The sequence below is a fragment of the Aeromonas sp. 62-46 genome (assembly GCF_001898585.1).
GTDB lineage: Bacteria > Pseudomonadota > Gammaproteobacteria > Enterobacterales > Aeromonadaceae > Aeromonas > Aeromonas caviae.
Genome location: NZ_MKUI01000019.1, coordinates 1 through 56,509 on the forward strand (window position 1 = coordinate 1; position 56,509 = coordinate 56,509).

52 protein-coding genes, 1 rRNA gene and 2 pseudogenes (1 of these 55 cut by a window edge) are annotated in these 56,509 nt (G+C 61.2%); 29 read left to right on the forward strand and 26 right to left on the reverse strand.

The window, feature by feature from the left end; genetic code table 11:
* Positions 1-47 precede the first annotated feature (47 nt).
* The 8 genes from rrf (at position 48) to BGO64_RS06755 (ending at position 9,947) form a co-directional block, all read left to right on the forward strand.
* Positions 48-162: ribosomal RNA gene (gene rrf, locus BGO64_RS06720) — 5S ribosomal RNA — on the forward strand.
* Between the two features lie 164 nt (positions 163-326).
* Complete coding sequence (ebgR, locus tag BGO64_RS06725) at positions 327-1,298, forward strand: transcriptional regulator EbgR (protein WP_161653447.1); 972 nt, start codon at positions 327-329, stop codon at positions 1,296-1,298.
* Between the two features lie 315 nt (positions 1,299-1,613).
* Positions 1,614-4,688: a beta-galactosidase subunit alpha gene (ebgA, locus tag BGO64_RS06730; protein ID WP_286700372.1), complete on the forward strand. Its 3,075-nt coding sequence runs from the start codon at positions 1,614-1,616 to the stop codon at positions 4,686-4,688.
* On the forward strand, positions 4,685-5,140 hold the full coding sequence (locus BGO64_RS06735; RefSeq protein ID WP_043851543.1) for a beta-galactosidase subunit beta: 456 nt from the start codon (positions 4,685-4,687) through the stop codon (positions 5,138-5,140). Before ebgA ends, BGO64_RS06735 begins: the two co-directional genes overlap by 4 nt.
* 103 nt (positions 5,141-5,243) lie before the next feature.
* On the forward strand, positions 5,244-6,689 hold the full coding sequence (locus tag BGO64_RS06740; protein WP_286700373.1) for an amino acid permease: 1,446 nt from the start codon (positions 5,244-5,246) through the stop codon (positions 6,687-6,689).
* A gap of 62 nt (positions 6,690-6,751) precedes the next feature.
* Entirely contained in the window at positions 6,752-7,090 is a 339-nt protein-coding gene (locus BGO64_RS06745; RefSeq protein WP_005342042.1) for a tRNA-binding protein, read from the forward strand.
* A gap of 166 nt (positions 7,091-7,256) precedes the next feature.
* Positions 7,257-8,702, forward strand: a complete 1,446-nt coding sequence (locus BGO64_RS06750) for an amino acid permease (RefSeq protein ID WP_268452156.1) — start codon at positions 7,257-7,259, stop codon at positions 8,700-8,702.
* Between the two features lie 273 nt (positions 8,703-8,975).
* Positions 8,976-9,947 (forward strand): bile acid:sodium symporter family protein, encoded by a 972-nt coding sequence (locus BGO64_RS06755; RefSeq protein ID WP_139737202.1) that lies wholly within the window; start codon positions 8,976-8,978, stop codon positions 9,945-9,947.
* Between the two features lie 57 nt (positions 9,948-10,004).
* Here BGO64_RS06755 and ovoA read toward each other — a convergent pair whose 3' ends face one another.
* Positions 10,005-12,152, reverse strand: coding sequence for a 5-histidylcysteine sulfoxide synthase (gene ovoA, locus BGO64_RS06760; protein WP_286700374.1), 2,148 nt, complete (start codon positions 12,150-12,152; stop codon positions 10,005-10,007).
* A gap of 298 nt (positions 12,153-12,450) precedes the next feature.
* Here ovoA and BGO64_RS06765 point away from each other — a divergent pair, with 298 nt between their 5' ends.
* A complete protein-coding gene (locus BGO64_RS06765) occupies positions 12,451-13,173 on the forward strand; it encodes a GIN domain-containing protein (RefSeq protein WP_042864626.1) in 723 nt (240 codons plus the stop codon).
* Between the two features lie 72 nt (positions 13,174-13,245).
* On the opposite strand, the gene BGO64_RS06770 is transcribed toward BGO64_RS06765, so the two are convergent.
* The 3 genes from BGO64_RS06770 to BGO64_RS06780 form a co-directional block, all read right to left on the reverse strand.
* Positions 13,246-13,752: a DinB family protein gene (locus BGO64_RS06770; protein WP_266110139.1), complete on the reverse strand. Its 507-nt coding sequence runs from the start codon at positions 13,750-13,752 to the stop codon at positions 13,246-13,248.
* Between the two features lie 63 nt (positions 13,753-13,815).
* Positions 13,816-14,664, reverse strand: coding sequence for an S-formylglutathione hydrolase (gene fghA / locus BGO64_RS06775; protein WP_201936085.1), 849 nt, complete (start codon positions 14,662-14,664; stop codon positions 13,816-13,818).
* A 48-nt stretch (positions 14,665-14,712) separates the two neighbouring features.
* Entirely contained in the window at positions 14,713-15,840 is a 1,128-nt protein-coding gene (locus tag BGO64_RS06780) for an S-(hydroxymethyl)glutathione dehydrogenase/class III alcohol dehydrogenase (RefSeq protein ID WP_041212135.1), read from the reverse strand.
* A gap of 118 nt (positions 15,841-15,958) precedes the next feature.
* On the opposite strand from BGO64_RS06780, the gene BGO64_RS06785 reads away from it, so the two are divergent.
* Positions 15,959-16,864, forward strand: a complete 906-nt coding sequence (locus tag BGO64_RS06785) for a LysR substrate-binding domain-containing protein (RefSeq protein ID WP_039039541.1) — start codon at positions 15,959-15,961, stop codon at positions 16,862-16,864.
* Between the two features lie 166 nt (positions 16,865-17,030).
* Positions 17,031-17,471 carry a TM2 domain-containing protein gene (locus BGO64_RS06790; protein ID WP_286700375.1) on the forward strand — a complete coding sequence of 147 codons (441 nt, stop codon included), beginning with the start codon at positions 17,031-17,033 and terminating at the stop codon, positions 17,469-17,471.
* 169 nt (positions 17,472-17,640) lie between these two features.
* Here the strand turns inward: BGO64_RS06790 and BGO64_RS06795 are convergent, their stop codons facing one another.
* The 5 genes and pseudogenes from BGO64_RS06795 to BGO64_RS06810 form a co-directional block, all read right to left on the reverse strand.
* On the reverse strand, positions 17,641-18,606 hold the full coding sequence (locus tag BGO64_RS06795; protein ID WP_010672471.1) for an ABC transporter permease: 966 nt from the start codon (positions 18,604-18,606) through the stop codon (positions 17,641-17,643).
* 6 nt (positions 18,607-18,612) lie between these two features.
* Positions 18,613-18,718: pseudogene (locus BGO64_RS20855) on the reverse strand (ABC transporter permease); the annotation flags it as partial.
* 2 nt (positions 18,719-18,720) lie between these two features.
* A complete protein-coding gene (locus BGO64_RS06800; RefSeq protein ID WP_010672473.1) occupies positions 18,721-19,839 on the reverse strand; it encodes an ABC transporter permease in 1,119 nt (372 codons plus the stop codon).
* The gene (locus BGO64_RS06805) at positions 19,836-21,398 is read right to left on the reverse strand and encodes an ABC transporter ATP-binding protein (protein ID WP_286700376.1); all 1,563 of its coding nucleotides are present in this window, start codon (positions 21,396-21,398) and stop codon (positions 19,836-19,838) included. The genes BGO64_RS06800 and BGO64_RS06805 overlap by 4 nt, the downstream gene beginning before the upstream one ends.
* A gap of 101 nt (positions 21,399-21,499) precedes the next feature.
* Positions 21,500-22,498, reverse strand: a complete 999-nt coding sequence (locus tag BGO64_RS06810; protein WP_041212138.1) for a BMP family lipoprotein — start codon at positions 22,496-22,498, stop codon at positions 21,500-21,502.
* Between the two features lie 412 nt (positions 22,499-22,910).
* On the opposite strand from BGO64_RS06810, the gene uvrD reads away from it, so the two are divergent.
* The 5 genes from uvrD (at position 22,911) to BGO64_RS06835 (ending at position 28,746) form a co-directional block, all read left to right on the forward strand.
* Positions 22,911-25,082 carry a DNA helicase II gene (gene uvrD / locus BGO64_RS06815; RefSeq protein ID WP_286700377.1) on the forward strand — a complete coding sequence of 724 codons (2,172 nt, stop codon included), beginning with the start codon at positions 22,911-22,913 and terminating at the stop codon, positions 25,080-25,082.
* Between the two features lie 262 nt (positions 25,083-25,344).
* A complete protein-coding gene (locus tag BGO64_RS06820; RefSeq protein WP_286700378.1) occupies positions 25,345-25,740 on the forward strand; it encodes a hypothetical protein in 396 nt (131 codons plus the stop codon).
* Positions 25,741-26,337: an ABC-three component system protein gene (locus BGO64_RS06825; RefSeq protein ID WP_236275813.1), complete on the forward strand. Its 597-nt coding sequence runs from the start codon at positions 25,741-25,743 to the stop codon at positions 26,335-26,337. It abuts the gene before it with no gap.
* Positions 26,337-26,828: an ABC-three component system middle component 5 gene (locus BGO64_RS06830; RefSeq protein ID WP_286700379.1), complete on the forward strand. Its 492-nt coding sequence runs from the start codon at positions 26,337-26,339 to the stop codon at positions 26,826-26,828. The genes BGO64_RS06825 and BGO64_RS06830 overlap by 1 nt, the downstream gene beginning before the upstream one ends.
* On the forward strand, positions 26,821-28,746 hold the full coding sequence (locus tag BGO64_RS06835; RefSeq protein ID WP_286700380.1) for an AAA family ATPase: 1,926 nt from the start codon (positions 26,821-26,823) through the stop codon (positions 28,744-28,746). The genes BGO64_RS06830 and BGO64_RS06835 overlap by 8 nt, the downstream gene beginning before the upstream one ends.
* Positions 28,747-28,830: 84 nt before the next feature.
* On the opposite strand, the pseudogene BGO64_RS20800 reads toward BGO64_RS06835, so the two are convergent.
* Positions 28,831-29,028 (reverse strand): annotated as a pseudogene (locus BGO64_RS20800) (DUF2846 domain-containing protein); the annotation flags it as partial.
* A gap of 173 nt (positions 29,029-29,201) precedes the next feature.
* Here BGO64_RS20800 and BGO64_RS06840 point away from each other — a divergent pair.
* A complete protein-coding gene (locus BGO64_RS06840) occupies positions 29,202-29,714 on the forward strand; it encodes a hypothetical protein (RefSeq protein WP_286700381.1) in 513 nt (170 codons plus the stop codon).
* Between the two features lie 127 nt (positions 29,715-29,841).
* On the opposite strand, the gene BGO64_RS06845 is transcribed toward BGO64_RS06840, so the two are convergent.
* Both BGO64_RS06845 and BGO64_RS06850 read right to left on the reverse strand, forming a co-directional pair.
* Positions 29,842-30,735, reverse strand: coding sequence for a LysR family transcriptional regulator (locus BGO64_RS06845; protein ID WP_286700382.1), 894 nt, complete (start codon positions 30,733-30,735; stop codon positions 29,842-29,844).
* 268 nt (positions 30,736-31,003) lie between these two features.
* A complete protein-coding gene (locus tag BGO64_RS06850) occupies positions 31,004-31,789 on the reverse strand; it encodes a hypothetical protein (protein WP_286700383.1) in 786 nt (261 codons plus the stop codon).
* A gap of 238 nt (positions 31,790-32,027) precedes the next feature.
* Here BGO64_RS06850 and BGO64_RS06855 point away from each other — a divergent pair, with 238 nt between their 5' ends.
* Together BGO64_RS06855 and BGO64_RS06860 are read left to right on the forward strand one after the other, a co-directional pair.
* The gene (locus BGO64_RS06855) at positions 32,028-33,401 is read left to right on the forward strand and encodes a DUF4397 domain-containing protein (protein WP_214005861.1); all 1,374 of its coding nucleotides are present in this window, start codon (positions 32,028-32,030) and stop codon (positions 33,399-33,401) included.
* Positions 33,402-33,601: 200 nt separating this feature from the next.
* Positions 33,602-33,943: an SH3 domain-containing protein gene (locus BGO64_RS06860; protein WP_286700384.1), complete on the forward strand. Its 342-nt coding sequence runs from the start codon at positions 33,602-33,604 to the stop codon at positions 33,941-33,943.
* 104 nt (positions 33,944-34,047) lie between these two features.
* Here BGO64_RS06860 and ydfZ read toward each other — a convergent pair whose 3' ends face one another.
* Positions 34,048-34,245, reverse strand: coding sequence for a putative selenium delivery protein YdfZ (gene ydfZ / locus BGO64_RS06865; RefSeq protein WP_010672483.1), 198 nt, complete (start codon positions 34,243-34,245; stop codon positions 34,048-34,050).
* 290 nt (positions 34,246-34,535) lie between these two features.
* Here ydfZ and BGO64_RS06870 point away from each other — a divergent pair, with 290 nt between their 5' ends.
* Positions 34,536-35,036, forward strand: a complete 501-nt coding sequence (locus BGO64_RS06870) for a DUF1993 domain-containing protein (protein WP_286700385.1) — start codon at positions 34,536-34,538, stop codon at positions 35,034-35,036.
* Between the two features lie 60 nt (positions 35,037-35,096).
* Here the strand turns inward: BGO64_RS06870 and BGO64_RS06875 are convergent, their stop codons facing one another.
* Positions 35,097-35,753: a DUF3313 domain-containing protein gene (locus BGO64_RS06875; protein WP_286700386.1), complete on the reverse strand. Its 657-nt coding sequence runs from the start codon at positions 35,751-35,753 to the stop codon at positions 35,097-35,099.
* 127 nt (positions 35,754-35,880) lie between these two features.
* Positions 35,881-36,324: an SRPBCC family protein gene (locus BGO64_RS06880; RefSeq protein WP_286700387.1), complete on the reverse strand. Its 444-nt coding sequence runs from the start codon at positions 36,322-36,324 to the stop codon at positions 35,881-35,883.
* Between the two features lie 198 nt (positions 36,325-36,522).
* Here BGO64_RS06880 and BGO64_RS06885 point away from each other — a divergent pair, with 198 nt between their 5' ends.
* The gene (locus BGO64_RS06885; protein ID WP_286700388.1) at positions 36,523-37,188 is read left to right on the forward strand and encodes a chromophore lyase CpcT/CpeT; all 666 of its coding nucleotides are present in this window, start codon (positions 36,523-36,525) and stop codon (positions 37,186-37,188) included.
* 53 nt (positions 37,189-37,241) lie between these two features.
* Here BGO64_RS06885 and BGO64_RS06890 read toward each other — a convergent pair whose 3' ends face one another.
* The 6 genes from BGO64_RS06890 to BGO64_RS06915 all read right to left on the reverse strand — a co-directional run bounded on the left by BGO64_RS06890 (position 37,242) and on the right by BGO64_RS06915 (position 42,433).
* Positions 37,242-37,880, reverse strand: coding sequence for a LysE family translocator (locus tag BGO64_RS06890; RefSeq protein WP_201902111.1), 639 nt, complete (start codon positions 37,878-37,880; stop codon positions 37,242-37,244).
* Positions 37,881-37,965: 85 nt separating this feature from the next.
* The gene (locus BGO64_RS06895; RefSeq protein WP_049636721.1) at positions 37,966-38,769 is read right to left on the reverse strand and encodes an AraC family transcriptional regulator; all 804 of its coding nucleotides are present in this window, start codon (positions 38,767-38,769) and stop codon (positions 37,966-37,968) included.
* Between the two features lie 56 nt (positions 38,770-38,825).
* Positions 38,826-39,722, reverse strand: coding sequence for an EamA family transporter RarD (rarD, locus tag BGO64_RS06900; RefSeq protein ID WP_010672490.1), 897 nt, complete (start codon positions 39,720-39,722; stop codon positions 38,826-38,828).
* A 122-nt stretch (positions 39,723-39,844) separates the two neighbouring features.
* On the reverse strand, positions 39,845-40,018 hold the full coding sequence (locus BGO64_RS06905; protein WP_010672491.1) for a hypothetical protein: 174 nt from the start codon (positions 40,016-40,018) through the stop codon (positions 39,845-39,847).
* A 124-nt stretch (positions 40,019-40,142) separates the two neighbouring features.
* Complete coding sequence (locus BGO64_RS06910; RefSeq protein ID WP_039039526.1) at positions 40,143-41,639, reverse strand: aldehyde dehydrogenase; 1,497 nt, start codon at positions 41,637-41,639, stop codon at positions 40,143-40,145.
* A gap of 251 nt (positions 41,640-41,890) precedes the next feature.
* The gene (locus BGO64_RS06915; protein WP_010672493.1) at positions 41,891-42,433 is read right to left on the reverse strand and encodes a cupin domain-containing protein; all 543 of its coding nucleotides are present in this window, start codon (positions 42,431-42,433) and stop codon (positions 41,891-41,893) included.
* Between the two features lie 171 nt (positions 42,434-42,604).
* On the opposite strand from BGO64_RS06915, the gene aptA reads away from it, so the two are divergent.
* The 6 genes from aptA to BGO64_RS06945 all read left to right on the forward strand — a co-directional run bounded on the left by aptA (position 42,605) and on the right by BGO64_RS06945 (position 49,093).
* Positions 42,605-43,933 carry an omega-aminotransferase AptA gene (gene aptA / locus BGO64_RS06920; RefSeq protein WP_286700389.1) on the forward strand — a complete coding sequence of 443 codons (1,329 nt, stop codon included), beginning with the start codon at positions 42,605-42,607 and terminating at the stop codon, positions 43,931-43,933.
* A 97-nt stretch (positions 43,934-44,030) separates the two neighbouring features.
* Positions 44,031-45,527: a CoA-acylating methylmalonate-semialdehyde dehydrogenase gene (locus BGO64_RS06925; RefSeq protein ID WP_039039524.1), complete on the forward strand. Its 1,497-nt coding sequence runs from the start codon at positions 44,031-44,033 to the stop codon at positions 45,525-45,527.
* A gap of 83 nt (positions 45,528-45,610) precedes the next feature.
* Positions 45,611-46,339, forward strand: coding sequence for a glutamine amidotransferase-related protein (locus BGO64_RS06930; RefSeq protein ID WP_010672496.1), 729 nt, complete (start codon positions 45,611-45,613; stop codon positions 46,337-46,339).
* A 153-nt stretch (positions 46,340-46,492) separates the two neighbouring features.
* A complete protein-coding gene (locus BGO64_RS06935; RefSeq protein ID WP_041212153.1) occupies positions 46,493-47,464 on the forward strand; it encodes a LysR substrate-binding domain-containing protein in 972 nt (323 codons plus the stop codon).
* A gap of 60 nt (positions 47,465-47,524) precedes the next feature.
* On the forward strand, positions 47,525-48,364 hold the full coding sequence (locus BGO64_RS06940; RefSeq protein ID WP_010672498.1) for a PfkB family carbohydrate kinase: 840 nt from the start codon (positions 47,525-47,527) through the stop codon (positions 48,362-48,364).
* A gap of 276 nt (positions 48,365-48,640) precedes the next feature.
* Positions 48,641-49,093 carry an Rrf2 family transcriptional regulator gene (locus BGO64_RS06945; RefSeq protein WP_010672499.1) on the forward strand — a complete coding sequence of 151 codons (453 nt, stop codon included), beginning with the start codon at positions 48,641-48,643 and terminating at the stop codon, positions 49,091-49,093.
* Between the two features lie 52 nt (positions 49,094-49,145).
* Here BGO64_RS06945 and BGO64_RS06950 read toward each other — a convergent pair whose 3' ends face one another.
* Complete coding sequence (locus tag BGO64_RS06950) at positions 49,146-49,658, reverse strand: ferredoxin-type protein NapF (protein WP_010672500.1); 513 nt, start codon at positions 49,656-49,658, stop codon at positions 49,146-49,148.
* A gap of 137 nt (positions 49,659-49,795) precedes the next feature.
* On the opposite strand from BGO64_RS06950, the gene BGO64_RS06955 reads away from it, so the two are divergent.
* Together BGO64_RS06955 and rmuC are read left to right on the forward strand one after the other, a co-directional pair.
* Positions 49,796-50,011, forward strand: a complete 216-nt coding sequence (locus BGO64_RS06955) for a hypothetical protein (protein WP_010672501.1) — start codon at positions 49,796-49,798, stop codon at positions 50,009-50,011.
* A complete protein-coding gene (gene rmuC, locus BGO64_RS06960; RefSeq protein WP_045522434.1) occupies positions 50,008-51,339 on the forward strand; it encodes a DNA recombination protein RmuC in 1,332 nt (443 codons plus the stop codon). Before BGO64_RS06955 ends, rmuC begins: the two co-directional genes overlap by 4 nt.
* Before the next feature lie 82 nt (positions 51,340-51,421).
* On the opposite strand, the gene BGO64_RS06965 is transcribed toward rmuC, so the two are convergent.
* From BGO64_RS06965 to fmt, 4 genes are all read right to left on the reverse strand, one after another.
* On the reverse strand, positions 51,422-52,864 hold the full coding sequence (locus BGO64_RS06965) for a TrkH family potassium uptake protein (protein WP_010672503.1): 1,443 nt from the start codon (positions 52,862-52,864) through the stop codon (positions 51,422-51,424).
* 93 nt (positions 52,865-52,957) lie between these two features.
* The gene (trkA, locus tag BGO64_RS06970) at positions 52,958-54,334 is read right to left on the reverse strand and encodes a Trk system potassium transporter TrkA (protein ID WP_010672504.1); all 1,377 of its coding nucleotides are present in this window, start codon (positions 54,332-54,334) and stop codon (positions 52,958-52,960) included.
* A gap of 74 nt (positions 54,335-54,408) precedes the next feature.
* Positions 54,409-55,701, reverse strand: coding sequence for a 16S rRNA (cytosine(967)-C(5))-methyltransferase RsmB (gene rsmB / locus BGO64_RS06975; protein ID WP_286700390.1), 1,293 nt, complete (start codon positions 55,699-55,701; stop codon positions 54,409-54,411).
* 60 nt (positions 55,702-55,761) lie between these two features.
* A protein-coding gene (fmt, locus tag BGO64_RS06980; protein ID WP_286700391.1) for a methionyl-tRNA formyltransferase crosses the window boundary here: on the reverse strand, positions 55,762-56,509 show its 3' portion. Its footprint extends 197 nt past the window's final position; only the last 748 of its 945 coding nucleotides appear in the window; the start codon falls outside the window, past its right edge; the stop codon is at positions 55,762-55,764.

Below are 56,509 nucleotides of genomic sequence, written 5' to 3' on the forward strand. Positions count from 1 at the left end.
GTTCGATTCTGGGTATCAGCACCATTTTCAAGCAGTACAAGCTTTTGCCTGACGGCAATAGCGCCGTGGAACCACCTGATCCCATGCCGAACTCAGAAGTGAAACGCGGTAGCGCCGATGGTAGTGTGGCATTCGCCATGCGAGAGTAGGACACTGTCAGGCACCTATTCAGAAGAGGCCTCCCATACGGGAGGCCTTTTTGCATTTCTGTCCTCCCGCCTCAATTCCCTGCTTCTATTTCAGTAAAAATGCTGGGCTATCAAGGGATTGCTCGTTACTCTTTAGCCGTTGCCCGATGAACACGTGATGCTGCCTGCGAGGTATTGATGGCTACGTTGAAGGAAATTGCACAGGAGGCGGGGGTATCGCTTGCTACCGTATCCCGTGTGCTGAACGAGGATCCCAGCCTGAGCGTCAAGGACGAGACCAGGCAGAAGATCTTCGAGATTGCCGAGCGGCTGGAGTACAAGACCAGCAGCGCCCGCAAAGGGGTGCACAAGAGCAAGCTGCAGCTCCTGGCTGTCTACGCCTATCCCCAGAGCACCGAGGTCAACGATCCCTATTACCTCGCCATCCGCTATGGCATCGAGACCCAGTGCACCCGCCTCAACATCGAGTTGACCCACTGCTACAACGGTGCCGAGGGGCGTGAGCTCTCTGCCGTCGATGGCATCCTGGTCATCGGCCATCTGCCGGAAGAACGGCTGGCCGTGCTGCGCGGCCTGTCTGCCCAGCTGGTGTTCGTGGATTGCCGCTCTCAGGGCGATTTTGACTCGATTGATGTGGATCTGGCACTCATCAGCCAGCAGGTAGTGGACTTCTTCATCGCCGAGGGCCATCAGCGCATCGGCTATATCGGTGGCCAGGATGATGGCCCGGATCTGCGGGAACTCGCCTTTCGCGATTATGGCCAGCGGCTTGGGGTGGTGCAGGAGAGCGACCTCTATCGCGGGGATTTCTCCAGCGCTTCCGGCTACCAGTTGGCGAAGGAGATGCTGGCGGGAGATTGGCCCAGGGCACTGTTTGTCGCCTCCGACTCCATCGCCATCGGTGTGCTGCGTGCCATCCATGAGAAGGGACTGGCGATTCCCCAGCAGATCGAGCTTATCAGCGTCAACGATATTCCGACCGCCAAGTTCACCTTCCCGCCGCTCTCCACGGTGCGGATCCACTCCGAGTTGATGGGCTCCCAGGGGGTCAACCTGCTGGTTGAACGGCTGCGTGACGAGCGGGATATCCCGCTGCGGGTGCTGGTACCGAGCAAATTGACTCTGCGCGGCACTACACGGCAACTTTAGTAAAACACCTATGTTTTTAGTCGCGCCATCTTGCGGTGGCGCAACACATCTCCCAAGCAAATCTCTTTCCCATCTCTTCCAGCAAACTCATATCATATTGTTTTATAATTGATTTAATTACAGTTCAGCCTACTGCTATCAACATCCATGCCACTCATTCATATCTTGCTCTCCTTTATCTCCCGCTTCTGATCTCGCTCACAAAACCATCTGTTCATTGTGATCAGGTTAAAACTTTACCTATCCAGAACTAATATTTAGTAAATGTTTATCTAGAGTTTACCCAGTTAACGTTGCCTTGTTCCGGGAGGACATGTGAATAACTGGGAAAACGTCCAATTCGTTGGTGAAAACAGGCTGGCTCCGCGCGCCTACTTCTTCTCTTATGCCGACCACGGGCTGGCGGCCACCATGCAGCGCGAGCTGAGCCGCCGTTTTCTGAGCCTGAGCGGCCAGTGGCAGTTCCACTACTTCGACCATCCCCTGCAGGTGCCGGAGGCCTTCTATCACAGCCCCATGAGCGAGTGGGGCCAGATCACCGTGCCCAACATGTGGCAGATGGAAGGGCATGGCAATCTGCAGTACACCGACGAGGGTTTTCCCTTCCCCATCGACGTGCCCTTCGTGCCGACCAACAACCCCACCGGCGCCTATCAGCGCAGCTTCACGCTGAGCCCGGCCTGGGACGGCGAGCAGGTGATCATCAAGTTTGACGGGGTGGAGACCTACTTCGAGGTCTATGTGAACGGCCACTACGTCGGCTGCAGCAAGGGGAGCCGACTCACCGCCGAGTTTGATATCAGCGCCTACACCAAGGTTGGCGAGAACCTGCTGTCGGTGCGGGTGATGCAGTGGGCGGACTCCACCTACATCGAAGATCAGGACATGTGGTGGATGGCGGGGATCTTCCGCGATGTCTACCTGGTGGGCAAACCTGCCGCCCATGTGCAGGACTTCTTCATTCAGACCGCGCTGGCCGATGACAACCAGAGCGCCACCCTGAGCTGCGATATCCAGCTCGAAAACCTGGGGGAGTCGGCCCGAGATCACCGTCTGGTCTGGTCCCTGCTGGATCAGGGCAGCGAGATCGCCAGCGACTCGCTCGACCAACTCGCCATCGATGGCAAGTGTGATTGCCGCTTCACGCTGGATCTGGCCAACCCCCATCTGTGGAGCGCCGAAGATCCTTACCTCTATCAGCTGCAACTCTCCCTCTACAACGGTCAGGGCGAGCTGCTGGAAGTGATCCCGCAGCGAGTCGGGGTGCGTGAAATCAAGGTCAAAGATGGTCTCTTCTACGTCAACGGCCACTACCTCAAGCTGCACGGGGTGAACCGTCACGACAACGACCACCTCAAGAGCCGTGCGGTCGGCATGGACCGTGTTGAGCGCGATATCGTGCTGATGAAGCAGCACAACCTCAACTCGGTGCGCACCGCCCACTACCCGAACGACCCGCGTTTCTACGAGCTGTGCGACCAGTACGGTCTGTTCGTGATGGCGGAGACCGACGTGGAGACCCACGGTTTTGCCAACGTCGGCGATCTCAGCCGCATCACCGACGATCCCTTCTGGGAGCCGGTGTTCGTGGATCGCATCGAGCGCCATGTGCACGCCCAGAAGAACCACCCCTCCATCATCATCTGGTCGCTGGGCAACGAGTCCGGCTACGGCTGCAACATCAGAGCCATGTACCAGCGCTGCAAGGGGATCGACCCGACCCGGCTGGTGCACTACGAAGAAGATCGAGACGCCGAGGTGGTGGATGTGGTGAGCACCATGTATTCCCGCGTCTCCCAGATGAACTGCTTCGGCGAGTTCCCGATGGAGAAGCCACGGATCCTCTGCGAATACGCCCACGCCATGGGCAACGGCCCGGGTGGCCTGAGCGAATATCAGCAGGTGTTCGACCGCCATCCTCACATTCAGGGCCACTACATCTGGGAGTGGTGCGATCACGGCATTCTGGATCAGGACGAGCAGGGCCGCCCGGTCTACAAGTACGGCGGCGACTACGGCGACTACCCCAACAACTACAACTTCTGCATGGATGGCCTCATCTACCCGGATCAGACCCCGGGGCCTGGCCTGCGCGAGTACAAGCAGGTGATCTGCCCGGTCAAGGTGCGGGCGCTGGATTTGGCGAGCGGCAAGCTGGCGGTGGAAAACCGCTACTGGTTCTCCACTCTCGACGATATCCGCCTGCTGGTCGAAGTGAAGGCTGAGGGCGAGCTGCTGGCCAGCCAGCAAATCCGGCTGGAAGGGGTGGCCCCCGGTGCCACCACCGAGTTGCAGCTCGAACTGCCATCCCTCGATGGGCGGGAAACCTTCGTCCAGCTGCGGGTCATCAAGGCCAGTGCGACCCGCTACAGCGCGGCGGAGCACGAGCTGGGCCAGTACCAGTTCCAGCTGAAAGAGTCGACTCGCCAGCTGCAGCCCTTTGCCAACCCCAACGCCACTCCGTTGCAGATTGCCGATGAGCGCCTCGCGCTGACCTTGAGCGGCAGCGGCTTTGCCCTGCGCTTCTCGCGCCTCGACGGCAAGCTGGTGAGCTGGCAGCAGGATGGTATCGAACTCATCGAGCGAGCCCCACGCCTCACCTTCTTCAAGCCGATGATCGACAACCACAAGCAGGAGTACGAGAGCCTGTGGCACCCGAACCACCTGCAGATCATGCAGGAGCACTTCCGCACCCTGAGCTGGCGTCAGCTGGGCGAGGCGGTCGAGGTGACGGTTGAGAGTCTGATCGCGCCGCCGGTGTTCGACTTCGGCATGCGCTGCCGCTACGTCTACACCCTGAGCCCGAACGGCCAGTTGCACGTGGCACTGTCCGGCCAGCCCTACGGCGGTTATGACGACATCATCCCCAAGATCGGCTTCGAGCTGGGCATTCGTCAGGATCTCGACCGGTTGCACTACTACGGCATGGGGCCGGGCGAGAACTATCAGGACAGCCGCCAGAGCAACTGGATCGACAGCTTCCAGAGCACAGTCAGCGAGATGTGGGAGCACTACCCCTTCCCGCAGGACAACGGCAACCGCCAGCAGGTGCGCTGGGCGACCCTGACCAACCGTCACGGCGCCGGTCTCTACGTGCGACCCGATGCCCCCATCAACCTGAGCGTCTGGCCCTACAGCTGGGAGCATATCCACGCGGCGCAGCACATCAACGAGCTGGAGCCCTGCGGTTATCTCACCCTCAATCTGGATCACAAGGTGCTGGGGCTGGGTTCCAACTCCTGGGGCTCCGAGGTGCTGGACTCCTGGCGGGTGCGCTTCGAGCCGTTCAGCTTCGGCCTGACCCTGCTGCCCATCGCCCGCGGCAACCTCAATCCGGCTGCGCTGGCCGGGCTCGATCTCACCATCAACGGCGGGAGGAACCTCGCATGATCACCCTGGACAACCTGACCCTGTTCAAAAACATCTACCGGGAGGGCAAAAAGTGGGGCCGCTGCGTGGAGGCCATCAACAACCTGCCGAACCTCAAACCCGGCATCTGCCACTCCATCGGTGACTCCCTCACCTATCGCTTGCAGGAGGGGGCCAGCCCGGCCACCTCCCTGTTCGAGGGGCAGCGCCGCTACTTCGACGTCCATTACTACCTGGAAGGGGAAGAGACGGTGGAGTGGGCAGCCAAGAGCGAGCTGGCGGTCGAGCAGGCCTATGACGACACCACAGACCGCGAGTGGCTGGCTGGCGAGGTGCGTGAGCGCCAGCAGGTGGGTAATGGGCAGGTAGTGATCTTCGAGAACGACGAGGCCTACCGATTCGTCGGCGACGGGCCGGTGCGCAAGGTGATCATCAAGGTCACCGTCGAAGGCGGCTACTTCAAAAACAAATAACAAGCCGCCGGTTCTGCACTGACAAAAGCCGGAAGGGCGGGGCTCACCCTACAAATCATGCCCCGCCCTTTCGCGGCAATAATTACAGGTCTGGAGATGCACCATGTCTGATTCCAAACGCAATACGATAGGCAAGTTTGGTCTGCTGTCGCTCACCTTCGCGGCGGTATTCAGCTTCAACAATGTCATCAACAACAACATCGAAATCGGTCTGGCCTCGGCCCCGATGTTCTTTCTGGCCACCATTTTTTACTTCATTCCGTTTTGCCTGATCATTGCGGAATTTGTGTCACTGAACAAAAACTCCGAAGCGGGGGTGTATGCCTGGGTGAAGAGTTCCCTCGGTGGGCGCTGGGCCTTTATCTCCGTCTACACCTACTGGTTCGTGAACCTGTTCTTCTTCACCTCCTTGCTGCCGCGGGTCATCGCCTACGCCTCCTATGCCTTCCTCGGCTACGAGTACATTCTCACCCCGGTGGCGACCACGGCCTTGAGCATGGTGCTGTTCGCCTTTGCCACTTACGTTTCCACCAACGGTGCCAAGATGCTGGGTCCCATCACCTCGGTGACCTCGTCCCTGATGCTGCTGCTGACCCTCTCCTACATCCTGCTGGCAGGTGCGGCACTGGTGGGCGGCGTGCAACCGGCTGACCCCATCACGGTAGAGGCCATGGTCCCCGATTTCAGCTGGGCCTTCCTCGGCATCACCACCTGGATCTTTATGGCAGCCGGTGGCGCCGAGTCGGTGGCGGTCTACGTCAATGACGTGAAGGGCGGCTCCAAGTCCTTCGTCAAGGTGATCATCATCGCCGGGATCTTTATCGGGGTGCTCTACTCCATCGCATCGCTGTTGATCAACGTATTCGTCCACAGCGACACCCTGAAATATACCGGCGGCTCGGTGCAGGTGTTTGAAGGGCTGGCGGCCTACTTCGGCCTGCCGGAGATCCTGATGAACCGCTTCGTGGGTCTGGTCTCCTTCACCGCCATGTTCGGCTCCCTGCTGATGTGGACGGCGACCCCGGTGAAGATCTTCTTCTCCGAGATCCCGGCCGGCATCTTCGGCAAGAAAACCGTCGAGCTGAACGAGAACGGCGTGCCCGCCCGGGCAGCCTGGATCCAGTACCTCATCGTGCTGCCGCTGATGGTGATCCCGACTCTGGGCTCCAACACAGCGCAGGATCTGATGAACACCGTCATCAACATGACCGCCGCCGCTTCCATGCTGCCGCCGCTGTTCATCATGCTGGCCTACCTCAATCTGCGTCTGAAGCTCGATCACCTGCCGCGGGAGTTCAGGATGGGTTCGCGCACCACCGGCATCGCCGTGGTCTCGGTGCTGATCGCCCTCTTCTCGGTGGGCTTCCTCGCCTCCACCTTCCCGACCGGTGCCGACATCATGACCATCATCTTCTACAACGTCGGCGGGATCGTGATCTTCCTCGGCTTCGCCTGGTGGAAATACAACCGATACGAGGCCTCCCTCAGCGCCGAAGCGCGTGCCAAAGAGGCCCAGCCGACAGCGCAGGTCGTCATCCAGCCGTCATGACCCCATCAAACCGGGTGGCCGTTGGCCACCCGCAAACCGTTGAACCAGAAAAGGAAAAGTGCATGAGCGAGACGATCGAGTTTGCCGAATTCAAACGGGTCGAGATGAAGGTGGGCAAGGTGCTGGAGGTGGTGCGCCACCCCGGGGCCGACAAACTCTACATCGTCCAGATCGACGTGGGTGGCGAGCGGCCGCTGCAGACCGTCACCAGTCTGGTGCCTTACTACAGCGAAGAGGAGCTGATGGGCAGCGAGGTGGTGGTACTGACCAACCTCAAGCCCACCAAAATGCGCGGTGAGCGATCCGAGTGCATGTTGCTGTGCGCCGAGACCCCGGACGAGAGCCAGAGCGTGCTGTTGCAACCGCGGGTGCCGATGGCGCCGGGCACTCCGATCGTCTGAATGGTATTGCGAGCCGGTGCGGGAGATTGCACCGGTTCACCAAGAAGGCCGTCCACGCGGCCCGATCATAACAAGAGAGTAAAGGGCAGGGTCGACAGACCCTTGCCGAACACATCGCAGAGTCACAGCGTTACCCGCAGGGAGCGCGAGTCCACTGGAGGACACCATGTCTGAATCCGTACGCGGCACCATAGGCAAGTTTGCCCTGTTGTCGATGACCTTTGCCGCCGTGTTCAACGTGCGCAACATCGTCAACAACAACATCGAGCTGGGGCTCAGCTCCGCCCCCATCTTCCTGCTGGCGACCATCGTCTACTTCATCCCGTTTGTTTTCATCATCGCTGAGTTCGTCTCGGCCAACAAAAACTCCGAGTCGGGGATGTATGACTGGCTGAAAAAGCCGCTCGGCACCCGGATGGCCTATCTGGGCTCGTTTCTCTACTGGTTCGTGAATCTGTTCTGGTTCGTCTCCCTGCTGCCCAACGTCATCGCCTACGCCTCCTACGCCATGCTGGGCTATGAGTACAGCTTCTCGCCCATGGTCACCTCGATCATCTCCATCGTGCTGTTTGCGGCGGCGACCCACATCTCCACCAAGGGGGCGAGCTGGCTCGGCAAGATTGCCGAGATCGTGGCCTACGGGGTATTTGCCCTGTTCGCCATCTATGTGCTGGGGGCCCTGATGGCTCTGAGTGGGGATCATGTGCCGGCCCAGCCCATCACCCTGGAGGCGATGACTCCCACCGTCAACTGGGCGACGCTGGGCATCATGTGCTGGATCTTCCAGGCGGCGGGCGGTGCCGAGACGGCAGCGGCCTACCTCAATGACGTGAAGGGCGGTCAGAAGTCCTTCATCAAGGTGATCATCAGCGCGGGTATCGTCATCGGTGCCATGTATGCGGTCGGTTCCCTGCTGGTGAACGTGTTCGTGCCGCGCGAGAGCCTCACCTATGCCGGCGGTATGGTGGAGATCTTCACCGGCATGGCGCAGTATTTCGGTCTCTCCGAGGCGCTGGTGGGCCGCTTCGTCGGCGTGGTGCTGTTCATCGCCATGTTCGGCTCCATGATGATGTGGACCTCGGCGCCGGTGAAGATCCACTTCTCCGAGATCCCGCAGGGGGTTTACGGCGAGAAGACCACCCAGCTCAACGAGCACGGCGTGCCGGTACGCGCAGCCTGGTGGCAGTTTGCCTTCGTGTTCGCGATGCTGGTGGTCAACGGCTTCGGCTCCGAGTCGGTGCAGCAGATGATGAACACCGCCATCAACCTCACCGCCGGCACCGCCATGTTGCCGCCGATCTTCATCATGGTGGCCTACTTCGTGTTCCGCTGGAAACATGACGACACCCCGCGCGAGTTTCGCATGGGATCGCGCACCTTCGGGATGGGGGTGGTGTCGGTGCTGATCGCCATCTTCGTGGTGAGCATGAGCGCCTCCGCCTTCCCGGCCGGGGTGGATCTGGTGCGCGCCTTCTTCATCAACGTCTTCATGACCGCGGTCTTCTCGGCGCTGGCCTACTGGTGGATCTCCCGCTTCGAGAAGCGGCAGGCCCGCAAGTCAGGTGGCAACGAGAAGAAAGCGGGCAGCGACACCCTGGCCAGCCAGCGCTGACCGGCATGTGGCAAACAGGAGACGGGCGACCAGGGTCGCCCGTTTTTTATTGGCCGGATCCGGGGCCGGAGGGGCAAAATCGTTTAGTTTTGCTGTGAGAATGTGCGTTATCGTTTAACAAAATGAAACAAATGAAGCTGCCGCTCAACTTTGCACCACAGGGTGTTCGGGGTAAGCTTGTCCCTTCGTATCCGGGGTCGCAGTCTGATGACGCCTTCCCCGTGCCATGTCGTCCCCATCCCGTGCGGGACGCGCTTTCTCTGGAGACTCCCCGTGCGTCTGGATCCTTTTACCTCTGTGCTGATTGCCGTGGTGGCCCTGGCCTCCTTCTTCCCCTGCGAGGGGCAGGTAGCCGTCTGGTTCGGTCTGCTGACCAAGCTGGCGGTGGCGCTCTTGTTCTTCATGCATGGCGCCAAGCTGTCGCGCCAGAACCTGCTGGCGGGCCTCGGCCACTGGCGGCTGCACCTGGTGGTGATGGCCAGCACCTTCCTGCTCTTCCCGCTGCTGGGGCTGCTGCTCACGCCGCTGGTGCCCCAGTGGCTGAGCCCGGCCATCTACCTCGGTTTCCTCTACCTCTGTGCCCTGCCCGCCACCGTGCAGTCGGCCATCGCCTTCACCTCCATGGCGGGGGGCAATGTGTCGGCGGCGGTGTGCAGCGCCTCGGCTTCCAGCATCCTCGGCATCTTCCTCTCGCCGGTGCTGGTGGGGCTGATGATCAATGTGCAGGGGGAGGGGGTCGATACCTGGCACTCCATTCAGGCCATCATGGTGCAGCTGATGCTGCCCTTCGTGGTGGGCCACCTGTCACGCCCCCTCATCGGTGGCTGGGTCGACAGCCACCGGCCGCTCATCGGCAAGCTGGATCAGAGCTCCATCCTGCTGGTGGTCTATGTGGCCTTCAGCGAGGCGGTGGTGCAGGGGATCTGGCACCAGGTCGGCTGGTACGATCTCGCCAGCATCGTGCTGCTGAGTTGCGTGCTGCTGGCCCTGGTGCTGGGGTGGAACGTCTGGATCAGCCGTCGCCTCGGTTTCAACAGGGCGGACGAGATCACCATCGTCTTCTGCGGCTCCAAGAAGAGCCTGGCCAACGGGGTGCCCATGGCCAACGTCATGTTCCCCGCCGCCAGCGTCGGGGTCATGGTGCTGCCCCTGATGATCTTCCACCAGATCCAGCTGATGGTGTGCGCCGTGCTGGCCCGCCGCTACCACGAGCAGGAGGCCCTGCCCCAGGTACAGGAGGGGTAAGCGGTCCGGATAAAGAAGAGGGAGGCCATGGGCCTCCCTCTTTCGTTTGCCGCGTCGTCAGCGTTTGCGCCAGACGGTGAGCTGGGCCACCGTGTGCTGGTACTTGCGGGCGGTCTCGCGGATGACGAAGGGGACGTCCCTCGGGGGCATGTGTTCCTCGAACTCCTCCGCCAGCAGCCGTTGCAGCGCCTGATAGGTGCCGAGGGCCTCGCCATTTTCCCGGATGCCGCCGAGCCAGTTGGCCTTGGGGGTGTAGTCGGTCAGCCAGGTGTAGGGGCTGGTGAGCACCAGCAGGCCGCCGCTGCGAAGGCGCGGAGCAATGTCCCGCAGGAAGCGGGCGGGCTCCCGCAGCCGGTCGATCAGGTTGGAGGCGAGCACCAGGTCGTAGTCGCCGTACTTGGGCTTGAGGTTGCAGGCATCCCCCTGGCTGAAGTGAACGCGCTCGGCCTGCTCGCGGCCGAGATCATGTCTGGAGAGGCGCGCCTCGCAATATTCCACCAGATCCCCTTCCACCGGCACCGCATAGCGGAAGCTGTCCTGTCTTGCCAGGGTCAGGGCCACGTCGATGAAGCGGGCCGAGTAGTCCACCCCGTCCACGTGGGCGAAGCGGCGAGCCAGTTCGAAGCTGGCGCGGCCGGTGGCGCAGCCGATATCCAGCGCCCGCTCATGGCGGCCGCAGAGCTCGCTGGCAAGACCGGCCAGAGCCTCGGCGTAGTTGGCGACCCCGAAGTGGCTCGGGCCGTACTGGAAGTCGAGATACTGGGCGACGAGCGTGTCGGTTTCATAAGGGTTCACGATGACGGGCTCCTGATGGCGCGAGACCAGGTAGCGGAAGCCCGCGTGCTGGAAGAAGTGGCGACGGAAGGCGTAGCGGGAGGATTTGAGCGCCTCGTTGCCGGTGCTGATCCAGCTCCCGCCCTTGATCAGGGTGTGCTTGCCGTCGAAGGTGGGGGTGGAGAAGTCGTCGTAGAGGGGATGCACCTTGAACCCCTCGAAGCCGTCGATGGCGGTGCTGGTCCACTGCCAGACGTTGCCCACCAGATCGAAGAAGCTGCCCTGCGGGCAGGCATCCACCGGACAGGACGACGCGAAGCGGGCCAGGTTGATGTTGCCGGGGGCCTCCATCCAGTCCGGCTGATCGCCGGCCAGTTGTTCCCGCAGCAGCATCCACTCCCCCTCGCTTGGCAACTGGACGGGCAGGCCGGTCTGATCCGCCTTCCAGCGGCAGAAGGCGGCGGCCTCCAGCTGGTTCACCTCCACCGGCCAGTCCCAGGGCATGGGGACCTGCTCGGTCATCAGCCGCAGTTGCAACTGCTCGGGTTCATTGGGATCGCCGACCCAGAAGGTAGGCATGCGGGCGTTGGCATACTGGCGCCAGCCCCGGCCCTCGTCGTCCCACCAGGCGGGCGCTTCATATCCGCCCGCCTGCACGAAGGCCAGGTACTCGGCGTTGCTCACCAGCATGCGGCTGGCCTGGAAGGGGGCCAGCTCGATGTGGCGCTCGCCGTATTCGTTGTCCCAGCCGTAGGTGGCATCCTGCTTGCCGAGTCGCACCTGGCCGCCGGCCACCGGCAGCAGGGTGTTGACGGGGACGGCGGCGAGATCGTGGCGCGCCTCGGGGCAGACCGGCCACTGGGGCTGGCTGCGCACCCAGGCCAGGGGCAGCTGGCGGATCAGCACGCTGGAGGTCTCGAGGTGGATGCGCTCGTGCTCTATCCCCATTAGGATGACCCAGGCCGGGCTCTGCCAATGGATGGGCAGCTCGATCGGCATCCGCTCGATGAAATCACACACCAGGGCGCGCACCCGGCCGCGGTAGTCGCGCAGCTCGCTGACGGCGGGCCAGTCGTAGTGGGTTTCGTCCAGATCGTCCCAGCTCATCTCGTCCACCCCGATGGCGACCAGGGCCTCGATGCGGGGGTCGATGCGACCCTCGATGAGACGGGCCGCCAGCAGCTTGTTGACGAAGAAGGCGGCGGTGTGGCCGTAGTAGAAGATGAGCGGGTGGCGCAGGGGGATCGCCTTGTTGAACCAGGCCCGCTCGTCGGCCAGGCAGTCGAACAGCGAGTCGTAGAGATCGAAGGTCTGGCAGAAGTAGGCGAGCAGCTCGCGGCGCTTGTGGTCGGGATCGTCGCCGGTCAGCAGCGGGGTGCGGGTGGGGGCAGGCAGGCCCGGATGGACGAATGAGTAGCTGGCTTGGGTCACGCTCTGACTCCTTGTTGATTCTGGCGGGTGAAGCAGCGATGGAGTGCTCTATACGCACCAGGTATCACTATTGGCTCAACGAACCGGGGCGGCAACCAAAAAAATGGGTCAACGCCCCCCTTCGGGTGTGGTCAGATTGACCAGATTGTGGTCTGAATGACTCTTTGCTGTGGGCCCATCGAGCCTCGAAATATTGAAATGGATAGATAAATCATGATGTTAGCCATATGGCACAGGGTTTGCTGATTGCTACTCACCTGCCGCGCCGTGTGGCAAAGAGGAAACGAGGAGTAGCGGGATGAAATGGATGCTGGGAGTGGTGCTGGCCCTGGGACTGACCGGATGCAGCTGGCAGGATGACGTCAAGGTGCGCGGGGAGGGGGCCGTGGTGGAGCAGCAGCATCCCCTTGGGCATGAGGTGACCCGGGTGCTGGCGGGCGTGCCCGCCAACCTGTACCTGGTGGCGGGAGAGAGCCACACCCTCAGGGTCAAGGGGGAGGCCAACCTGCTGCCCTATCTGGTACTCACCGAGCAGGGGGAGAAGCTGGAGATCGAGGTCAAGGATGGCTACCGGCTCGACCCCACCCAGCCGCTGGAGATCACCATCACCCTGCCGACGCTGCACGAGTTGGCACTGGCGGGGGTTGGCAACGGCGCCTTGCGCGACTTCAAGGGGGATGATCTGGTGCTCTCCCTGGCGGGCACGGGGGACATCGTCGCCAGCGGGCTGACGCTGGATCGGCTGGAAGGCAACATCGCCGGGCTGGGCAACCTGGATCTGGGGCAGGGCTCCGCCCGGGTGATGGCGCTGAACATCGCCGGCGCCGGTGGCGTCAAGGGGGCCGGGCTCGCCAGCGAGGAGGTCGAGGTGAGCATCGCCGGCAGTGGCGAGGTCGAGGTGCGGGCCCGGTCGCGGCTCAAGATAGAGATCGCCGGTGCCGGTGCGGTCAACTACTGGGGCAGCCCAGCGCTGACCAGCGAGATCGCGGGTTCGGGTCAGGTGAGCCGGTTGGGGAGCTGATCCCATCATCGCAACAATGAAAAAGGCCCCTCGGGGCCTTTTTTGCATGATGCGACATCGTGGGACGACACCTCACTCGAGGGGGAGTGCGAGGCCCAGATCGGCGTTCAGGCGCATCAGCAGCCACTGCATGCCGGCGAGGTGCTGGTGGTCATGGCTGACGAGCAGGCGCACCAGACCGTCCAGGGTCACCTCCCCATAGCCGCCATAGCGGGCGCGGCGCTGCCAGGCGTCGGACGGCACCGTCTTCAGCCATTCGACGGTCTGCAGGCGGGCGGTGCGAAAGCGGTCGAGCTGCGTGGCGGTATCCTGTCGGGGGTAATCATGGTCCAGCGCCAGCTGATAACCATCGAGGGAGGCGAGCTCCGGCAGGCTCTCCGCCAGGGTGCGACGAAACCGCACCTGATAGCCCAGCACCTCGATGTCCAGCAGGTGGCAGAGGTGCCCCCTGGCACTGAAACGCTCGGAGGGGATCCCGGCCCAGTTGGCGGGTTCCCAGTCCAGATGGCCGGTGGGGACCTGTGCCAGCAGTCGCTCGAACTGGTCCGGCATGGTCAGCAATGTGGTGAAGAGAGGCATCCTTGTCTCCTGTTTACGGGTGAATGGCCGCCCGCTGACGGGGCGGCCACGAGCGGGTCAGCCTCAGGCCGGTTTGCCCAGGTGGTTGGCGTGAAAGCGCAGGTGCGCCTCGATGAAGCTCGCCACGAAGTAATAGCTGTGGTCGTAGCCGGCATGGCGGTTGAGCGTCAGGGGCCACGCCCGGGTGGCGGCCACTTCGGCCAAGGTGTCGATGCCGAGCTGCTCCGCCAGGAAGGGGTCGTCCAGCCCCACGTCCACCAGGGTCGGCAGGGGCGGGCTGTCGTGGTGGCGCAGCAGTTGGCAGGCATCCCACTCCTGCCACAGCAGGGGGTTGTTGCCGAGGTAGGCGCCGAGGGCCTTCTGGCCCCAGGGGCAGCGGCTCGGGTGGCTGATGGGGCTGAAGGCCGACACCGAGCGGTAGCGACCCGGCTCGCGCAGGGCGGCGATGAGGGCGCCGTGGCCTCCCATGGAGTGGCCGCTGATGGCGCGCTTCGTCGAGACCGGGAAGTGGGTCTCGATGAGCTCGGGCAGCTCCCGGGTGACGTAATCGTACATCTGGTAGTGATCCCGCCAGGGGGTCTGGGTGGCGTTGACGTAGAAACCCGCCCCCATGCCGAGGTCATAGCCGGGATCGTCCGCCACCCCTTCACCGCGGGGGCTGGTGTCCGGCGCCACCAGAGCGATGCCGAGCTCGGCGGCGATGCGCTGGGCCCCGGCTTTTTGCATGAAGTTCTCGTCGGTGCAGGTGAGACCGGAGAGCCAGTAGAGCACCGGGACTTTCTGGCCGGTGAGGGCCTGGGGCGGCAGGTAGATGGCGAAGCGCATCTCGCACCCCAGCACATTGGAGCGGTGGCGATACTGCTTGTGCCAGCCGCCGAAGCTCTTGTTGCTGCTGATGATGTCCAGATTCATGTAAGGACTCCTTGCCCCGCCCATGCGATGGGCGGGGCGCTCATGGGATCAGTAGTGGATGACGGTGCGGATGCTCTTGCCTTCGTGCATCAGATCGAACGCCTCGTTGATCTGCTCAAGGGGCATGGTGTGGGTGATGAAGTCGTCCAGCTTGAACTCACCCTGCATGTAGCGCTGTACGTAGCTCGGCAGCTCGCTGCGACCGCGCACGCCCCCGAAGGCGCTGCCGCGCCACACCCGGCCGGTGACCAGCTGGAACGGACGGGTGCTGATCTCCTGGCCCGCACCGGCCACGCCGATGATGACGGATTCGCCCCAGCCCTTGTGGCAGCACTCCAGCGCCGCGCGCATCACCTTGACGTTGCCGATGCACTCGAAGGAGAAGTCGACGCCGCCGTCGGTCATCTCGACGATCACCTCCTGAATGGGCTTGTCGAAGTCGTTCGGGTTGATGCAGTCGGTGGCGCCCAGCTTGCGGGCCAGCTCGAATTTGCTCTCGTTGATGTCGATGGCGATGATGCGGCCGGCCTTGGCGAGGCGCGCGCCTATGATGGCGGAGAGGCCGATGCCCCCCAGCCCGAAGATGGCGACGCTCTCACCCTCTTTCACCTTGGCGGTGTTCATCACGGCGCCGATGCCGGTGGTGACGCCGCAGCCCAGCAGGCAGACCTCTTCCAGCGGGGCGGCCGGATCCACCTTGGCGATGGAGATTTCGGGCAGTACCGTGTATTCGCTGAAGGTGGAGGTGCCCATGTAGTGGTAGATGGGCTGGCCGTCCTTGGAGAAGCGGGTGGTGCCGTCCGGCATCAGCCCCTTGCCCTGGGTGGCGCGGATCTTCTGGCACAGGTTGGTCTTGCCGGATTTGCAGAACTTGCACTCGCCGCACTCGGGGGTGTAGAGCGGGATCACGTGATCGCCGACCTTGACGCTGGTGACGCCCTCGCCGACGGACTCGACGATACCGCCCCCTTCATGGCCCAGAATGCAGGGGAAGACCCCTTCCGGATCTTCACCGGAGAGGGTGAAGGCATCGGTGTGGCAGACGCCGGTCGCGACGATCCGCACCCGCACCTCGCCGGCCTGGGGCGGCATGACCTCGACCTCTTCGATGGAGAGGGGCTGACCCGGTCCCCAGGCGATGGCGGCTTTACACTTGATGCTCTGAACCTGTGCCATGAATGACGTCCTCGTAGTGGTTGGATGAACGGAAATGAGTTCGGAGATCCAGTGTAGTTTCCCGCCGATTTGGTGATAATAACGCTAAGTATCAAATCACTTTTACACACAGGTAATAATGTTCGGCTGGGAAGGGGTCTGTGAATTTGTCAGCGTGGCGGAGCAGGGGGGCTTTACCCCGGCCGCGCGCAAGCTCGGGGTGTCGGTGGCCCAGGTGAGCCGCCAGGTGGCGCAGCTCGAAGACAGGCTGCAGGCCAAGCTGCTGCTGCGCACCACCCGTCAGGTGCGTCTCACCGAACTCGGGGAGATCTATTTTCGTCACTGCCGCCAGTTGCTGGACAACCTCTACGAGGCGGAGCTGGCGGTGGGACGCCATCAGGCGGTGCCCCAGGGCTCCTTGCGCATCACGGCCCCGGTCTCCTACGGCGAGAGCCGCATCGCCCCCCTGGTGAACGACTTCATGGTGCGCTTCCCCCAGCTGGAGGTGACCCTCAACCTCACCAACCAGTTGCTGGATCTGGTGCACGAGGGGTTCGATCTGGCGATCCGCCTCGGCCACCTCAAGGATTCGACCCTGGTTGCCCGCAAGCTGGCGCAGCGGGTTCCCTATGTATGCGCCTCCCCCGCCTACACCGCCCGCCACGGCATGCCCAACAGTCTCTCGGAGCTGGCCCGTCACACCTGCCTGGTGGGCAACGGGGACGAGTGGCACTTCACCCTGAACGGTAAACCCCACAGCGTGCGGGTACGCGGTCTGCTGCAGTGCAACAGCGGCCACGCCCTGCTGGATGCGGCCATCAAGGGGATCGGCATCATCCAGTTGCCGGACTACTACGTGAGCGACCACCTCGCCCGGGGGGAGCTCATCGAGCTGCTGCCGGAGCTGCGGGCCCCCGAGGAGGGGATCTGGGCCCTCTATCCCCACAACCGCCACCTCTCCCCCAAGGTGCGGCTGCTGGTGGACTATCTGGCCGAGCGCCTCAGCGATCCCCACCAACCCGCCCTGGTTCGGCCCATCGGTTGATGGGGGCGATACAGGTATAAGAAAGAGGCTTGAATGGGTTGGTAGAATACAAGTATTCACAAATGAATTTTTGTTTCAAATGAGCCTTTGTTGTTGTAGCCTGTCAAACGCAATAGACCTGTTCATACCGGGTCTTTATCCTCTTATTGCTAAAGGACAGATAATAATGAAAGGCACGCTTATTGATTTTAATGAATCAGCTCGTACTGGTTTGATTTCTGGGGATGATAGTAATAGATATCAGTTTGACATTATTGAATGGAAAGGGAATCAGCTCCCGAAGAGTGGCTTGAAAGTTGATTTTTCTATTGAAGGCGAGCATGCAAAAGCCATCTATGCCATAGCCTCTAATGCTGGTTCTTCCAAGAAGGTCGCAGCTGCGCTGTTTGCATTTTTCCTGGGCGCTTTCGGTGCTCACAAGTTCTACCTGGGTTACACCAAACAAGGTGTGATCATGCTGCTGATATTTCTGCTTGGTTTCATTCTGCTTGGTTTGCCGTCGGTTGTTATCGGGATCATTGCCTTCATCGAATTTGTTGTTTATATCTCCAAGTCAGATGAAGAATTTGAGCAGACCTATATTATCAATAAGAAAGTATGGTTCTAGCCGATAAATCACCCGGCTAATTACAGGTTTATTGATATGTTGTGCTGATGAAGGAATAACCCGTTCTTTGACAAGGCCGGGTAATTTTTCTATTCAGCCAAGAACATCCTGGATATCTCAAAGAAAAGGCCCGCATGTGCGGGCCTTTTGCATGGCATGAAGGGCGGGGCTATTCCCGCTCCTTGACGTAGGGGGTGCCGAGGGCCTTGGGGGCCACCGCCTTGCCGATGAAACCGGCCAGCAGGAAGACCGTCAGGATGTAGGGCAGCGCCTCGATGGCCTGCACCGGGATCGGGAAATCGCCGATGCTGACCCCTTGCAGCCGGATGGCGACCGCGTCGAGGAAGCCGAACAGCAGACAGGCAGCCATGGCGTTCCAGGGGCGCCACTTGCCGAACACCAGGGCCGCCAGCGCCATGAAGCCCTTGCCCGCGCTCATGTTGGGGATGAACTGGGCGGTCTGGGCCACCGCCAGATAGGTGCCCCCGATCCCCGCCAGCAGGCCGCCGATGATGAGGGCGGTATAGCGCATCCGCACCACAGAGATACCGGCGGTGTCGACCGCCGCCGGGGCTTCGCCCACCGCCCGCAGCCGCAGGCCGAAGCGGGTGCGGAACAGCACCCACCAGGCCAGGGGCACGGCGGCGAAGGCCACGTACTCCAGCAGGGAGTGACCGCTCAAGAGCTCGCTGTAGAGCTGGCCGATGACGGGCACGTCATAGAGCTCCTTGGCATAGGGCAGGTCGATGGGGGCGAAGCGCGCCGCGCCGGAGAGCGCCGGGGTCTGGCCCCCCTGATCGAACCAGTAGCGCCCCAGGGTCACGGTGAGACCGGCCGCCAGGATGTTGATGGCCATGCCGCTCACCACCTGATCACCCCGGTGGGTGATGGTGGCGAAGCCGTGTAGCAGGGCGAACAGGATGGAGATCCCCACCCCGACCCCCAGCCCAATCCAGGCGGAACCGGTGACGGCGGCGGCGGCCGCACTGGCGAAGGCGGAGGCTAGCAGCTTGCCCTCCAGGGCGATGTTGACCACCCCGGAGCGTTCACAGAACATCCCGGCCATGGCCGCCAAGATGAGCGGAGGCGCGGTACGAATGGTCGCGTCCAGCATCAGGATCAGCATTTCAAACATGGCTTGGACTCCCTTCGGCTCGCAAAACATCCCCGTCATCCATGGCCGACAGGATCAGTGGCGGTGCGGTGCGGATGGTGGCATCCAGCATCAGGATCAGCATTTCGAACATGATTAGGCTCCTTTCACTTGGGCGGCCGGGCGGTTGGCAAAGGCCAGATAGGCCTGCTCGATGCGCGGGCGCAGCATGTGCTCCAGGGCGCCACAGAACAGGATCACCAGACCCTGCAGCACCACGACGATGTTGCGGTCCACCCCGAACTCGAAGCTCAGCTCGGCGCCGCCCTGGTAGAGGAAGCCGAACAGCAGGCTGGCGATGATGACGCCGACCGGGTGGTTGCGACCCATCAGGGCCACCGCGATGCCGGTGAAGCCGAAGCCTTCCACGAAGTTGAGCTTGATCTGGTGCAGCTCACCCTGCAGCACGTTGAGGGCGAAGAAGCCCGCCAGCATGCCGGAGATCACCATGGCCAGGATCACCACCTTGGGGTAGGAGATGCCCGCATAGGCGGAGGCGCTCTGGCTGGCGCCCACGGAGCGGATCTCGTAGCCCCAGCGGGTATGCCAGATGAAGACCCATACCAGGGCCGCACAGATCAGCGCCCAGAAGAAGCTGATGTTGAGGGGGCTGTTGGGCATGGCGATGCCGAAACCGGCCGCCAGCTCGCTCATCTTAGGCAGCCAGCTCGCCACGGCGAACACCTTGCTCTCGGTGGCCATGGATCCTGGCGGCTTGAAGACGTCTACCAGCAGGTAGGCCATCAGGGAGGCGGCGATGAAGTTGAACATGATGGTGGTGATGACGATGTGGCTGCCCCGCTTGGCTTGCAGCCAGGCCGGGATGAAGGCCCAGGCCGCGCCGAACAGGCCGCCGGCGATGATGGCGAGCGGCAGCAAGAGGGCGAACGGCAGTACGTCCCCGAGCAGCAGACAGACCAGACCGACCCCGAGGCCGCCGATATAGGCCTGCCCTTCACCGCCGATGTTGAACAGGCCGGCGTGGAAGGCCACCGCCACCGCCAGACCGGTGAAGATGAAACCGGTGGCGTAATAGAGGGTGAAGCCTATCCCCTCGCCGGTGCCGAAGGCGCCGTACCACATGATTTCGGCTGCCTCGATGGGACTGATGTCGAGGTAATAGAACAGGATGGCCGACACCAGGAAGGCCAGCAGGATATTGACTGCGGGCAGCACGCCCACGGATATCCAGGCAGGAACGCGTGCTTGGCTCATGAATGGGCCTCCTTGATATCGTCGGGGACTATGTTCGCCATCATCAGGCCGATAGTGCGCTCATCCGCCCTGGCGCCGTCCAGCTCGCCGACGATGCGGCCATCGGCGATGACCAGAATGCGGTCGGAGAGGCTCATGATCTCGTCCAGCTCCACCGACACCAGCAGCACCGCCTTGCCCTTGTCGCGCATGGCGATGATCTGCTGGTGGATGTACTCGATGGCGCCGATGTCGACGCCCCGGGTCGGCTGACCGACCAGCAGCACATCCGGGTCCTGCTCCACTTCCCGGGCGATCACCAGCTTCTGCTGGTTGCCGCCGGAGAAGTTGGCGGTCTTGTGCTCCGGGCTCGGCGGGCGCACGTCCCACTTGTCCATCTTGGCCTGGCAATCCTGGCGGATCGCCTCCTTGTCCTGCAGCCAGCCCTTGTTGTACTGGGCACGGCGGTGATAGCCGAGGATGAAGGCCTCTTTCGCCTCGAAGCGGTTGATGAGCCCCATCTTGTGCCTGTCTTCCGGGATGTGGCCGAGGCCGAAGTTGCGCACCTGCTCCGGATCGGCCGGGTGGCTCTGGCTTACCTCGTGGCGCTGCGCCCCGGCGATGGTGAAGCCGCCCTTGCTGGGCTTGAGGATGCCGCCGAGCATGCTGAGCAGCTCGGACTGGCCGTTGCCGGAGACCCCGGCGATGCCGACCACTTCCCCCGCCCGCACTTCGAAGCTGACGGATTTGACCCGTTCCACCCCGGCGTCATCGACGTAAGAGAGGCCCTCGACCCTGAGCTTGGCCTCGCCCGGCTGGGCGGTGCCCTTGTCGACCTTGAGGCGCACCTTGCGGCCCACCATCAGCTCGGCGAGCTGCTCCTTGTCGGTATCCCTGGTGGCGACGTGAGCCACCATCTCACCCCGGCGCATGATGGAGACCTGATCCGTGATGGCCAGGATCTCCCGCAGCTTGTGGGTGATGAGGATGACGGTCGCCCCCTGATCCCGCAGCTTTTTCAGCACTTCGAACAGGTGATCCGCCTCTTGCGGGGTCAGCACCCCGGTGGGTTCGTCCAGGATCAGGATGCGGGCACCGCGATAGAGCGCCTTGAGGATCTCGACCCGCTGTTGCAGGCCCACCGGCAGATCCTCGACCTTCTCGTGCAGCGGCACCTCGAGACCATAGTCCCGTGCCAGCTCGCCCAGCAGCTTCTCGGCGGCCGCCAGGCTCTTGCCCAGGCGCCAGCCGTTCTCGGCGCCGAGGATGACGTTTTCCAATACGGTAAAGTTGTTCACCAGCATGAAGTGCTGGTGCACCATGCCCACCCCGGCGGCAATCGCATCTTGGGAGCCATGGGGTTTGAACGGATTCCCGTCGATCAGCATCTCGCCTCTGTCGGCGTGGTAGAAACCGTAAATGATGCTCATCAGGGTCGACTTGCCGGCGCCATTTTCGCCGACGATGCCGTGAATGCTGCCTTTACGAACCTGAAGGTCGATCTGCTTGTTGGCGTACACGTCGCCGAACCGCTTATCGATACCCCTTAATTCGATGGCATAGCGATCTGTCTGGTCCATGATGCAGTCCTTGCGGGTCATGAAGTAGAGACTAAAAACCGGCCCGTGCGGGCCGGTCATCACTGGTTGAGAGTCGTAGCAGTGACTCGGTATTAGTAGGATCAGTACTTACAGGAGTTGTCGCTCATGTAGTCGTGCACCTTGATCTTGCCGGCGATGATGTCGGCCTTGATGCTCTCGACCTTGGCTTTCATTTCCGGGGTGATCAGCTTGGCGTTGTTCTCGTCCAGCGCCCAGTCAACCCCGCCTTCGGCCAGACCCAGGGACTGGATGCCCGGCTTCCAGCTGCCCTTGGCGGCGTCATCCCAGCTCTTGTAGGCGGCCAGACCCACGGACTTGACCATGGAGGTCAGCATGGTGCCCGGTTGCAGGTGGTTCTGGTTGGAATCCACACCGATGGCCAGCTTGCCTTCGTCCTTGGCAGCCTGATAGACACCGATACCGGTGCCACCGGCGGCGGCATAGACCACATCGGCGCCCTTGGCGAACTGGGACTTGGCCAGTTCTGCACCCTTGGCCGGGTCGGCGAAGGCTGCCGGGGTGGAGCCGGTCATGTTCTGATAGACGTCGATCTTCGGATTGATGTACTTGGCGCCCTGCTCATAGCCGCACTGGAACTTGCGGATCAGCGGGATGTCCATGCCGCCCACGAAGCCGACCTTGCCGGTCTTGGAGGCGATGGCCGCCAGGGCACCCACCAGGAAGGAACCTTCATGCTCCTTGAAGATGAGGGACTGGACGTTCGGCTTGTCGACCACCATGTCGATGATGGTGAACTGGGTGTTCGGGAACTCGGTGGCGACTTTCTCTACCGCGGAACCCATGTTGAAGCCGACGGCGACGATGGGGCCGTTGCCACGGCTGGCCAGACGACGCAGGCCCTGCTCGCGCTGGGCTTCGTTCTGGGGTTCGAACTCCTTGACCTTGACGCCTTTGTCCTTGTTGTAGACTTCGACACCGTTGCGGAACACGGCTTCGTTGAAGGACTTGTCGAATTTGCCTGCGGTGTCATAGATGACGGCGGGCTCGGAGGCTGCCTGGGCGGACAGGGCAGCGAGGGTGAGGGCGGCCACGGTGGCCAGCTTGAGCACTTTAGTCACGATCGTATCCTTGATTGTTATGTGAGGGTCCACAACCTGTCTTGGCAGGTCATAAAGCACGCTGGCTAACTGTAAGTGAGCCAGCCCGTTGGTCAAGGGGATCATAGAGGAAAAACGTTTGCGTTAACGGTTTGAAATATAAGCAAATTGCCTTATAAGTGTTTGTTTTATGGTGTTTTTGCAGAATTAAATTCCGGGATTAATAGGGCTCGATCGACATTTGTGTTTGGATTCATGATGTTAGGCGCAACCGTTTTCCTCCCCTGATGAAAAAATTGGCTTCCATCGGCACCATCCCTGCGGCCTCATCGACGCAGCGTTGGCGGGCGGGTTGGCCCCCGGCTGCTCACGGCTTGGTCTCTGGCGGCTCAGGCCGTATAATCCCCGCCTGTATAAATAAACAGGAGTGGTGATGGACGTTTCAACCCTGCTCGACGGGCTCAATGACAAGCAAAGAGACGCGGTGGCGGCCCCCCGTTGCAACCTGCTGGTGCTGGCCGGTGCCGGTTCGGGCAAGACCCGGGTGCTGGTGCACCGTATCGCCTGGCTGATGCAGGTGGAACGCTGTTCACCCTTCTCCATCATCGCGGTCACCTTTACCAACAAGGCGGCGGCCGAGATGCGCGGCCGGGTCGAAAAAGTGATCGGCGACGGCGTGCGCGGCATGTGGATCGGCACCTTCCACGGCATCGCCCACCGCTTGCTGCGGGCCCATCATCTGGATGCGGGCCTGCCCCAGGATTTCCAGATCCTCGACTCGGACGATCAGTACCGCCTCATTCGCCGGGTGCTCAAGGCGCTCAACCTCGACGAGAAGCACTGGGCGCCGCGCGCCGTGATGGGCTACATCAACGGCAAGAAGGACGAGGGGCTGCGCCCCGGCGACATCGACCTCTACGGCGACCCCGTCACCCGCACCTATCAGCAGATCTACAAGACCTATCAGGAGACCTGCGATCGCTCCGGGCTGGTGGATTTTGCCGAGCTCCTGCTGCGCGCCCACGAGCTGTGGCTCAACAAGCCGCACATCCTCGAGCACTACCGCGACCGCTTCCAGAACATCCTGGTGGACGAGTTCCAGGATACCAACGGCATCCAGTACGCCTGGCTGCGGATGCTGGCCGGCGACACCGGCAAGGTGATGATCGTCGGTGACGATGACCAGTCCATCTACGGCTGGCGCGGCGCCAAGATCGAGAACATCCAGCGCTTCCTGACCGACTATCAGGGCGCCGAGACCATTCGTCTCGAGCAGAACTATCGCTCCACCGCCAACATCCTCAAAGCCGCCAACAGCGTCATCGCCAACAACTCGGAGCGCCTTGGCAAGGAGCTGTGGACCGAAGGGGCCGAGGGGGAGCCGATTTCGCTGTACGCCGCCTTCAACGAGGTGGACGAAGCACGCTTCGTGGTCGGCCGCCTCAAGGATTGGAAAGAGAAGGGGGGCTTGCTGGCCGACTGCGCCATCCTCTATCGCTCCAACGCCCAGTCGCGGGTGCTGGAAGAGGCGCTGATGCAGGACGCCATGCCGTACCGCATCTATGGCGGCCTGCGCTTCTTCGAGCGCCAGGAAATCAAAGACGCCATGGCCTACCTGCGCCTTATCAACAACCGTGGCGACGACGCCAGCTTCGAGCGGGTGGTCAACACCCCGACCCGCGGCATCGGCGATCGCACCCTGGAGATATTGCGGAGCAACGCTCGCGATCAGGGCCAGAACCTGTGGCAATCGGCCAAGGCACTGCTCAATGACAAGGTGCTGACCGGCCGTGCCGGCAACGCGGTGCGCGGCTTTGTGGAGCTGATCGACGCGCTGGAGGAACAGGTCTCCCTGCTGCCACTGCACCAGCAGGCGGATATCGCCATCCAGCATTCCGGCCTCAAGGCGATGTATCTGGCGGAAAAAGGCGAGAAATCCCAGGCACGGGTAGAGAACCTGGACGAACTGGTCACCGCCTGCCGCCAGTACCAGCGCCCGGACGAGCTGGAAGACATGAGCGATCTCTCCGCCTTCCTCGCCCACGCGGCGCTGGAATCTGGCGAGAATCAGGCTGACGAATATGCCGACGCGGTGCAGCTGATGACACTGCACAGCGCCAAGGGGCTGGAATATCCCCTAGTGCTGCTGGTCGGTGTGGAAGAGGGCATGTTCCCCAGCCAGCAATCCACCGAGGAGTCGGGGCGGCTGGAAGAGGAAAGGCGCCTCTGCTACGTGGGCATGACCCGCGCCATGGAGAAGCTCTACATCTGTTATGCCGAGAGCCGCCGTATCTACGGCCGCGAGATGTTCCACAAGCCGAGCCGCTTTATCCGCGAGATGCCCGCCGAATGTCTGGAAGAAATCCGGCTGCGCACCCAGGTCAGCCGCCCCACCCAGTACGGCCGCTTCAGCCAGAACGAGGTGCAGCAGAGCTTCGACGCCAGCGGCATCAAGCTCGGCCAGCGGGTGCTCCATCCGAAATTCGGCGAAGGGGTGGTACTCAACTTCGAAGGGGTCGGCCAGCAGAGCCGGGTGCAGATCCAGTTCGACGACGTCGGCGCCAAGTGGCTGGTGACGGCGTATGCCCGCCTTGAGGCGCTGTAACTTCTCTGCCTTTTGATTCAATCAACCCGGCTTAGGCCGGGTTGGCTTTTCGACATATAGAAACTTTGCCCCACATAAATCAAAGCTCCTAATGATAAGTTGGCCAATTTCTAAGCATCAATCACAGATATTGATACTTTGGCTTCAATCAACCCCTTCATAGCTGTAATATCATGCTCTACCACAAAGGGCTCATACGCAGCTTTTTCTAGCGTTCCATTTTGGTGGTAACCATTCCTGTAAACACAAAAGGAGCGAAGATATGGATTGGCAAACAGCTCTCAAAATTGGGGGACCATCTGCGGTTATTTCATGGGTCTTCTATGAACTTTTTTCAACATACTTATTCAGCTCTAATATTTTCAAAGATAACTTGTTATTAAACATCATATTCATAGTGACTACTTTTACATTCTGCCTTGCTATGGGTATATATTTAATTAAACGTTCAACGAATAAGCACAATCAAGCAGAAGATGTTGAGACTAATTTACCAAATGAGATGAATGAGGTTCCAGCAAAAGAAATTGACAATTTGAACATATATAACAATGAGGTAGATGGTAACCTTATGATTGGTCATGGCCAATCCGTTACAAACAGCACAGTAAATGATAACAAAGTAAAAAAAGATCTCATTATTGGTGGGAATAAATAGATGCTTTCTGGACCAGAATCAGCCAAGAGTATTTTATCTAATAATGAAATTCATGATAATAAGGTCGATGGTGATCTTATCATCGGCTCAACCGTTATTAAATTCCCTTCTTTTAATATAGGTGCAAATGGTGAGGCCTTACGCAATTTAATAGAGCAACATATTAGATTACAGGAAGATGACCCAATATATTGCATGGTGCTTGATGAGTTGCAAAGCAGGATAAAGGACTCATCGTCAAGAAATGTTATAGGCCTATCAGAAAAACTACGAATTGCGGGTCGTGAAAATTATATTGACGAGGCCTTGGTTTCGAGTCAAAAAGCATCTAGATTGATTGCTAGACTACAACATGTGCGCTCATATCAGATATTTTTCAATCACATTTTAGGTTTGATTGTAACAAGATTTAAAACCTATGTTCTTCCTCTTATTAAAAGCGGGGCCAATGAGCTAGTTATTAGAACAGCCATCAATAGCACAATCATTGAACCACTTTATGCTGAAGTTATGACTGCAGGTGGTAGTATTAGTAGTGATGCGATTGAAGGGATGCTTTATTTTTTAACAGAAAAGTGTCATGTGGAGTGGAAGTAATGATATTTTATCATCCCGCCTATGATGTACATCACTGTATTTATCGACTGCTTAATATTTTAAGTCATTTAACACATGAACAGATAGATAAAGACACGATTAGATTAATCGACTTCTATTACGTATACCCTCATTTATTAAAGAATGTCACGCTACCAAGGGCATTCTCAAAATATAAGAAAACAATTAACGAATACACTGAACCATTTGAAATAACACCAAATCCAAAATCATTATTTTTCGACTTATCTAGAGTCCAAGATAGTGCACTTTCATCATTATTACAGCGATCATTGATAAATATCGATGGGAACTCTATAAAATTAAGAGAAGCCTATTTGCCAAATAGTGTTATTGACGCATTTAAAAATGATACCTTTGTCGACACCACTTTTTTTAAATGCTTGATTGAGTCATTTCCAAAGTTGAGAATCAATGGGAAAGATGGCTTCAAAGAGAGATGCGGATTAATGGAGTATCGCTATGACTAGGGCATCTATTTACATAGAAAGATTGATTGTCACCAAAAGCAATCAAACTGTTTATGATGAAAGATTTCATCGCGGGATAAACGTGATTCGGGGTGATCACTCTGTTGGTAAAACAACTATTCTAGAACTTATTTTCTACGTCTTGGGTGGTGAAATAAAATCGAATCAATGGTTGTACCCGGCAGATAAATGTGATGTCATTTTCTGCCAACTGAATATAAACAATAACGTTTTCACAATTTCTAGACAAATTGAAAAGGGCCAAATACCTCCAATTTTAATCAAGTTTGGAGATTATGATGCTCATTGCACCTCTTCATCTTGGATGAGTTTTGGTCCAAGGAGGAACGAAGCTAGTGAAAGAATGTCTTTCTCACAAAAAATATTTGAACTACTAGGGTGGAACACATATAAGACTGAGGACTATGCAAATCTCACTATGCATCAGTTGCTTCGTTTTTTATATGTAGACCAAGAAACCACATCTACTCGAATATTTAGAAACGAAGATAACCCTCGTGCAGATAGTGAAAACTCTAGGCTAGCAATCGCAGAATTCTTATTGGGGTTGGATAATTTAGACACGCATCAATTGAGACAAGAACTGATAATTTCAGAGCGAGAATTTGAGAATGTGTCATCCGATTTAAATGCCATGTATAAAATACTCGGTGACGACTCATCGACGACTATGAGTAGCTTACTATCTGATATATCCTCTAATGTTACTGAAATAAAGTCTCTGAGTGATTATCAGCCAGAAGTAGTCACAAATAAAAACAGCGATTATAATAATATTGAGATAGAAATATTAAAACTTCAAAAAGATATAAACACATATAACAAGCAGTTGCAACAATTTGAAAGGGATATTGTTTTTGCTGAGGGAGAAATCATTGACTGTGAACTATTTGGAAAATCACTCGAATATAGAAAAAAAGCTCTTTTAGAGTCAAAATCTGCCTATGATGCAATTGGATTGGTAAAATATGAACATTGCCCTTGCTGCCTTGGACCAATAGAGAGTCAGCACATTGATGAAAATCACGATGATGTCTGCCACCTATGCAAGGCACCAATAGGTAATGAGAAACACAACTCAAATTATCTTGAGATTCTCAATGAACTTAATTTTCAGATTGCCGGTAATAAAAAAGTGCTCTCAGATTACATAGAGCATAAAAGTGGCCTTCAAGCATCAATAGAGATTGTTAAAGGAAATCTAGTAATTTCAAGAGGGAAGCTTTCAGAGCTGTCAAAATCTGTAGACCCCACCTCTTTTGAAAAGCTTGAAAGAGCAAGGAAGATAGGTTTTTTAGAAGCTGAAAATAAATCACTACAAGAAAAAGTGCGCGTAATATCTGGGCTTGATCAACAAAAGCAAAAAAAGATTTTCTTAAACACGAAAATAACTGAGCTAAAAGAGAAGATTAAAGCGGCATCTGTTAGCAATGCCAAAAGGAGAGAGAAAGTATATTTAGGCATCTCCCAACAAATGGTTAATATCCTTCATAGTGATAAAAGGACTAATGGTAAGCCATATGAGGAAGATTTTGCTTCCGCGCGAGCGAGTGATATTGAAATCGACTTTGCAAAAGACCGTGTTCTAATCAATGAGAGGATAAAATTCTCCGGAAGCTCTAACTACATTAAGAAAAACTCTTTGAATTTATCAGCACTGATAGAGTCTTTATCTGATGATAACTATAGGCTGCCAAGATTTATGATGATTGATGCCATTGAAAATGGAGGAATGAAAGAAAGTAGGAGCCATAACTTCCAACAAACTATTTTTGACAAATTAAAAGGAAGAGATGATTTCCAGCTTATTTTCTGTACATCTATGGTTTTGTCAGATTTCAATAATGAACATTACGGTGTTGGAAAATACTACTCTGATAACGTTCTGAAAATATGAATAATCAGGAAATAAGGGACACCCGCCTTTCCGACAAAGGCGTAGCTGGTGAAGCTACGCCGTGTTTTTGATGAAGGAATCTAATCACTTAACCAACTTGCTCTCCATCACCCCTTGTTTGCCCTCCTCTTCACTGACCTGACTCAGCTTGGAGCGAGCCATCAGCAGGCCCATCTTGACCTCCTGCCAAACGCAGCAGTTTTTGCCCGCCTCGGCACTAAGAGTCTGGGTGGCGTCGTTCTCCGACCTGTAAGAGATGCGGCTGCCCGGTGCACTCTGTTTTGGTTGGAAGAAAGGCAAATAAAGGTTCGCATGAGGCTTTGTTGCCGGGCAACCACTCAAACCGCCACCGGTGTGACGGGATTCAATATTTTGGCAATTAACGGACATGGCGTACCGCTTTGACGCTCAAACCAGCCAAGGCATACTGCCCCGTCACCAGATGGGAGTCATTAATGTCTAAGTGGATGCCGACACTGCGCCGGCTGGGGTTGTGGTTGTTGCGAAAAACGGCGCTGGCGCTGCTGGCCAGCCTGCTGTTTATGATCTCGTTTACCCTGTTTCAATACGCATCCTGGTGGCCAGCACTGGCCGAGGATACTTTCCTTCAATGGGGCGGCTTCTCCTCCAGTCATACCTTGGCTGAGCTGATCCCGGCCATGCTGGAGTTCAGCGCCGTGCTCGCTTCTGCTTTCTTGCCGCTGTTTCTGCTGACACCCCGCCCGCTGTTGCTGCCGCTCTTTGCCGGGCTCTGGTTGTGGCAGACCTATGACATCGCCTTTATGACGGCTACCGCCTCGACCTGGTTGCCCCACGAGATCATCTGGACCTTTATCCTGCCTTATACCCACTGGCTGCTGCTCACCCTGCTGGCGCCGCTGCTGCTGATCCGCCAGCTCGGCAGGCGGCTATTTGCTGATACATCCGCACCACAGGCAGGGGGCGTCATCCTGGGCGACGGACGGTAGCCAGAGGGAGCGATTGATTCCGCGAAAGTCCGATGACGCTTCGCTAATCGAACCTACACGTCGCATACAGTTGGGTTGTCTGTGTCGTGGCCGAGAGGCACAAACCCCAAGCTCCCGCCTGTCTGGCTCACCTCGGCTGAAACGCCTTGACGAGAAATTCGATAAAGAGCCGCACGTTGCGGGACTGCTCCTTGTGGAAGGGGTAGACGGCGAACAGGGCGTGGGGGTCGGGTTGCCAGTCGGGGAGCAGTCTGACCAGGGAGCCGTCCGACAGTTCGTTCGACACGAATTCATCCGGTACCAGGATCACCCCAAGCCCCTGCACCGCCGCCTGTTTCAGGGCGATGCCGTTGTTGGCGCAGAAGCTGGCGGGGGGCAGCTCCACCGCCACGCTCTCCGCATCCCGGGTGAAGAACCACTTGTTGGGGGAGGAGGAGAGGCTGTAGCGCAGGCAGTTGTAGGCCTTGAGATCCGCCGGGTGGGCGGGCTGGTCCGCCTCCTTCAGGTAGTCGGGGGCGGCGCAGAGCACCCGCTGCACCTCGCACAGGGGTTTGGCGCGCAGGGTGGAGTCCTCCAGGGTGCCAGCCCCCCGGATCACCACGTCCAGCCCCTGGTCCACCAGATCCATGTAGGCGTCGCTCAGGATCACCTCGATGCCGATTTCCGGATAGCGGCGCTGGAATTCGCAGACAAGGGGGTTGAGCCGGATCAGCCCGTAGGACATGGGCATGCCGATCCTCAGCCTGCCCCTGGGGGTGAAGGAGGCGGCCATGATGGACTGGTCGGCGGCCTCCAGGCTGTCCAGCACGGCGCATATCTGGCCGTAATAGGCCATGCCCGATTCGGTGACGCTCAGCCGCCGGGTGGTGCGGTTGATCAGCGCAATGCCGAGAAAGGCTTCCAGCTCGTTGATGTTCTTGCTGACCGCCGCCTGGGAGAGGCGCAGGTCGTCCGCCGCCGCCCTGAAGGTGCCCATTTCCACCACCCGGCGAAAGACGTTCAGCGCCGTGATCTTGTTCATCCTGCCCCCGTTAATTCACTACTGGTAAATGATGGCGCCATCATTGCGCACTTTTATTACAATAGTGCGGATCCCCGGGGTGTCCACCCCCCATCCCCCGCCAGACAGAGAGTTGCCCGTGGCAGACCGGCCCGGATCATGGCCCTCCGGGCGTGGCAGGGACGCAGACGAAAGAGAGGCGATGGGCCCCGGGCACCCCGGCCCGTGACGGCAGGCATAGAAGTAGGCGGCAGGGCCCGGGCCCCGCCGCCAGATGGCACGCACCGGCTTACTGCACCTTGCCGGGGGCGGGGGGCAGGGTGATGCCGACATCGGCCCAGGGGTTGGTGCCGAGCAACTGCGCGTGGGGCACATCCGCCTGGTAGCGCATGGTGAACGCTCTGGGGCCGTGGGCGAAGGCCACCAGCAGCCCCTGTTTTGCATCCATCAACCCGGCGTGCATGCCGAGCCCGTGATAGCTGATCCGCACGGCCTTGTCCTCAAGGCCCACTTTATCTATCTGGAAGCGGGCGATGCTGCCGTCTTTGAGGGAAAAGCCCCAGCGGAACGGGCCGCCGCTGACCACCGTCATCACCTCGTCGATGTCGGTGCCGTCCTCGGCGGAGTTGACGTGCATGCGGCCATATTTGCCGAGCACGGCGCTGCGGGTGCGCTCGTCCAGCGCCATCAGGTCATAGACCTTGGGGTAGGGGCCGACGCCGGTCTCCTCGGTGGCGACGCCGCCCCCTTGCACCGCGGGCGCGCGCCCTGCGAGCCTGGCCTGCTCCAGCAGTTCCCCCTGACTCAGGTTGAAGGCCGAGATCAGGGCGCCGTGCTCCGCTTTGGTCAACGCGCGGCGGTGGGAGGCGGCGAGCAGCGGCCTGGCGGCCTCGGGAATGTCGACGGTGACCACGTTGACGCCGATGGGGTTGAGTGCGTTGTTGACCGCTTCGACGCCGGTCACGGCGGGGCGGCCATCGCTGAACTGCACCGAGACGATGTCACCGGCGAAGGTGTTGAAAGAGAAGGCCGAGGCGAGGGTGCCGGCCAGCAACGGGATATGGGTGAGTTTCATACAAGACTCCTCGTTAAGGTTCGAGAAGCAGTCTAGGGCGGCGATGTGTTCACTGAAATGACACTCGAATGATATGAAAATTCACTGACAGTAATGAATGGCGGAACAAAGGGACGAGCACGCCTGCCAGGTGCACCATGCTGCGTCACAAAAAGGGTAAAAAAAGCACAAAAAGTGATGATCCAGTCATTAGCGAGATCCATATGCCCGTGGGGACCAACCAATGGAGAATGACCAGATGAAATGGATTCAACGTTGTGCCGCACTTGCAATGATATTGGGTCTGACTGCGTGCGGAGGCAGTGACAATGACAGCAGTCCGCCCAATGCGGCCATCAGGATCAGCCACCTCGCCCCCGATGCCCCCAGGGTGAATGTCAATGTCGATGGGGCTGCCTTCCTGACGGCCGTTGATTTTGGCTCGAGCAGCGGGCTCAAGCCGGTGGCGGCTGGCAGCCACGAGGTGGCAGTGGACGGGATTTTGCCGAGCGGTACCGCGACGGTCATCGGGCCGGTCTCCCTCGATCTCAAACCCGACACCCAGTACGACGTGCTGGCTGTGGGTAAACTGACGGGCAGCGGCGATACCGCGTTTGGCCCGCTGGTGATTGAACGGCCGGACCAGATGCCCGCTGGCGGCGAGATCCGGGTGCAGGTCGTGCATGCCGCCCCGAGCGCACCTGCGGTGGATGTTCATGTCACCGCGCCCGGTGCCGCATTGGGCAGTCCGACGCTGTCCGGCATTCCCTTCAAGACCTATAGCGATCCCCTGACTCTGCCGGCCGGGGAGTATCAGGTCAGGCTGACGCTGCCGGGCAGCAGCGATGTGGTGTATGACTCGGGTCCATTGCCTCTCACCGGCGGTGCGGATCTGCTGATTGCGGCGATCGACAACCTGGGGGCGGGGCCAAGCCCGGTCAAGCTGCTTGCCATCGACAGCGCTGGTGCAACCCCTCTCCTGTCTGTGGATGAGCAGGCCCAGCTGAGGGTGGTCCATGGGGTTGCTGACGCCCCGGCCGTGGATATCCGGGTCAATGGTGCCGCGCCGACCGCCGCCCCGTTGCAAGGGCTGGCGTTCAAGGGAAATACCGGATATCTGGATCTGGCGGCGGCGGATTATGATTTTGTGGTCACGCCGACGGGCGCCACGACCCCTGAAGTGATCAATGCCAGCGACGTGCCGCTCAAGGCGGGCACCCGCTACTCCCTGTTTGCCGTCGGCCAGTTGCTGGATCCCGCTGGCGAAACCATTGAGCCCTTGCTGCTGACGGACACGGGCCGCGCGGTGGCGACAGAGGCGCAGCTTCGCGTGCTGCATGCGGCACCCACGGCTCCGGCAGTGGACGTTTATCTGACGACGGGGTCAGACATCAGCGCCAGCACCCCCGTGCTCAAGGCTGTGCCCTTCAAGGGGGACAGCGGGTATCTTGCGGTTGCCGCCGGAGACTATTTTGTCACCGTCACCGCCTCGGGTGACAAGAGCCCGGTCATTGGCCCCCTGCCGGTCACCTTGTCGACCAGCCAGGTATTCACTGCGGCGGCCTTGTCTGACAGCGTCGGGGGCGTCGATCCCGAGTTGCTGATCCTGGAAGACATCAGCAGCAGTCAATAACCCCCTCTCTCATCAAGAGCAGGGGTGACTGGACCCGGACTGCACTGTCAGTCCGGGTCTTTTTATGGCCTGCCGCTGGCAGAGGGGATCCTGGCAGTCCGGGGGTGACCAGAAAGAATCGGCCCGGCATAGAGCCGTCAGGCCCGGCTTGTGGTATGACTCGGGGCGTCACCAAACAGAACCTGTCGGAGGAAGAGACAATGCTGGCGTTGATCACCACGGCGCACCACACCTGCTACCCCAATCCCATCGCCTTTCGGGCCGGAGAGCGGGTGCGCATCGGCCACGAGGACGACGAGTTCCCGGGCTGGGTGCGCACCTTTACCGCAGACGGCAACGAGGGGTGGGCGCCCCTGTCCATGCTGACCCCGATCAGCGCCGAGGAGGCGCAGGCGCGCCAGGACTATACCGCCCGGGAGCTGGATGTGGCGGCGGGGGAGCGGGTACGGGTGGATCGGGAGCTGGCAGGCTGGCTCTGGGTTCACAACGAAGCGGGGGGCTCAGGCTGGATCCCGGCCAGCTGCATCGCCTCGCCCTCATAAGGTGGCAGCGGCTCGGAGAAGGAGTAGAGCGGAGAGAGAAACCCGGCCAGCGACATGGTGTGCGGCCGGGTGAATTGTAAAGAGTAGGGTGACGGAAAACGGGATCAGCCTAGTCTAATCAACTCGATGGGGGCGTAGCGCTCCTGGCTGTTCGTCAGCAGCACGCACTTCTCATGTTCCGCCTCATAGGGGGTCAGGTTGTCGGTGTGCGCCTCCTTGAGGGTGTCGACCGCGCCGGTGGCGGCAATCATCACCCGTTGGCCCAGGGTCAGCACATTGCGGTTTCGATCGTAGATCTTCATGGCATTCTCCTTGTGGGATGGGTGCCCCGGCCCGTGCCGGGGCAACGGGCTCCAGACTACGCCCCTCGAAAAACGAGATGCCTGTCACAGATCAAAAAAAGGGGAAAGAGGGACGCGGTGCGGCGACGGGGTATGGCGCGCTGGTCTCGCTGCCCGCCGGTGATCGCCACTGCCTGTCGCAGGGCACGGAGGACGCCCTCGCTTTTCATCCCCTCGGGCTCGAACTGCAAGGGGGATGCGCTATAGTGGAGCCGCTCGTTTTACTGCCTTCAACCAACCGAGAGTGCATTATGAATCGTGATATCGCAGCCCAGTTCATCAAGATGCTGACCAACCTGGACCAGTGTCTGGCCAAGGCCGAGGCCCACGCCGAGGCAAAGAAATTCAACGTGGAGAACTTCTTCAATGAGCGCCTCATCGTCGACATGCTGCCCCTGAGCAAGCAGGTGCTGATCTGCTGTGACAGCGCCCGCGCCGTGGTGGCCACCGCCAGCCTGAGCGAGCCGCCGGTGCTGGGGGATGATCCCAAGACCATGGCGGATCTGCGCGCCCACGTGGCCAAGACCATTGCCTACCTGCAAGGCAAGCTGGAGGCGGATTTCAGCCAGTATGCGAGCGGCCACTACTACCCCTACTGGGCCGGTGGCAAGGGGATGGACGGCCATAGCTGCGTCCACGAGTACGGCATCCCGAACTTCTACTTCCACCTCACCATGACCTATGCCCTGCTGCGCCAGGCCGGGGTGGATCTGGGCAAGCGGGATTACCTGGGCGGTCTGAACCTGCAATAAGCCGTGCTTCAGCGACGACAAAGCCTGCCCCCTGGCAGGCTTTGTCGTTTTCGGCCCGGCTCAGCGCCCCAGGTTGTCGGCCAGTTGTTTGGCGCGACTTGCGGCCCACTGATCGATCATTTTCTCCATCTCCTCGGCGGTGATGGGGGAATCCTTGTGGGTGGTGTCCGGGCTCTCGCGAGCGTCCATCACCCGCACCAGCAGCTTGCCGCTCTGGGCGTCGAGCAACTGGGCCATGCTGCCCACCCTGAGCAGATAGGGCTCCTTGCCTATTACCTCGCGGGTGACGTTGATGGCGATCTTGGCGGGCAGCAGATCCCGCAGCTTGGGGTCGGGGCGGGTCAGGTCGAAGTTGGTGATGGCCGCCTGCACCCGCATCACGCCGGGACCGGGTTCGGTAGCCATCTTGACGCCCTGGCTCATCAGCTCCCGCTGGAAGGTGGCGTGGTAGTAGCGGCCTATCTCGTTCTGCTCGTTGGCAGTCAGCAGATACCACTGGCCATTCTCCTGGCGGATGAATTGCAAGGGGTCGAGCAGCACCTGATGGTACTGGTGCAGATCCACGCCGGGCTCCTTGTAGATGCGCTGGTTGGGGTTGCTCTCGCTTTGCTGGAAGGCGGTGAGCGGGATCGCCTGCAGGCTGTGGGTGACCTGGTTCTTCACGGCGCACCCGCCCAGCAGGGCGGCGGCCATGGTCATCATCAAGACTCGTTTCATGGGGGCTCCTGGCGGTGGATGGTCGCTGCAAGAACGCAGCCCGCCCTGCCCACAGAGATACCTGATCAGGCCCCTCTCTCACAAGGGGTATCTATGCGGGGGCCACCGGGGGAGCCCCCGTGTCAGGTCACTCGGCGGGGATCTCGGGCTCCACCAGGGTGGCGAGCTGCATCAGGGACTCCTGCCAGCCGAGGTAGCACATCTCCACCGGGATGACCGCCGGAATACCCGCCTGTTCGATGGCGAGATCGGTGCCGCACAGCACCTGGGTGAGGGTGATGGTGACCTGCATCTCCCCCGGCAGGTTGGGGTCGTCGAAGCGGTCGGTGTAGCGGATGCGCTTGCCCGGCTCCAGCGCGAGATACTCGCCGCCGAAGGCGTGGGTGTGGCCGCTGGCGAAGTGGGTGAACGACATCCTGAACTGGCCGCCGACCCGGGCCTCCAGTGCTGCCACCTTGCAGGTGAAGCCATGGGGGGGCAGCCATTTGGCCAGGGCGTCCGGCTCGATAAAGGCCTGGTATACCCGCTGTGGCGGGGCCTTGAGTACGCGATGCAGGGTGACTGTGTTCATGGGGGACTCCTCTTGGTGGCAACAGGGACGGGTCGCAGCAAGGATAGCCGTCATCCCCGTGGCCTGCGGGGGTGCGTCGCCTCCTTTCGCCTGCAGAGAGGATTTTTCGTTTTCTCTTCAAGGAGTTGATCAAGATAGAGGTTATTGTCACCGTTCGCTCATATAATCGCCGCCATGCAAGCGACTCGGAAGGATTCGATGACAAAGCTGATGGCGGCCCTGCTGGGGCTGTTTTACGCCAGCCTGATCTGGGCGGCGCCCGTCCCCTTCGTGACGGCCCCCGGCCCCCATGCCACGCAGGGGAGGCTGGAGCCCCTGCTCTCCTGGTTCTCGGGGGAGTTTTCCAGCCAGGAGCAGGCCACCTTCGATGCCCGCTTCACCAGCGCCGAGCTGCGGCTGGTGGAGATCTGGCCCGGGGAAGGCCCCTTTCGCTGGGTCTATGCGGAGCAGTTTCTGACCGAGCGGGCGCAGCGACCGTTTCGCCAGCGCATCTACCGCTTCTCCTCCCTGCCCGATGGCCGCATCCTGATGGCCGAACTGACCATGCCGAGGGCCACGGATTTTGCCGGCGCCTGGCGTCGGCCCGAGCTGCTTGACTCCCTCACCCCCCAGCAACTCTCCCTGCGCGAAGGGTGCGAGATCTGGCTGACCCGCCAGCCGGGCGGGGAGTACAAGGGACAGACCCGGGTCGGGCATTGCGCCACCGATTTTGGCGGTGCCACCACCCTGGTGCAGTACCTCTGGATCGGCCCGGACAGCGTCCGGTTGCTGGACAGGGCCTATGACAACGGCGCCCATCAGCGCTGGGGCAGCCCGGGGGAGGGTTACGTCTACCTGCGCAAGGGGATGCGGCGCGGGGAGTAGTCGCGCCGTCCGTCAAGGCCCCTCCCTGCTTGCCGCCATAAAGGACGTGCCGGTCAGGCCGCCGGCCAGTGCCCTTGCAGACCCACCAGGATGGAGAGGCTGACCGCGCCAAACAGCAGGCCCGTCATCAGGTTGAGCGGGCGCTGGATGCGGCCGAGCAGGTGCTGGGCGCGGGGGGTGGAGAGGCTCCAGGCCAGGGCGCTGAACCAGACGAGGGAGAGCAGGAACAGCTCCAGGATCAGCAGTCCCCGGGTCAGGCCATCCACCTGGGGCGTCACCATGGCGGCCAGCAGTCCCATGAAGAACAGCATCGCCTTGGGGTTGAGCAGATTGGTGGCCAGCCCGCTCTTCACCCCCTTGCGCCAGCCCGGCCGCTCGCCTCCGGCGCGCAGCGCCAGATCCCCGCTTCCCTGCCAGGCCGCCTTCAGCGCCCCCCAGCCCAGCCAGCCCAGATAGAGGGCACCCACCAGTTTCACGGCGAGAAAGAGCCAGGGCTGGCTTGCGATCAGCAGGCTGATGCCGGTGAGACTGAGGGTGGCGTGGAGCAGGATGGCAAGGGCGATGCCAAGGGCCGCCCCGAGGGCGGTGGGCCTGTGCAGGCTGGTGCGCAGGATGAGTGCGAAATCCGGGCCCGGGCTCGCCAGGGCGACGAGGTGGACGAGACCCAGGGTCAGAAACAGGCTGGTGAACATAAAAGACCTCCGACAGCGGTATGGAGGTGACAGCATGGGGCAGGACGGGGGACGGGAGATTGTAAAAGATTGCAGCAGCGACGATTCAGGCGGGCAGCATCTGCTGGCGATACTCCGCCGGGGTGAGCCCGAAGGCCTGACGAAAACCGTGGTGGAAGTGGCTCTGATCGAAGAAGCCCACCGCCAGTGCCACCTCGCTCACCGGCAGACCGCTGCCGAGCAGGCGCTTGCCCTGTTCGAGGCGCAGCCGCTTGAGCCAGGCATAGGGGGTCATGCCGGTCTTCTTCTTGAACTGACGGAGGAAGGCGAAGCGATCCAGCCCGAACAGGGCGGCCAGATCCTCCAGGGTGTGTCGCTCGTCCAGCCGGGCCAGCAGATGGTCGCGCAGGAACCTGAGCTGGGGATCCGCCAGGGCGTGGCGCTCGGGGGCGAGCCGGAACAGTTCGCCCAGCAGGGCCAGCAACTGGCTCTCCGCCAGCAGGCCGTCGGGGGAAGGGCCGTCCAGGTGCATGTGCAGGCGGGCAAAGCCCTGATAGAGGTCGGGGCGGCTCTGCAATCCCTGGTGGAAAAAGGGCTCGGGGTGCTCCGGCAGCCAGCGGGCCAGCTGCTCGGGGGCGATGGAGAAGACCCGCACTTCGTACCCTTCCGGCAGCAGGCTGAGGCCGTCGTGCATCTCGTCCGGGTTGACGGTGGAGAGTTCGCCGCGCACCAGGTTGTGGCTGTTCCCCTTGTGGATGAACTTCTGGCCGCCCCGCTGCACCAGACCGATGTGATAGTCCAGATGCACGTGGCGGCCATAGCTGAACTCCCTGTGGTGGGAGTGGGAGAGTTCAACCCCCGGCAGCAGCCGGGATTGCCAGTAGTGGATGCGGGATTGGGGTGCGTTCATCCCCTATTGATACCCCGAAAGCGGCCCCTTGGCTTGTAGATTATTGCGCCGGCGCCTCAGCCGGCCTCCTGGCGCCGCTTGCCGCTGCGCAGGCCATCCAGGCTGAACAGCACCAGGGCGCTCCAGATGCAGCCAAAGGTGATCATCTTGTCCAGCGCCAGCGCCTCGCCATACAGGGTCACCGCCAGGATGAACATCAGGCTGGGGCCTATGTACTGGAAGAAGCCCAGGGTGGAGAGCTTGAGCCGGGTGGCCGCCGCGGTGAAGCAGAGCAGGGGGGCCGTGGTGACGGCGCCCGCGGCGATGAGCAGCAGGTTCAGGTGCCAGTCATTCTGGGTGAGGTGGCTGGTGGGGCTGTCGGCGATGCCCCACAGATAGAAGGCGGCCGGCGGCAGCATGATCAGGGTCTCGATGAGCAGGCCGGTGAGGGCGTCCAGGGCCAGTTTCTTGCGAATGAGGCCGTAGATGGCGAAGCTCGAGGCCAGCACCAGGGCTATCCAGGGCAGGGAGCCGAAGGCGATGAGCTGGACGGCGACACCGACAAAGGCGAGCCCCACCGCCCACCACTGCAGGCGGCGCAGCTTCTCGCTCAGAAACACCATGCCGAGCAGCACGTTGAACAGGGGGTTGATGTAGTAGCCCAGGCTCGCATCCAGCATGTGGCCGTTGTTGATGGCCCAGATGAACAGCAGCCAGTTGCCGCCGACGGTGACGGAGGTGAAGGCCAGGGTGAGCAGCACCTTGGGCTGGCGCAGCACCGCCTGCACCTTGTGCCACTGGCGTCCGAGCAGCACCAGCACCATCAGCAGGGCGCAGGACCAGATCATGCGGTGGGTCAGGATCTCGGCGGCCGGCACGGCGGAGAGGGACTTGAAGTAGATGGGTGCCAGGCCCCAAAGGGTGTAGGCGCCGAGGGCATAGAGGACGCCCTGGCGCTGGATCTGTTGTTGCATGCGGATAACCTTCACTGGAGTGCGGATGTCGGGAAACATCGCAAAAAGTCAGTGTAGCGATCCTTTTGCAGGGAAAGAAGACAATAAATGGGTCTGACGGGATTTTAACAGCAGGAGCGACTTCAGCGACCGCCCCCGCGGCGGATCTTCTCCACGTCCATCAGCAGCCACAGCATGAGGGCGATGGCGGAGATCCAGGGGCCCCAGGTGACATAGGCTTCCCCCTGACCCAGCACGAAGAACAACAGCGGCAATCCCACCACCAGAAACAGTACACTTCCCAGAAAAAACAGCATTTTTATCTTTAAATTTAATGGCTTGCTATTTGACGATTATATCGATTGAGCGAGGGGATAAAAGAGTAAAAATGAGAAAGGGGGATTTCTCCCCCTGTTTTGTTGATAAGCGTCATTTATGACGTTATTCGAGCTGGATCCAGGTGCTTTTCAGCTCGGTGTACTTCTCCAGGGCGTGCAGGGACTTGTCGCGCCCGTTGCCGGACTGCTTGAAACCGCCAAACGGCATGGTCATGTCGCCGCCATCCCAGTTGTTGACGAAGACGGTGCCGGCGCGCAGGGCGCGCGACCCTTTCACCGCCTGGTTGAGATCCGCCGTCCAGATCGCCGCGGCCAGGCCGTAGTCGGTGTCGTTGCCAAGGGCGATGGCCTCTTCCAGGGTGTCGAAGCCGGTCACCGCCAGCACGGGGCCGAAGATCTCCTCGCGGAAGATGCGCATCGTCGGGGTCACGTCGTCAAAGATGGTGGGTTCGATGTAGTAGCCGCCCTCCTCGGGCTGGGTACGCTTGCCTCCCAGCAGCAGCTTGGCGCCCTCCTGCTGGCCGATGGCGATATAGTTTAGCACCTGCTCCATCTGGATGTGGTCCACCATGGCGCCGATGCGGGTGGTGGGGTCGAGCGGGTTGGCCGAGATCCACTCGCGGGCGTGGGCCAGCAGCCGCTCCATGAACTGGGGCTTGATGCTGTTTTGCACCAGCAGGCGGGAGGCGGCGGTGCACACTTCTCCCTGGTTGTAGAAGATGGCTCCGACGGCGCTTCTGGCGGCGGCGTCCAGATCCGGCGCATCCGCCAGCACGATGTTGGGGCTCTTGCCGCCGCACTCCATGAAGGCGCGCTTGAGGTTGGACTTGCCGGAGCACTGCACCAGATGCTTGCCGATCTTGGTGGAGCCGGTGAAGGTGATGCAGTCGACGTCCATGTGCATGGCCAGCGCCTCGCCCACGGTGTGACCAAAGCCCGGCAGCACGTTGAAGACGCCGTCGGGGATGCCCGCCTCCTTCGCCAGACCCGCGATGCGCAGGGCGGTGAGGGGGGATTTCTCGGAGGGTTTGAGGATCACCGAGTTGCCGGTGGCGAGCGCCGGGCCCAGCTTCCAGCAGGCCATCACCAGGGGGAAGTTCCAGGGCACGATGGCAGCCACGACACCGAGGGGCTCGCGGGTCACCAGTGCCAGGGCGGACTCTTCCACCGGGGCGACCTGATCGTAGATCTTGTCTATCGCCTCGGCGTTCCAGGCGATGCAGTTCGCGGCGGCGGGGGCGTCATACCCCATGGCGTCGCCGATGGGCTTGCCCATATCCAGGGACTCCAGCAGTGCCAGCTCCACCAGGTTCAGGCGCATCAGCTCGGCGAAGCGCTGCATGATGAGCTTGCGCTGCTTGGGAGAGAGGCCGCACCAGCGCTTGTCGTCGAAGGCGGCACGGGCCGCCTTGACCGCCAGCTCGGCATCGGCGGCGTCGCAGGAGGCGACCCTGGTCAGCAGTTGGCCGTTGGCCGGATTGATGCAATCGAAGGTGGCGCCGTTGACGGCATCCCGGTAGGTGCCGTCGATAAAGGCTTGCGAGGGCAGGGTCAGATGGGCGGCCTTGTGTTGCCACTGGGCCAGGGTCAGGTCACTCATGTTCACTCCTTGAACCGGCAGAAAGTCAGTCTCCGCGTATCAATATGCTAAACATCCCGCCGCTTGTAAATCCATCTTGTAACAATTCATTAAACACTGACCCCGAACAACCCGGGCCAACGGCGGAGCAAACCGGGCGCCCTGGCTTGTGGTGTCGGGGGCCGCGCGGCGGGGCTGGAGCCCTTGTCGCTGGCCTGATCCCCGGGTCGGGCAGGGGTGGATCCCGGCGGGCTGTTCCGGGAGAAGGCCCGTCAGAAGCTGGCGGGCGTGTTGGCCGAGATCAGCACGCACTCCTGATCCCCCACGTTGCGAAAACGGTGGGGAGTGCGGCTGTCGAAGTAGTAGCCATCCCCCGGTGCCAGCAGGTGAACCTGCTCGCCTACCGTGACTTCTACCTGACCCCGGATGACGATGCCGCACTCTTCCCCTTCGTGACTCAGCATGTCGTCACCGGTGTCGGCGCCCGGGGGCAGTATCTCCTGCATCATGCCGATGGCGCGGTTGGCGCGGCTGTGACCCACCAGACGGTAGCTGATGGGGTGGGTGCCGAGATCCGGCATGTCGTCCGCACGGAAGATCACCTCGGAATCCATCTCCGTCTCGTCGGTGAAGAAGCTGGCCAATGACATGGGGATGCCTTCCAGCACCTTGCGCAGGGAAGCCACCGAGGGGCTCACCTGATTTTTCTCGATCTGGGAGATAAAGCCGTTGGTCACACCGGAGCGTTTTGCCAGCTCGCGCTGGGAGAGGGCCGCCTTGGTGCGAACCGCCTTGAGGCGGTGACCGATATCCATCGATAGACACTCCTTGACTGTTTACTATTATTAAAATTGTGTTAAATATCTTATACCACCCCTGAGGGGTGACACCAAGCCGGGCGATAAAAGCCCTTTTTTATGGATTTAGGTGTTTAATTTAATAGGCATGAGCCGGGTGTTACTAAACGCCTTAAGGATGAGGTGACCATGAAACCTGTCAGCGACATCAATACCCCCGACATGTCCGCATTCTGGATGCCGTTCACCGCCAACCAGCAATTCAAGGCGGCGCCGCGCATCCTGAAGTCGGCAGAGGGGATGTATTATCACTCAGAGGATGGCCGCAAGATACTGGATGGCACTGCCGGACTCTGGTGTTGCAACGCAGGCCATGGTCGGCGCGAGATCGCCGAGGCGGTCTCCCAGCAGATCTCCCACCTCGATTTTGCCCCCACCTTCCAGATGGGCCACCCCCTGCCGTTCGAGCTGGCCAACCGGCTGGTGGAGATCGCCCCCAAGGGATTCGGTCACGTCTTTTATACCAACTCCGGATCGGAGTCCGTGGACACCGCGCTCAAGATTGCGCTGGCCTGGCAGCGGGCTCGCGGCCAGGGGACCCGTACCCGGCTCATCGGCCGCGAGCGCGGCTACCACGGGGTGGGTTTTGGCGGCATCTCGGTGGGGGGCATTCCCGGCAACCGCAAGTGGTTCGGCTCCCTGCTGACCGGGGTGGATCATCTGCCCCACACCCTCAACATAGGGAAAAATGCGTTCACCAAGGGATTGCCAGCAGAAGACCTCACCCTGGCCGATGAACTGGAGAAGATTGTCTTCCTGCACGACGCCAGCAACATCGCGGCGGTCATCGTCGAGCCCATCGCCGGCAGCACCGGGGTCATCATGCCCCCCAAGGGCTATCTCAAGCGGCTGCGGGAGATCTGTACCAAACACGGCATCCTGCTGATTTTTGACGAGGTGATCACCGGTTTCGGCCGCCTCGGCTCCCCCTTCGCCGCCCAGGAGTTCGACGTCATCCCCGACATGATCACCTGCGCCAAGGGGCTCACCAACGGCGCCATCCCCATGGGGGCCGTGCTGGTGCAAAACCATATCTATGACGACATGATGGCGGCGGGCAGGGGGGCCATCGAGCTGTTCCACGGCTACACCTACTCCGGCCACCCGGTGGCGGCGGCGGCGGGTCTGGCCACCCTCGAGATCTACCGGAGCGAAAATCTGCTGACCCGGGCAGCCGAGCTGGCGGGCTACTGGGAGGAGGCGGCCCATTCTCTCAAGGGCTGCAAGCACGTGAAAGACGTGCGCAACTACGGCCTGGTGGCGGGCATCGAGCTCGAATCCATACCCGATGCGCCGGGCAAGCGGGCCTACGAGGTGTTCGTGCGCTGTTTCGAGAAGGGGGCGCTGATCCGGGTGACCGGCGACATCATCGCCCTGTCGCCTCCCCTCATCATCGAGCGCAGCCAGATCGACGATCTCTTCACCCTGCTGCAGGACGCCCTGCAGGCCCAGGACTGACCCCACATCACACAGGATGGCGCTCGTCCCGGGCGTCATCCCCCTGTGCTGCCCCGGCGCGGCGAGGGGAGAACGGATGACCCATCACGGAGGATTTATGAGTTACAGGATCGACAACTTCATTGACGGCGAGACGACCGAGAGTCGCAGCGAGCGTTTCGGTGCCATCTTCAATCCGGCCACCGGCCAGCAGCAGGGCTCCGTCGTTCTCAGCACGGCCGACGAGTGTGCCGAGGCGATTGCCTGCGCCGAACGCGCCTTTGGGGAGTGGTCCCAGACCCCGCCGCTGGTGAGGGCCCGGGTGCTGTTTCGCTTCAAGGAGCTGATGGAGCAGCACAGGGACGAGCTGGCCCAGCTCATCAGCCGCGAGCACGGCAAGGTCTTCTCCGACGCCCAGGGGGAGCTGACCCGGGGGCTGGAGGTGGTGGAGTTTGCTTGCGGCATTCCCCACCTGCTCAAGGGGGAGCACTCTCTCAACGTGGGCCGCGGGGTGGACAGTCACTCCATGATGCAGCCGGTGGGGGTCTGCGCCGGCATCACCCCGTTCAACTTCCCTGCCATGGTGCCGCTATGGATGTTCCCGGTGGCCCTGGCCTGCGGCAACACCTTCATCCTCAAGCCCTCGGAGAAGGATCCGTCCCTCTCCCTGCGCATGGCCGAACTGCTCAAGCAGGCGGGCCTGCCGGACGGGGTGCTCAACGTGGTCAACGGTGACAAGGAGGTGGTGGACGTGCTGCTGACCGACCCGAGGGTCGGTGCCGTGTCGTTTGTCGGCTCCACCCCCATCGCCCAGTACATCTATGCCACCGCCTCGGCCCACGGCAAGCGAGTGCAGGCCCTGGGCGGCGCCAAGAACCACATGGTGGTCATGCCGGATGCCAATCTGGATCAAGCGGTTTCCGCCCTGATGGGGGCCGCCTATGGTGCGGCGGGCGAGCGTTGCATGGCGATCTCGGTGGCCGTGGTGGTGGGTGACGAGACAGCCGATGCCCTGGTGGCGAAGCTCTCGCCCCTGGTGGCGGCCCTGCGGGTCGGCCCCGGTCTCGGTCAGAGTCCGGAGAACGAGATGGGACCCCTCATCAGCCGGGAACACCTGGCCAAGGTGCGCGGCTACGTGGATCAGGGGGTGGCCGAGGGGGCCGAGCTGGTGGTGGATGGCCGGGGCCTGAGCCATGGCGAGGGCTACTTCATCGGGGGTAGCCTGTTCGATCGGGTCGGCCCCGAGATGCGCATCTACCGGGAGGAGATCTTCGGCCCCGTACTCGCCATCGTGCGGGCCCCGGACTACGAGACGGCCCTGCGCCTCATCAACGAACACGAGTACGGCAACGGCACCGCCATCTTCACCGGTGACGGAGATACCGCAAGGGACTTCACCACGCGGGTTCAGGTCGGTATGGTAGGGGTGAACGTTCCCATTCCGGTGCCCATGGCGTTTCACAGCTTTGGTGGCTGGAAACGGTCCATCTTCGGGCCGCTCAACATGCACGGGCCGGATGGGGTGCGCTTCTACACCCGGATGAAGACGGTGACCGCCCGCTGGCCCCAGAGCCTGCGCGCCGGCGCCGAGTTCTCCATGCCGACCATGAAGTGAGCCGCCGGCTCGCTGCAATGGCTTTAATCTCTTGCCCCCGCAGGCCACCGGTCTGCGGGGGCGCTTCTGTCAAGGAGTAACAGATGCGACTGGGTATTCTCGATTGTGACCGGCTGGACCCCGATTTGGTGGGGGATTTTGGTCCCGTTTACTCCGAGATGTTTATCAAGGGTTTCCGGGCGTTGGCCCCCGAGCTGGAATTTCGGGTCTGGTCCGCCCTCGACGGCGATCTGCCCCCGGATCTGACCGAATGCGATGCCTGGCTCATCACCGGCTCGCGTCACGATGCCTACAGTGACATCCCCTGGATCCTGGCGCTGCGCGACTGGATCCGCCGGGCCCACGATGCCAACGTCAAGCTGGCCGGGGTCTGCTTCGGCCATCAGGTGATCGCCCAGGCGCTGGGAGGGGAGGTAATGAAGTCCACCAAGGGGTGGGGGCTGGGGGTGTCGGTCCATGCCATGCAGACGACAAAACCCTGGATGGCGCCGGGGCTGGACACCATCCGCATCCTGGCAAGCCACCAGGATCAGGTGGAGCAGCTTCCGCCGGGGGCGACCCTGCTCGCGGGCAACGACTTCTGCCCCAACTTCATGTTCCTGCAGGGGGATCACATCGTCGCCATCCAGGGGCACCCGGAATTCTCGGTGGCGTACAACCGGGCCCTGATCGAGCGGCGACGGGACAGGCTGCCCGATGCACATTACCAGAGCAGTCTCTCTTCCCTGGAAGGGGAGGTGGATTCCGCCACCATGATGCAGTGGCTGCTGCAGTTCCTCGGCATCCTGCCGATCGGGGCCGACGCGCGCTGAACCCCGTTTGTCATATCCACCGCGCTGATGCTAGATTTTGTAGCAAAATGAAGGATCAAGCGGCGATATGCCCAGTCCGGATGATACACTGGCCGCCATTTTTGGCGGCCTAGTCCATCGACGAGCGCCGCGTCAGTCTGTGAGGGGGCAACCTTGAAACTACAGCAGTTGAAGTATCTGATCGCGGTGCGGGACCACAATCTCAACGTCTCCGTTGCCTCCGATGCGCTCTATACCAGCCAGCCTGGGGTGAGCAAGCAGATCGGCTTGCTGGAGAGCGAGCTGGGGGTGCGCATCTTCGAGCGCCGCGGCAAGCACCTGCACCGGATCACCCCGGTGGGGGAGGAGATCATCAAGTGTGCCGAGGCCATGCTCAATATCGAGAGCAAGATCAAGGCCATCTCCCGGGAGTACCTGGATCCGACCGTGGGCACCCTCAACATCCACACCACCCACACCATCGCCCGCTACCTGCTGCCGAAAAGCGTCACCTACTTCACCAAAAAGTACCCCAAGATCTCGTTCCACCTGCATCCTGTGATGTCCGCCACCAAGGAGCAGATCAGCAAGGGATACTCGGATTTTTCCATCGTGGCCCACGAGATAGGCTTCGACAAGGAGCTGATCGCGCTGCCCGCCTACCTCTGGACCCTCTCCCTGGTGGTGCCCCAGGAGCACCCCCTGGCCAAGGTGAAGAAGCCGACCCTGGAGCAGCTCTGCCAGTATCCCATCCTGAGCTACGAGAGCGGCGCCACCGGGCGTCAGGTGCAGGACAGGGTGTTCCAGGCGGCCGGCCTCACTCCCAACTACTACATGACGGTGATGGATGCAGGCGTCATCAAGCGCTACGTGGAGCTGGGCTTTGGCATCGGCATCATCTCCTCCCTGGTAGCCAACGATAGCGATGCCCCCGGCCTCGTGGCCATCAATCTGGAGCACCTGTTCGAGCCCTGCCCGGCCCAGATCTGCTTCAGCAAGAGCATCCTCTTGCAGAACTACATGTATGACTTCATCAGCTCCTTCTCCCCCCATCTCACCAAGGAGATGATCCAGAACGTGATGCAGCAGCCGACCCAGGCTCGCATCGACGAGCTGCTGTCAGGGGTGGAGCTGCCCGTCTACTGATCCCGCTTCCGTTTCTGTGCCGGCACCCCGGGGTGTCGGCCTCCTCCCGCCGAGGTTTCCATGTCCCGCATCCTGCTGCTCGCCAATCTCAACTGTGATCATGTGCTCTCCCTGGCCGAACCCCTGGTGGCGGGGGCGCGGCTGCAATATGTGGATCAGGGGCGCAGGCTCGGCGGCGGCGCCGCCAATACCGGCATCGGATTGGTGTGGGCGGGGCACGAGGTGATCATCGCCTCCCGGGTCGGGCTGGACGACACCGGTGACTGGCTGCTGGAGCAGGCTGCCTCATACGGCCTGGATTGCAGCCATGTGGAACGCTTTGGCGGCGAGACCGGCGAGCTGCTGGTGCTGGTGGACGCCACCGGTGAACGCACCATCCTCAGGCGCCCACGTCGTCCGGATCTGCCGGGGGATCTGCCGACCGAAGGGGTGGACTGCCTCTATGTGAACTATCCGGGCACCGCCATCGTGGGCTACATGCGCCAGATGCTCGCCAAGAGTTTCGTGGTGGCCCAATATCCCAAGGGGGGGCAGGCCCGCCGCCCCTGCCACGTGCTGGTGGCCTCCCGCTCCGATCTCGGCGAGGTGAGCGACCCCTGGCAGCATGCCCGCCAGCTCGCGGGGGATCAGCTCGAATGGCTGGTGCTGACCGAGGGCAAGGCGGGCGCCGTGGCCATTCACGGGGAGGAGCAGGTCAGGGTGGCGGCGCGACCGGTCTCCGTGGTGGATACCACGGGGGCGGGGGATGCCTTCGCGGGCGGCCTCATCCACGGTCTTGCGCGGGGCATGGCCATGGCCGATGCGCTGCAGTGCGCCGTGGACTGGGGCGCTTTCGCGGTGGCCTCAGAGAGCTCCATCCCTTCCCAGGCGCTGCGCAACTGGCTGAAACAGCCCCACTGAACTCGCCGGACAACGGCTCCGGCGATGGCAGAGGAGGTGGGGGTTTGTCGACGGAAACCGCCAAAACCCCTCGCCGAGGCGGCAAGTTTGCGATCAATCAAAGAAAGTGTCGATTTATGTACATCTTCGTCGACACCCGCCCGGGCTGCTCTTACCCTTGTGACTTCACGACTCGGTCGAAGAAGCCCATCCCGTGCGCACGCATGTGCAGACCCCCCTCTTTGGCCACCGGCTGTCGTCCTGATTTCTGGCTTGTAGTAAGAGGCAAGTGCGACCATGCAACTGACACGATTTACCGACTACGCCCTGCGTACCCTGACCTTCCTGGCCATCCAGCCCGGTGATCGCCTGTCGACCATCACGGAAGTGGCCGACACCTTCGCCATCTCCCGCAATCACGTGGTCAAGATAGTGCATCAGCTCGGCATCAAAGGTTACATCGAGACGGTGCGTGGCAAGCATGGGGGCATCCGCCTCGGCCGTGCCGCCGTCTCCATCAACCTGCGCGATGTGGTGATGGACATGGAGCACGTGCTCTGCCCGGTGGACTGCAAGCGCGAAAACTGCCGTCTCTCCGGGGGCTGCCGCATCCAGGGCATTCTACGCCGCGCCATGCACGCCTTCCTCGAGGTGCTGGGGGAGTACACTTTGGCGGATGCGGTGCGGGATCCAACTCGTCTGTGCCACCTTCTCGGTATAGAGCAGGATAATATCCTGACCATGGCATGATGCCACGGTGAATGACAGAGGGGCCTGCGGGCCCCTCTGTCATTGCCAGCGGTCAGAGCTGGGGCACAAGGGTGATGGCTCCGTGCAGACAGGCGAGGCCGCAAGCGCCGCAGCCATCGCAGGCGGCCATGTTGACGGTCACTCCCTCGCTGCCGACCTTGATCGCCTGCTGGGGGCAGGCATCTTCGCACAGCAGGCAGTAGTAGCCCTGACGGGCCTGGCAGCTCGCCTCTATCCTGACCCGGGTCTGCACCTGACGGCCGAGGCAGAGATCCAGTGCGCCCGTGGGGCAGGCTCTGGCGCAGCTGCCGCAATAGCTGCACTGGCCACAGGCGAGATCCAGCACTGGGGTACCGGCGATGGGGCTGCCGTCATATTCGGGGCGATCGGCGGGCTTGATGAGGCCGTTGGGACATGCCTTGAAGCAGTCGCCACAACGGGTGCAGAGGGTGAGGAACTGGGACTCGTCGATGGCCCAGGGCGGGCGTGCCTCATGGCAGACCACCTCGGGTCTGCGGGGGCTCCCCCATGCGTGTGCCAGCCAGCGACAGAAAAAATGCGTCATGCCCACCTCTATACCTATTAGGGGTTAATTTTATCCAGTTTTAGGCCGGCAAGCCAGAGAATAGCGGCGGGCAGGATCGCAAGCCGGGTTGCCCTTGTGTAAGCTAGGCGGGTCTTTTTGCGGGATTGAATGAACTCATGTGGCTATTTCTGTGGCGTGCTTCTCTGCTCTATGTCTTCCCCCTGCTGATGTGGGCCTACTGCCATCTCAAGGGTATCGAGTTCAGTGAACTGGATACCGGGGTCAACAGCCACAAGTGGGTGGTGCTGGCGGCCTATCTGCTCTATGTGCTGATCTGGTTGCTGCTCAACCGCTATCTCGAACTCTTCCTGCGCCAGCGGGGGCGCCGATGACCCCGCTGCTGACCTGGTGGCCTGCCATGCTGGCTGGCGGGCTGGCGCTGCTGTTCGGCTGGTGGTGGGGGCGACGCAGCGGCCGTGAAGAGGCGCTGCTGCTGGAGGAGCGTTATCAGGGGTTGCAGGATCGCTGGGACGCGCTGCAGGACGAGAAGATGCTGGCTCAGCAGAAGCTGGATCAGCAGCAGACCCTGCTGCTCAAGCTCACCGCCCGCCTCAAGGAGGCCGAGGCGACTCTGCGCAGCGAACGCATCGCCAGCGCCGAGAAGCTGCAGTTGCAGCAAGAGGCTGAGCAGCGCCTCGGCCAACAGTTCGAGAACCTCGCCAATCGTATCTTTGAACAAAATGCTGGAAACTTCCGCGAACTGAATCAGAACAGCATGGATCTCCTGCTGACTCCACTCAAGGAGCAGTTGGAGGGCTTTCGCCGCCAGGTGGGAGAGACCCACGCCCAGGAGACGGCCCAGCGCCACAACCTCAAGTTCGAGCTGGAGCGCCTTGCCGAGCTCAACGCCCGCATGACCGAAGAGGCGGCGGCGCTGACCCGGGCCCTCAAGGGCGACAGCAAGCAGCAGGGCAACTGGGGGGAGGTGGTGCTGGCGCGGATCCTCTCCGAGTGCGGCCTGCGCGAGGGGCATGAGTACCACACCCAGGTCAACATCGAGGTGGACAAGGGCAAGCGCTACCAGCCCGACGTCATCGTCCATCTGCCCCAGGAGAAGGACATCATCATCGACGCCAAGGTGTCGCTGACCGCCTATGAGCGCTGGTACAACGCCGCTGACGATCTGGAGAAGGCGGTGGCGCTCAAGGAGCACGTCGCCTCGGTGCGCAACCATATCCGCGAGCTGGGCCGCAAGGACTACCAGCAGTTGCCCGGGGTGCGCACCCTGGACTATGTGCTGATGTTCGTGGCGGTGGAGCCTGCCTTCCTTGCTGCCCTGGAAGCGGACCCTTCACTGGTGCGCTACGGGCTGGAACACAACATCCTGCTGGTGAGCCCAACCAACCTGATGGTGGCGCTGCGCACCATAGAGAACCTGTGGCGCTACGAGCGGCAGAACCAGAACTCGCGCCAGATAGCGGAGCGGGCCGGCCGCCTCTACGAGAAGCTGCGGCTGTTCGTGGAGGAGATGCAGCAGATGGGGGGCAGCCTGCACAAGGCGCAGGAGAGTTACGACAAGGCGATGGGCCGGCTGGTCAACGGTCGTGGCAACCTGATCGCCCAGGCCGAGCGCTTTCGCGAGCTGGGGGTCGAGGTGACCAAGCCCTTGCCGGACGCGCTGGTGGACAGGGCGCTGGAGCGGGAGGAGTCGGCGGACTGAGGGGAGTCGTCATTCGCCGGGACAACGAAAAGGGCAGCCATTGGCTGCCCTTTTCGTTTCATGCAACAGCCTGGACGGCTGCTTATTGCTTCCAGAAGGAGGGGAAGAAGAGCACCGCCACCGTCAGGATCTCGAGGCGTCCCAGCAGCATGCCGAACGACAGTATCCACTTGGCCGCATCCGGCAGACTGGCGAAGTTGGTGCTGGGACCGATGACAGGCCCCATGCCCGGGCCCACGTTGGCCACGGCGGTGATGGAGCCCGAGATGGCGGTCAGGGGGTCCAGCCCGATGGCGGCGAGCAGGGCGGCGATCAGCAGGATAATGGCGAAGTAGACCAGCACGAAGGAGATCAGGGAGCGGATGATGGCGTCGTTGACCGGACGGCCGTTGTACTTCTGGGGAAACACGGCGGAGGGGTGCATCAGCTGGCGCATCTGTTTCTTGAACAGGGCGAAGGCCACCTGGACCCGGAAGATCTTGAGCCCGCCCGAGGTGGAGCCGGAGCAGGCGCCGAGTGCCAGCAGGATGATGAAGATAATGGTGGTGAGCGGGCCCCAGGTGCCGAAGTCGCCGAGTCCGAAACCCGTGGTGGTGAGCACGGAGACGATATTGAAGCTGCTGATGCGCAAGGCATCCATGAAGCCGTAGATGTCTCTCACCCAGAGGTAGAAGGTGACGACCAGGGTCACCCAGACGATCAGCCAGAAGAAGCCCTGCACCTGGGCATCCTTGAACAGGCTGTTGTCACGGCGGGAGAGAGCCTGCACATAGAGCAGGAAGGGCAGGCCGCCGAGGAACATGAAGAGGGTGCCTATCCAGTGCGCCGCGTGGGAGAAGTGGGACATGGATTGATCGGAGGTGGAGTAGCCGCCGGTGCTGAGGGTCGTCATGGCGTGGTTGACCGCTTCGAACAGGTTCATGCCACTCACCCAGTAGGCGAGGAAGCAGAGCATGGAGAGCACCAGATAGACCAGCACTATGTTGTTGGCCACCGTTTTGGCGCGGGGGGCGCTCTTGTCGGACCAATCCGAGCTCTCGGTCTGGAACAGCTTCATGCCTCCGACGTTGAGGTAGGGCAGCACCGCCACCGCCATCACGATGAAGCCGACTCCGCCCAGCCACTGCAGGATGGATCGCCACAGCAGGATGCTGTGGGCCATGCCGTCGAGCCCCGACAGCACGGTGGATCCCGTGGTGGTGACCCCCGACATGGTCTCGAAGTAGGCGTCGGCAAAGTCGATATGGGTGATGAAGACGAAGGGCAGGGCCCCGAAGACGCAAGCGACCACCCAGACCGAGGTGGTGAGCAGGAACATTTCCCGCACGCCGAGGTGAAACTCTGCCTTGCGACCGTAATGGAGGCAGAGCAGGGCGGCACCATGGGTGATCAAGACCGACTTGAGAAATTCGACGAAACCTTCCGAACCGGTCAGCAGGGCCAGCAGGGTGGGCAGCCACATGAAGAGCGCCAGCTTGGAGAGCACCAGCCCGAGCGTGAAGACGATGGGATGCAGCTTGATCATGCAAGAAAACCTGGTCGTTGATTGAAAAAAGACCCGGACCTTTCCTGAGAAAAGGGGCCGGGTCCGGATACCGTTGCCAGAGACATGGCTGGCTTACAGGAAGAAGGGACTGGGCTGGAACAGACGCTCCACTTCCGGGATGTACTTCTTGTCCACCAGGAACATCACCACGTGGTCATCCTGCTGTATCTGGGTACGATCGTGGGCGATCAGCACCTCATCACCGCGCACCACTGCGCCTATGGTGGTGCCCGGGGGCAGCTTGAGCTCGCCCACTGTCTTGCCCACCACCTTGGAGGTGTTCTCGTCCCCGTGGGCGATCGCCTCGATGGCTTCGGCCGCCCCGCGGCGCAGGCTGTAGACGTTGGCGATGTCGGCACGGCGCACATGGGTCAGCAGGGCCGAGATGGTGGCCTGCTGGGGGGAGATGGCGATGTCGATGGAGCCGCCCTGTACCAGGTCCACGTAGGCGCCGCGCTGGATCAGCACCATGGTCTTCTTGGCCCCCATCTTCTTGGCGAGCAGGGCCGACATGATGTTGGCCTCATCCTCGTTGGTCACCGCGATGAAGACGTCGATCTGGTCGATGTGCTCCTCCGCCAGCAGCTCCTGATCCGCCGCATCGCCGCAGAAGACGATGGTGTGTTCCAGGTGTTCTGAGAGCTGCTCCGCCCGCTTCTGGTTGCGCTCGATGAGCTTGACGCTGTAGCGCTTCTCTAGCTGGCGGGCAAGGCCGGCGCCGATGTTGCCGCCGCCGACGATCATGATGCGCCGGTAGGGGCTCTCGAGGCGTTGCAGCTCCGACATCACGGCGCGGATATGGCCCGCCGCGGCCACGAAGAACACCTCGTCATCGGCTTCGATGATGGTGGTGCCCTGGGGGCGGATGGAGCGCCCCTGGCGGAAGATGGCGGCGACCCGGGTTTCGATGTTGGGCATGTGTTCCCGCAGGGTGGAGAGCGCATTGCCCACCAGGGGGCCGCCGTAATAGGCCTTGACCGCCACCAGGCCCACCTTGCCGTCGGCAAAATCCACCACCTGCAACGCCCCCGGATACTCGATCAGGCGACGCACGTAGTCGGTCACCAGCTGCTCGGGGGCGATCAGGTGATCCACGGGGACGGATTCGGGCAGGAACAGGCGATCCCGCTCCACCAGATAGGCGGGAGACCGAATGCGCGCCACCTTGTTCGGGGTGTTGAACAGGGAGTAGGCGACCTGGCAGGCGACCATGTTGGTCTCGTCACTGTTGGTGACGGCGACCAGCATGTCGGCATCCTGGGCGCCGGCTTCGCGCAGCACCCTGGGATGGGCGCCGTGGCCGTTCACCACCCGCAGGTCGAATTTGTCCTGCAGTTCGCGCAGGCGCTCGCTGTCGGTGTCGACGATGGTGATGTCGTTGTTCTCGCCGGCGAGATTCTCGGCCAGGGTGCCACCCACCTGACCTGCGCCCAGAATGATGATTTTCATAAGGCCATCTTACTCAAGGTTGTTGCTTCGTAATGAGGCGGCCCGTCACCGGGCCTGCCATCCGCCGGTTCGGCCTACAGCTTGATGAGCTTGGCATAGTAGAAGCCGTCCATCTCCGCCTCGCCGGGCAGGAACTGGCGACCCGGACAGGCCGGGGTGTCTTCTGCATGCAACGGCACCAGGCGGGCATCCGGGGTATCGGCCAGGAAGGCGCGGATCTGCTCCCGGTTCTCTTCCGGCAACACGGAGCAGGTGGCGTAGAGCAGGGTGCCGCCCTGCTTCAGCTTGCCCCAGAGGGCATCGAGAATGCGGCGTTGCAGCTCGGCCAGCTCGCGGATGTCCTGATCCCGGCGCAACCACTTGATGTCGGGGTGACGACGGATGACGCCGGTGGCGGAGCAGGGGGCATCCAGCAGGATGCGGTCGAACTGCCCCTGTGGCCACCACAGATCCGGCGTGCTGGCATCACCGTGGATCACTTGGGCCTGAAGGCCGATGCGATCCAGGTTCTCCTGCACCCGCTTGAGGCGGTTGTCGTCGGCGTCGACGGCAACCACGCCGGCAAGGGCCGGCTGGCGTTCCAGCAGGTGGGCGGTTTTGCCGCCGGGGGCGGCGCAGGCGTCCAGCACCCACTCGCCCGGCTGGGGATCGAGCAGGGCGGCGGCCTGCTGGGCGGCACCGTCCTGCACCGAGCAGTCACCCTGCTCGAAGCCGGGCAGCTTGGTCACGTCGCAGGGGCGCTCCAGCAGGATGCAATCTTCCCCTTCCACACCGGCCATGGCCGGGATACCCACCTCGCTCATGCGGGCCAGCATGGCCTCGCGGCTCTGGCGCTGGTTGTTGTTGCGGATCCACATGGGCGGGCGCTGGTTGTTGGCCTCCATGATGAACTCCCAGTCATCGGGATAGGCCTGACGCAGGCGCTTGGTGAGCCATTCGGGGTGGCCGAGGCGGACGCTGGGAACGCGGTCGATGCGCAGCAGGATCACTTCGGCGCTGCGCTGGAAGTTGCGCAGTACGCCGTTGATGAGGCCGCGCAGGGAAGAACCCTTGAGCAGCTTGACGGCGTTGACGGTCTCGGCCACGGCGGCGTGAGCCGGAATGCGGGTATAGATGAGCTGGTAGAGGCCGACCAGGATGAGGTAGTGGAAGATGCGGCTCTTGTTCTTGAGCGGCTTGTCCATCATCTCGCTGACCGCCGCATCGAGGCGGGGCAGCCAGCGCAGGGTGCCGTAGCAGAGTTCTTGCAGGAGGGCGCGATCGCGAGGGGCGACCTTCTCCTGGGCAGCAGGCAGAACGGCGGAGAGAGATTGACCCTGATCCAGCACCTGTTGAATGACGAGAGCAGCCTGTGCGCGTGTTTTCATAGCGTTACCTTAGATGCACAAGTCGGGGCCAGGGCCCCGCTTGTGTCAATTCAATCCAGATCAAATCAGTTGCGTGCCATGTTCAAACCAGTCGCGGCGAGAGTTGAGCAGATCCGAAACGGACATGGCCTTCTTGCCGGGAGGTTGCAGGGTCAGCAGGCGCAGCACGCCCTGGCCGGTGGCAACCTCGATCCCCTGCTTGTCGGCCTTGAGCAGGGTACCGGCTGCCTGGCCGTGATCCTGTGCGACGACCTCGGCCTGCCACACCTTGACGGTCTGTCCGGCGACGTCGAACCAGCTGATGGGCCAGGGGTTGAAGGCTCGGATGCAGCGTTCGATGGCAACGGCGTCCATCGACCAGTCGATGCGGGCCTCTTCCTTGGAGAGCTTCTCGGCGTAGTTGGCCAGCGCATCGTCCTGGGGCTCGGCAGCGGTGTCGCCGGCAGCCATGGCGTCCAGGGTATCGACCAGTGCCTGCGGGCCCAGACCGGCCAGCTTGTCATAGAGGCTGGCAGAGGTCTCATCACTGGCGATGGGGCAGGTTACCTTGCGGATCATGGCGCCGGTATCCAGCCCCACATCCATCTGCATGATGGTGATGCCGGTTTCGGCATCCCCCGCCCAGATGGAGCGTTGAATCGGGGCGGCACCACGCCAGCGTGGCAGCAGGGAGCCGTGCACGTTGATGCAGCCCAGACGCGGCGTATCGAGCACCGCTTTGGGGAGGATGAGGCCATAAGCCACGACGACCATCAGGTCGGCACCCAGAGCGGCCAGTTCGGCCTGCGCCGCTTCATTGCGCAGGGAG

Excerpts from the sequence above, each read along its gene's own strand:
- trkA (WP_010672504.1), bottom strand. The coding sequence starts at position 54,334 with ATGAAAATCATCATTCTGGGCGCAGGTCAGGTGGGTGGCACCCTGGCC.
- BGO64_RS06855 (WP_214005861.1), top strand. The coding sequence starts at position 32,028 with ATGAAATGGATTCAACGTTGTGCCGCACTTGCAATGATATTGGGTCTG.
- BGO64_RS06790 (WP_286700375.1), top strand. The coding sequence starts at position 17,031 with ATGAAAGGCACGCTTATTGATTTTAATGAATCAGCTCGTACTGGTTTG.
- rsmB (WP_286700390.1), bottom strand. The coding sequence starts at position 55,701 with ATGAAAACACGCGCACAGGCTGCTCTCGTCATTCAACAGGTGCTGGAT.
- BGO64_RS06915 (WP_010672493.1), bottom strand. The coding sequence starts at position 42,433 with ATGGATATCGGTCACCGCCTCAAGGCGGTTCGCACCAAGGCGGCCCTC.
- BGO64_RS06840 (WP_286700381.1), top strand. The coding sequence starts at position 29,202 with ATGTCTAAGTGGATGCCGACACTGCGCCGGCTGGGGTTGTGGTTGTTG.
- BGO64_RS06740 (WP_286700373.1), top strand. The coding sequence starts at position 5,244 with ATGTCTGATTCCAAACGCAATACGATAGGCAAGTTTGGTCTGCTGTCG.
- BGO64_RS06820 (WP_286700378.1), top strand. The coding sequence starts at position 25,345 with ATGGATTGGCAAACAGCTCTCAAAATTGGGGGACCATCTGCGGTTATT.
- BGO64_RS06945 (WP_010672499.1), top strand. The coding sequence starts at position 48,641 with ATGCAACTGACACGATTTACCGACTACGCCCTGCGTACCCTGACCTTC.
- BGO64_RS06805 (WP_286700376.1), bottom strand. The coding sequence starts at position 21,398 with ATGGACCAGACAGATCGCTATGCCATCGAATTAAGGGGTATCGATAAG.
- BGO64_RS06830 (WP_286700379.1), top strand. The coding sequence starts at position 26,337 with ATGATATTTTATCATCCCGCCTATGATGTACATCACTGTATTTATCGA.
- BGO64_RS06925 (WP_039039524.1), top strand. The coding sequence starts at position 44,031 with ATGAGTTACAGGATCGACAACTTCATTGACGGCGAGACGACCGAGAGT.
- aptA (WP_286700389.1), top strand. The coding sequence starts at position 42,605 with ATGAAACCTGTCAGCGACATCAATACCCCCGACATGTCCGCATTCTGG.
- BGO64_RS06750 (WP_268452156.1), top strand. The coding sequence starts at position 7,257 with ATGTCTGAATCCGTACGCGGCACCATAGGCAAGTTTGCCCTGTTGTCG.
- rmuC (WP_045522434.1), top strand. The coding sequence starts at position 50,008 with ATGACCCCGCTGCTGACCTGGTGGCCTGCCATGCTGGCTGGCGGGCTG.
- BGO64_RS06955 (WP_010672501.1), top strand. The coding sequence starts at position 49,796 with ATGTGGCTATTTCTGTGGCGTGCTTCTCTGCTCTATGTCTTCCCCCTG.
- BGO64_RS06800 (WP_010672473.1), bottom strand. The coding sequence starts at position 19,839 with ATGAGCCAAGCACGCGTTCCTGCCTGGATATCCGTGGGCGTGCTGCCC.
- BGO64_RS06850 (WP_286700383.1), bottom strand. The coding sequence starts at position 31,789 with ATGAAACTCACCCATATCCCGTTGCTGGCCGGCACCCTCGCCTCGGCC.
- BGO64_RS06765 (WP_042864626.1), top strand. The coding sequence starts at position 12,451 with ATGAAATGGATGCTGGGAGTGGTGCTGGCCCTGGGACTGACCGGATGC.
- BGO64_RS06795 (WP_010672471.1), bottom strand. The coding sequence starts at position 18,606 with ATGTTTGAAATGCTGATCCTGATGCTGGACGCGACCATTCGTACCGCG.
- ebgR (WP_161653447.1), top strand. The coding sequence starts at position 327 with ATGGCTACGTTGAAGGAAATTGCACAGGAGGCGGGGGTATCGCTTGCT.
- BGO64_RS06785 (WP_039039541.1), top strand. The coding sequence starts at position 15,959 with ATGTTCGGCTGGGAAGGGGTCTGTGAATTTGTCAGCGTGGCGGAGCAG.
- BGO64_RS06735 (WP_043851543.1), top strand. The coding sequence starts at position 4,685 with ATGATCACCCTGGACAACCTGACCCTGTTCAAAAACATCTACCGGGAG.
- fghA (WP_201936085.1), bottom strand. The coding sequence starts at position 14,664 with ATGAATCTGGACATCATCAGCAGCAACAAGAGCTTCGGCGGCTGGCAC.
- BGO64_RS06860 (WP_286700384.1), top strand. The coding sequence starts at position 33,602 with ATGCTGGCGTTGATCACCACGGCGCACCACACCTGCTACCCCAATCCC.
- BGO64_RS06895 (WP_049636721.1), bottom strand. The coding sequence starts at position 38,769 with ATGAACGCACCCCAATCCCGCATCCACTACTGGCAATCCCGGCTGCTG.
- BGO64_RS06910 (WP_039039526.1), bottom strand. The coding sequence starts at position 41,639 with ATGAGTGACCTGACCCTGGCCCAGTGGCAACACAAGGCCGCCCATCTG.
- BGO64_RS06770 (WP_266110139.1), bottom strand. The coding sequence starts at position 13,752 with ATGCCTCTCTTCACCACATTGCTGACCATGCCGGACCAGTTCGAGCGA.
- BGO64_RS06950 (WP_010672500.1), bottom strand. The coding sequence starts at position 49,658 with ATGACGCATTTTTTCTGTCGCTGGCTGGCACACGCATGGGGGAGCCCC.
- rarD (WP_010672490.1), bottom strand. The coding sequence starts at position 39,722 with ATGCAACAACAGATCCAGCGCCAGGGCGTCCTCTATGCCCTCGGCGCC.
- BGO64_RS06965 (WP_010672503.1), bottom strand. The coding sequence starts at position 52,864 with ATGATCAAGCTGCATCCCATCGTCTTCACGCTCGGGCTGGTGCTCTCC.
- BGO64_RS06890 (WP_201902111.1), bottom strand. The coding sequence starts at position 37,880 with ATGTTCACCAGCCTGTTTCTGACCCTGGGTCTCGTCCACCTCGTCGCC.
- BGO64_RS06870 (WP_286700385.1), top strand. The coding sequence starts at position 34,536 with ATGAATCGTGATATCGCAGCCCAGTTCATCAAGATGCTGACCAACCTG.
- ydfZ (WP_010672483.1), bottom strand. The coding sequence starts at position 34,245 with ATGAAGATCTACGATCGAAACCGCAATGTGCTGACCCTGGGCCAACGG.
- BGO64_RS06885 (WP_286700388.1), top strand. The coding sequence starts at position 36,523 with ATGACAAAGCTGATGGCGGCCCTGCTGGGGCTGTTTTACGCCAGCCTG.
- BGO64_RS06875 (WP_286700386.1), bottom strand. The coding sequence starts at position 35,753 with ATGAAACGAGTCTTGATGATGACCATGGCCGCCGCCCTGCTGGGCGGG.
- BGO64_RS06780 (WP_041212135.1), bottom strand. The coding sequence starts at position 15,840 with ATGGCACAGGTTCAGAGCATCAAGTGTAAAGCCGCCATCGCCTGGGGA.
- BGO64_RS06905 (WP_010672491.1), bottom strand. The coding sequence starts at position 40,018 with ATGCTGTTTTTTCTGGGAAGTGTACTGTTTCTGGTGGTGGGATTGCCG.
- BGO64_RS06930 (WP_010672496.1), top strand. The coding sequence starts at position 45,611 with ATGCGACTGGGTATTCTCGATTGTGACCGGCTGGACCCCGATTTGGTG.
- BGO64_RS06880 (WP_286700387.1), bottom strand. The coding sequence starts at position 36,324 with ATGAACACAGTCACCCTGCATCGCGTACTCAAGGCCCCGCCACAGCGG.
- BGO64_RS06835 (WP_286700380.1), top strand. The coding sequence starts at position 26,821 with ATGACTAGGGCATCTATTTACATAGAAAGATTGATTGTCACCAAAAGC.
- BGO64_RS06845 (WP_286700382.1), bottom strand. The coding sequence starts at position 30,735 with ATGAACAAGATCACGGCGCTGAACGTCTTTCGCCGGGTGGTGGAAATG.
- BGO64_RS06940 (WP_010672498.1), top strand. The coding sequence starts at position 47,525 with ATGTCCCGCATCCTGCTGCTCGCCAATCTCAACTGTGATCATGTGCTC.
- uvrD (WP_286700377.1), top strand. The coding sequence starts at position 22,911 with ATGGACGTTTCAACCCTGCTCGACGGGCTCAATGACAAGCAAAGAGAC.
- BGO64_RS06825 (WP_236275813.1), top strand. The coding sequence starts at position 25,741 with ATGCTTTCTGGACCAGAATCAGCCAAGAGTATTTTATCTAATAATGAA.
- BGO64_RS06745 (WP_005342042.1), top strand. The coding sequence starts at position 6,752 with ATGAGCGAGACGATCGAGTTTGCCGAATTCAAACGGGTCGAGATGAAG.